The organism is Microbacterium sp. BWR-S6Y (assembly GCF_041379845.1).
GTDB classification, from domain to species: Bacteria; Actinomycetota; Actinomycetes; order Actinomycetales; family Microbacteriaceae; genus Microbacterium; species Microbacterium hydrothermale.
Map to the genome: position 1 here is coordinate 1 of NZ_JBFECV010000010.1, position 55,227 is coordinate 55,227.

Here is a 55,227-nt window from a genome sequence, read left to right on the forward strand (position 1 = left end):
ACGCCGCGCGGCGCTGCCGGGTTGGTTGCACTTCTACAATCATCACAGGCACCACTCCGCGATCGGAGCCCCGCCCATCCGCAGGATCGACAACAACCTTTCCGGACATCACACCTAGCTCGATCCACGGGCCCAAGCCGTCGATCTCGGCCTCCAGGGCGTCGCACAGCGCCTCAGAGTGCGCATCGCGGTAGTAGCCGCACGCGAGCCCCGCGACCTCGCCCAGCAGGTCGACATCCGCCCCGGCGAGAGCACGCAGTTCCTCGATGACGATCTCGGGCTTGGTCGTGCGGAGGTTCCTCGTGATGACCGACGACATCGCGACATCGAGCGTTACGCGCGGAGTCAGGCGGCGGGAAGGCATGGGCAGACGCTACGGCGTACCCCCGACATTGCCCTGTCGCTCGGTCTTGCGATTGGCCCACGCCTTGACGTTGGCGGCGCGGTAGAACGCTGCTCGTTCCTCCGGGCTCATATGAGCGACGCGGCGCTCGTTCTTGGCCCGATCCTTCGCGCGGCGTTGTTCTGGAGTGATCACCGCCCTGCGTGCCCGCTCCTGTGCTCGTCGGCGTTCGCGTCGCCCTTCTTCCATGACCTGCTCGGGCGTCCGGCCCTCTCTCGCCGATTCCTCGGTCCTCTTCGCCGCGTAGGCCTCGTTCTTTGCCTTGTGGAACGCCTTCTGCTCGTCGGGCGTCATCGCGGCCATGCGGGCCCGGTATCGCAGGACCGCGTCACTGAGCCCAGCGGAGTCTGGCACCAGCGCGCGCATGGCGTCGCGCTGTGCCTGGCGTTCTTCCTCGCGCTGGCGCGCCTCTTCCCGGCGTTGGTCCGCGCTCTCCCGCGCCTGGGCACGGCGTGCCTCCAGGCGCTGATTCCGTGCGGCCTGTCGCACCGCCTGACGCTCCGCCCGGGCAATGGCGACCACCTCGTCGCGCTCGCGCTCGGCCATGCGTTTGGCGTGGACCTTGGCCGCGTCCTCGGCCATCTCCACCACGTACAGCGGGTCGTCCCTGAACGCCGCCTCCGCGCGGGCCCATCGCTCTCTCAGACGAGGGATGCGGTCTGCGTCGATCATCGGTTCACACCAGGGACTTGTCGGGGTCAGAGTGACTATGGACGTGGGCGCGCCGTGGACAATCCGTGGCCAATCCAGAGCGCTCTGGCGGTAAGTTATGACGCGAGGGAACCGCGCTAATTCGCGAATCAGTGGGGCTCTAGGCACCCCTGAAAGGGCTGATCATCTGTCTTCCAAACAGATGATGCGAGTTCGATTCTCGTCAGCCCCTCCATCACGAAGAACGGCCCGCCCCTCGGGGACGGGCCGTTCTTCGTTCTCCGGCGGTCAGCCGCCGATCGAGCTGCAGGCAACCTCCGTGCCGTTCACCACGACGGAGCCGGTGAAGCCGGCTGCCTCGCAGGCCTGGTAGGCGGCGGCGCCGAAGCCGATGGCCGAGATCACCGCGATCGCCACGATGATCCCGATCACGGTCAAGACGGCTCCGACGATGATCGCCGCGACGGCGAAGCCGTTCTTGTGCCCTGCTTTGCGACTCTGCACGAGGGCGACGATGCCCAGGATCAGGCCGATGACGTTGAAGAAGATCGCCACGACGAGCGCGACGATGCCCAGGGTGCGGCCGGGGACGGGTCCGGATGCGGGGCGGGTGTATTCGACGGACATGGATCCTCCAAAAACGATGCTGATGACGCCGTATACCTCGGACACTAGCGGTCTCCGGAGTTTCCTGAGTGTCACCTGTGCGACTTGGTCGCAGCGGGACTCGGCTTCCCGTGTGACGCGCCCGCGGGCAGCCGGATGATGTCGGGCCCCTCTTTGCTCTTTGCCGATCGACGCTCTTGCTAGGTTGCGGTGGGGGCACTTCAACACTGCAGCGAGACAGGGGGCGGCACATGTCGAATCGGAACGGGCGCGCGGCGCGGCGGGCGATGACGGGCACGGCGATCATCTCGCTGGCACTCGGTCTCGTCGCGTGCAGCGGGGGACCCGATGCCGGCGGTGAGTTCTCCGCCGAGCGGAAGACCGTCGAAGCGTTCATGACCGCCCTCGAGAACGGCGAGGCGCAACAGGCGTCGACGTATCTCGCCGACAGGTCGAGTTTCCCCGCCGACGCGTTGACCGATGACTTCTATTCGTCGGCCGTCGAGCGTCCTCGCGACGCGCGCATCGCGGTCGCGTCCGAGAACGAGGGCACCGTCTACGTCCAGGTCGACTACCGGCTGGGCTCGGACGACCGTGAGCTGGATCTCGTGATGGCCGGCGGAGACCGACCGCTCATCGCGGGATGGTCGGGCACGCCGACGATCCTGCGGTCGGCCGCCGGCGACGGTCGGGTCACCGTGTCGAACGCCCTCACGATCGAGGTGGGGACAGCGGCGAGCTACGCCTCACTGCTCCCCGGGCGCTACAGCGTGTCGTACACGGGCGCTGGCGGTACCGTCGGCCCGTTCGATCTCGACGCGCCCGTCACCAGTGCCGATTCCGGCGCGCACCTGCCGTCGGGCGTGTCTTTCGCGGGCGGTGCCCTCACGTTCGGCGGCTGAGACCGTCGGCGAGAGCAAACGATCGCGGGTCGGCGTCGTCATCCGCACCTCGAGGATGAACACCGCCGCGGCTGCGGCGACGATGAGCCCGATCCCGCCGGCGGACATCGGCACGACGGCAGCGGCGTGCGCCGTCCGCCACTCCTCGTCCCCGTGGAGGAGGGGCCGCGGTCGCCCTCACACGCGCCGCGCGTCGGCGTGGCGCGTCGTGTGCCGCAGGTACGTCTCCGCGTTGCGGAGGAGTCCGCCGCGTTCGTCATCGGTGAGCGCGCGGCGCACTTTCGCCGGCACGCCCGCGACGAGCGAACCGTCGGGCACCACGGTCCCCTCGAGCACCACCGCTCCCCCGGCGATCAGACATCCCGCCCCGATCCGCGCCCCCGACAAGACGACGCTCCCCATGCCGATGAGCGACCCGTCGCCGATCTCGCACCCGTGCACGACGGCGTTGTGCCCCACCGAGACGTCGGTTCCGATCACGACGCCGTGACCGGCGTCGACGTGCACCGAGACGTTGTCCTGCAGGTTGCTGCGCGCCCCGACCACGATCGACGCACTGTCGCCGCGCAGCACGGCGTTGTACCAGACGCTCGCGCCCTCCTCGAGCCGCACGTCACCGACGACGCGAGCCCCGGATGCCACGAACGCGGTGTCGTGCACGGAGGGCGTGGCGCCCTCGAGGGCGAGGACGGAGGCGTCGGGGGCGATCGGCATGCAGCGAGGCTATCCGCACCGGCGCACTACTGGCGACTACTGAGTCCGGCAGGCATCCGTAGCCCCGGCCGTGGATTCGGTAGCGGTCCGGGGAGTGCGCCGCTCTAGCTTCGGTCGCAACACCGTCGCCGTGTCCCAGGAGTCAGCATGCCACTCGAAACAGCACCCGCCACCCGCGCCTCCCGCGCACAGCGCCCCGTCCGTCGCCATCGCCGCACGACGGCGATCGCGATCATCACCGTCGGAGCGGCCCTGCTCTCGGTGGGGGGAGGCTCGTACGCGTACTGGTCCACGCAGACGGCCCTCACCGCGGGCCCCGTCAGCGCCGGCGATCTGAACCTCTCGCTCGGGGCGGGCACCTGGACCCTCAAGGGCGTGCTCGGAACGGCGCAGCCGGTCGCCAACCTCACGACGGTCAAGATCGTGCCGGGAGACGTCCTGACGCTGACGCAGCCGATCGATGTGACCCTCGTGGGCAACACGATCGCCGCCGATCTCAAGGCCGAGGTGGGCTCGACCTTCACATCCGGCGCACTGGGCAGCAACCTCGACGTCGTGCTGTCGGTCGCCAGCTACGGCACCGCCACCAGCGCCAACACCTACCGGCTGACCTCCGCCAACAGCGGTGCGGCGACGGCGACCCTCACGGTCACCTTCAAGCCCGGCACGACCGGACGCGCGGGGGCGACGCAAAGCGTCAACCTCAACGACATCGCGTTCACGCTCACGCAGGCATCCAGCTGACGCGCGTCCCGTGCGCACGCGAGCCGACGCCGTCTCGCGACGGCTGCAGTGGGCCGCCGCGCTGACGGTCGCCGGGCTCGTCGTCTTCGGAACATCGACGGCACACGCCCTCTGGCAGAGCCGCACGGCGCTCACGGCGGGCGCCCTCACCGCGGGTTCCTTCGACCTGTCGACGGAATGGGTCGGAGCGTGGACGGCGTGGAAGCCGCTGTATCCCGGACGCGCGAGTGATACGGCGACGCTGCGCGTCACCGAGACCGCGGCCGGCGGGACGACACTGCGCTGGCGCCTGAGCGCTTCTCCCGCCGTCTCGGCCGATCTCGCTCCCTACGTCACGACCCAGGTGTACGTCGGGGCCTGCGGAACGGGCACTCCGCTCGGCCCCACCGGGTACTCCCCCGCCGGAGGCCTGTCCCCCGGGCAGAGCGTCGACCTCTGCCTCCGGGTGACCCTGGCGACGACGGCGCCGCCGTCGGTGCAGGGCAAGGCGGTCGCGCCGACGATCACCGTAACGGCCGACCAGGTGGTGTCGTGAACCGGCGTGGGCGGGGCTCTCTCCTCCTCGCCGTGCTCGCGCTGATCGCCGTCATCGTCGTCCCCGGGACCGGTCCTGCCGCAGCGGCGTGGCAGGTGTCCGTTCCGGCGCCGTCGTTCACGCTCTCCGCCGGCTCGCTGACCGCCCCCGCAGCCACGTGTCAGACCACGACGTCGTCGCCGCCGGCCGCCCGAATCTCGTGGCCGGCGGTGGACGGGGCGACGGGTTATCGCGTCGTCCTCGCCAACACCATCACCTCCTCGACCGCAGAGCTCGCGGCGAACCAGCCCGAGACCAGCTACGACGTGACGGGGTCGACGCTGAACAACCTGCTGCTGGTGCTGGGGAGCCTGCTCACGGGCGGGTCGGTGTACGTCACGGTCACCGCGCTCAACCAGGGCTGGAGTTCGCCGCCGAGCAGCCGTCAGAACATCGTGCTCGCCGGAAGCCTGCTGAGCGGACTCGCGGGAGGCCTGAAGTGTCAGTCGGCGTAGGACTCAGGCGCGACCGGCGCCTAGACACCGCCGCGCACCCGAACCGGGGGTGGCGGCGGGCGCGGAGCGTCCTGGCGACGGCGGTCCTCGTCGTCGTGTCGACCTTCGCGTTCTTCACCGTGGTGGTGCCCCTGCTCCTCGGCGCGCAGACGTACACGATCCTGACCGGGAGCATGCGACCGGGGATGCCGCCGGGCAGCCTCATCGCGGTCAAGCCGGTCGCGTTCGAGGAGGTGCGCGTCGGTGACGTCGTGACCTACCAGATCCGATCCGGCGATCCCGCTGTGGTCACCCACCGCGTGGTGGGGACGACGTCGAGCACCGGGGGCGATCGACTGCTCATCACCCGGGGTGATGCGAACGACCTCGACGATCCCCCGGTGCAACGGGAACAGCTCCGCGGCTCCGTCGTCCTCGCAATCCCGTACCTCGGGTACCCGGCGGCACTGTTCGGGGGGCAGGCCCGCGGCGCGGTGATCGCGTCGGCGGGAGTGCTCATCGTCGGATACGGTGGAGCGCTGCTCATCCTCGATCTCGCCCGATCGAGCCGGTCCCGGCGACGTCGCCGGACGACCTTCGGCCTCGTCGTCGTGCTCGTGGCCGGCATCGTGGCATCCGTGGGCTCTCCCGCTCCCGCCGAGGCGGCGACCGGCGCGGCGGACGCGCGGCTGCTGCTCAGCGTCGACGGCAAGACGTTCACCCCCGGCGGTGCCGTGTCGCTGTTCCGCTCCGATGCGCCGCTCGTCCCGGGCGGGTCCGTCACGTCGGTCCTGTGGATCCGCAACGGGAGCACGGATGCCGCGCGCGCGGGGATCCGCATCGATGCGGCCCCGCGGGGTGAGGTCCCGACGGATCGTGAGCTGGCAGAACATCTCCGACTCGTCGTGGATGACGCAGCGGTGGACCCGGGCGGCGAGTGGGTGAGCGATCCGATCGCCCCCGGTGCGACGCTCCGCGTTGACGTCGCGCTGAGACTGAATCCCGGAGCCCCCAACGCCTCGCGCCGGGGCGAGGCTCTGGTCACCCCCTCGGTCCGTTTGACGCAGGCCGTCGGCGAGGGCGTGTCGGGGCCGGATCTGCACGGCGTCCTGCCCCTGACCGGCGCCGCGGCAGCTCCGTCGACGGCCCTTCTCGTCGCGGGTCTTCTCGCCCTCGGGTGCGGGATCGGCCTTCACCGCCGCCGGGTGGAGGGAAGGTAAGGATTGCCTGCTCACCGGGGATTTAGCCGAGCCTCATCTTGCTTGCGGAATGCGGGGGCGTGAGTAGCGTTGCATTCAACAGACTTCGTTCACTGCGACAAGGAGCAGACATGAGCACCGTTCAGACCCCCGCCGCCACCACCGTCGACCCGACGATGGCCGCCGGCACCGCCCAGTTCCTCTCCCCCGTCGTGATCGGCCTCGAGGCGCTCGTCGTCAACGGCAAGCAGGCGCACTGGCACGTGCGCGGCGCGAACTTCATCGGCGTGCACGAGCTGCTCGACTCCGTCGTGGCGCACGCGCAGGAGTGGGCCGACCTCGCCGCCGAGCGCATCGTCGCCCTCGGCCTGCCCATCGACTCGCGTCTGTCGACCGTCGCCGCCAAGGCGAAGGCCACCGAGGTGCCCGCCGGATTCGCGCAGTCCGACGTCGTCATCCGCGCGGTGATCGCCGACATCGACGCCGTGCTCGTCGACATCGAGGCCGCCATCGAAGGCCTCGACGAGATCGACATGTCGAGCCAGGATGTCGCGATCGAGATCAAGCGCGGCCTCGACAAGGACCGCTGGTTCCTCTTCGCGCACCTGGCCGCGTAAGACGATCAGACGACGGGGGCGGTGCGTGAGCACCGCCCCCGTCGTCGTCTGCGTGCGCGCTCGGCGTGGAGGGCCGGCCGCGCGGGAGACGGTCAGCCCCCGTGCGTCACCCGACCGGCGAGCAGCGTCGTGCGCACGGGCATCGACCGCAGAGCGCGCTCGTCGACGCTCAGCGGGTCGGCGCCGACGATCACGAGGTCGGCGACCGCGCCGGGGGCGATCTGAGCCGCAGACGTGGACCCGCCGGCGGTGGACGACGCGATCGCGGTCTCGATGCCCACCCGCTGGTGGGGCTGCCAGGGCTCGCGCCCGTCGCGCGTGCGGAACACCGCGGAGGCCATCGCCGCCCACGGATCGAGAGGCGCGACCGGCGCGTCGGAGCCGAACCGGAGGTTGGCGCCGCTGTCGGCGAGGGCCCGCAGCGGGTAGGGCTGCGCGGACTGGTCGGCCCAGATGGCATCCGTCATGTCGCGGTCGTCGAGAGCGTGCTCGGGCTGCACGCTCGCCGCCACGCCCAGGCGGGCGAAACGCGGGATGTCGGCGTGGGCGACCAGCTGCGCGTGCTCGATCGTCCCGGTCGCACCTGTCACGGCGTAGGCGTCGAGGGCGTGGCTGTTGGCGACGTCGCCGATCGCGTGGATCGCGCACTCCAGGCCCGCGGCGGTGGCCCGCGTCATCATGTCGACCAGGTCGGCGGGCGACACGGTCAGGAGCCCGTGGTTGCCCGGGTCTCCCGGGTACGGGTGCGCGCACGCCGCGGTCCGCGTGCCCAGGGAGCCGTCGGTGATCGCCTTGAGCGGCCCCACGCGGATGAGATCGTTCCGAGCGCCGCGCACCGGGTCTCCCGTGCGCAGTCCCTCGGCGATCGCGCGGTCGAGGTGCTGCGGATACGTGCCGTACGACACGCGTACCGTGTCGAAGCCGCGCGCGGCACGGCGCTGCCACGGCTCGTCGTTCCACGTCATGTCGAGATCCACCATGCCGACGATGCCGCGCGCGGCGGCCGCCCGGGCCATCCGCTCGACCGCCGCGTCCGCGGCATTCGGCTCCACCGCGTTCAGGCGACGCGAGATCTCGAAGGCGTCCTCCTCGACGAGGACTCCGGATGCCACGGGGGCGAAGCCCTCGCGACGGAAGGCGGCCGCGTTCATCCAGACGCTGTGGACGTCCGCGTTGATGAGGTAGGTGGGCACCTCTCCGCAGGCGTCGTCGAGCAGGGCGAGGCTCGGTGCGTCGGGCCACAGGCCGTCGCGGAACCCGGAGCCGACGCGCCGCCCGTCCGCGACCGGGGCGAGCGCCATGATCGCCGCGGCGTCGCGCGCCGACGCGACCTCGCCGAGCGGCACGCGATCGGCCGCCAGCGCCCACTGCAGCGCGTGCACGTGGTGATCCCAGAGGCCGGGGAGCAGCCAGCCGCCCTCTCCCTCGATCACCGGACCCGTCGGGCGGAGATTGCCCGTGGGGGCGATGTCGATGATCCGGCCGCCCGCGAGCACGAGATCGACCGGCTCGTCGGTCGGGAGCAGCTCGCGTCCGGGACCGGCGACGCGCACGGCGCGGACGAACCCGGCCTCCTCCCCGATCACGGGCGCACCCGCGCGTCGGCCGCGCGCCGCATCTCGGCGGCGAGAGGGGCGTTGTGCGACGAGAGACCGTCGATGATCGTTTCGACGACGTCGGCGCTGCGGTTCTGACTGAGCTTGCGCTTCGCGGTCACCCGGGTCGGCGTGAGACGGAACCCCACCGTCCCGCGCTCGAGGCGCTCGACGAACGCCGCGTCGTTCGGCAGGGCGTAGAGGCCGCGCGCGTCGTCGTCGTCGCCCTCGAAGCGGTCGACGAGGCGCTCGAGCACGCGCAGGTTCTCCTCGGGCGCGAGCAGTTCCGGAATGCCGGACAGGTGGGCCGAGACGAAGTTCCACGTCGGCACCGCGGGGACGTCGCCGTACCACCGCGGCGTGATGTACCCGTGCGGCCCCTGCACGACGACGAGGAGTTCACGCTCCCCGAGGCCGAGGATCGCGTCGTCGGGCTTTCCGACGTGCCCGACGATCGTGAGATCGTCGCGGGTGTCGTCGAGCATGACGGCGTAGTGCGAGGCGACGAGCCCGTCATCGGTGTGGCTGACGAGGGTCACCCACGGGTTGAGGTCGATGAGGCGACGGATCTCGTCGACGTCGGTCATCGCGAAGCTGGGGTTCTGACGCACCGGATCAGCCTAGAACGGGCTCGCTGCTCGCTCCGGCAGACGCGGCGACCGCGCGCTTCCCGACGCTCGCCTCGACAGCCTCAGTGACCAGACGCGGGGCGCGCCGAGTTCCCTGAGCGCATCGACGGGACCGACACCGGGCCCTCACGCCTGGCAGCTCGGGCACCAGTAGAGCTTGCGCCCGGCCGCCTCCTCCATCACGATCGCCGTTCCGCACACGCGGCACGGCAGACCCTCGCGGTGGTAGACCCAGTGACGGTCGGCGCGGCGCGCCATCGCGCGGCGGTAGGCCGCCGGATCGAGGTCGTCCATCGTCATCATCTGGCCGGTCTCGACGCCGATCGGCAGAAGCCTCGCCCAATCGCGCCACATCTCGCGCACGACCTCCTCGGGCACGTCGCGACCCGGCGTGTGCGGATTCTGGCGCGCGCGGAAGAGGATCTCGGCGCGGTACACGTTGCCGATGCCGCTCACGACGGACTGGTCCATCAGCAGGAGGCCGATCGGCGTCGGCTTCTTCTTCACCGTCGCGGTGAAGCGCTCCTCGCCCTCGGCGAGGTCGTCGACCAGCGGGTCGGGTCCCAGCTTGTCGATCGTCGCCTGCACCTCGTCGGGCGTCTGCAGCACGCACGCGGTGGGCCCGCGCAGGTCGGCGCACGTCGTCTCGGTGAGCAGCCGCAGGCGCACCGCACCGACCGGCGGTGGCGGCCACTCCGACTGCTCCTCGAGGCCGGTCGTCTGCTCCGACATGCGCACGCGGGAACGCCGCGGAGCGCCGATCGAGCTCAGGGAGTTCTCGCCCGCGGCATCCATGATCGCCTCGTCGACGACCGTGCCGCGCTGATTGGTCTGCCCCATCTGGCCGTTCGACGACGCGATGGTCGCATCGACCGAGACGTCGCCCGAGAAGTCCCACGCGCCGTACATGCCGAGGTGCACGCGCAGCCACACGTCGCCGTCGAAGCGGACGAACATCTGCTTCGCGACGGCCCGCGCCTCGAGGGCCTCGCGGCCGTCGATCACCTCGGCGCCCTCGGCGAAACGCCCTTGCGGACTGGATGCCGCGACCACGCGTCCGACGATGTTGCGGTCGAACTGACGCGCGATGCGGTGGACGGAATGCCCTTCGGGCATCAGCCTGCCTCGGGGTCGAAGGAGTCGCTGGCGTCGGTGAAGGTGTTGCCGCTCTCGCCGCCGCGCGGGTCGGGCAGCAGCACGCCGTCCTGCTCGAACGCTGCGAGCTGGCCGATGCGACGCGCGTGCCGCTCTTCTCCCGAGAACGGCGTGGCGATGAACCGGTCGATGAACGACGCGGCCTCGTCGAAGGTGTGCTGGCGCGCACCGATCGAGATGACGTTGGCGTCGTTGTGCTCGCGGGCCAGCTCGGCGGTCGAGATGTTCCACACCAGGGCGGCGCGCACGCCGAGCACCTTGTTCGCGGCGATCTGCTCTCCGTTGCCGGAGCCGCCGAACACGACGCCGAGGGCGTCGACGCCCGCCGCCTGATCGCGCACCACGGCCTGCGCCGCACGGATGCAGAACGCCGGGTAGTCGTCGAGCGGGTCGTACTCGATCGGACCGTGGTCGACGACCTCGTGCCCCTGGGCGGCGAGGTGGTGCTGGATCTGGGTGGAGAACTCGAGACCGGCGTGATCGGTGCCGATGTGGATGCGCATGGGGCCAATCCTATTGAGGGCCGCCGACACGGCGGGCGCGGATGACGACATCGCCCGCCCGGGAGGGGACGGGCGGTGTCGAGGGCCGTCAGGGACGCAGACCCGCGGCGACGGGCTTGAAGCCCGCGCGGATGTTCTCGCAGCACCCGGGACGGCACACGTCGTACCAGGGACCGAGGTCGGTGAGGTGCGGACGCTCGGCCTTCGGGGTGCCGTTGAGGCGCTCCTCGACCAGGTCGATCAGGCCCGCCACGTACGCGGGGTCGATCCCCGGGGTGGGCGTGCGCACGGCCTTGATGCCCGCCTCTTCGGCGGCCTCCATCGCCTCGGTGTCGAGGTCCCAGAGCACCTCCATGTGGTCGCTGACGAAGCCGAGCGGAACGATGACGACGGCCTCGGCCCCGCGACCGGGAAGCTCGGCGATGACGTCGTTCACATCGGGCTCGAGCCACGGCTGCGTGGGCGGGCCCGAGCGGGACTGGTAGACGAGCTCCCATTCGACGTCGGCCACGGCGGCGGCGACCTCGGCCATGACGAAGGCCGCGACGGCCTTGTGCTGGGCCTCGTACGCCCCGCCCTCGCCGAAGTCGACGTCGCGGGGACCCGAACGCTCGGCGTCGGCGGTGGGGATGGAGTGCGTGGAGAAGAGCACGCGGATCTTCTCGGGGGCGATGCCCTCGGCGACGTACGCCGAGACCGCCTCGGTCACGCCCGTGACGAAGGTGGAGACGAAGCCCGGGTGGTCGAAGAACTGACGCACCTTGTCGATCGTCACCGTCTCGCCGAGACCGGTCGCCTCGAGCACGCGGGCATAGTCCTCGCGGTACTGACGGCAGCTCGAGAAGGAGCTGTAGGCGCTCGTGGCGATCGCGATCAGCGTCGTGTCGCCGGCCTCGGCCGCCTCGGTCACCGCCTCTTCGAGATAGGGCTCCCAGTTGCGGTTGCCCCAGTAGACGGGGAGGTTCAGCCCGCGCTTGGCGATCTCGGCCTCGAGCGCGGCCTTGAGCTCGCGGTTGTGCTGGTTGATGGGGCTCACGCCGCCGAAGTGACGGTAGTGGTGGGCGACCTCTTCGAGGCGCTCATCGGGGATGCCGCGCCCGCGCGTGACGTTGCGCAGGAACGGGATGACATCGTCCTGTCCCTCGGGACCGCCGAAGCCGGCGAGGAGGATGCCGTCGTACGCGACGGGCGTCTCGACCCACTTGGGTCCGGATGCCGCCGCGGGCGAGGCATAGAGGACGGTCTCAGGGCTGGTGTCCGTATCGGTCGTGCTCACGCAGACATCTTCGCACTTGCCCGCACAGCCCGGACGGGGGGTATCTCGACACTAGGCTTATGTGGTTGTCGTCGTCGCCGACGGCGTCCGTCGTCACCCACGCCGGCGCGTCATCCGCGACGATCCCACCCTCATCCCCGGGAGAACGCCAGTGCCAGGAGAGAACCTGACCCGCATCGAGGCGCAGGAGCGCCGCGCGATCGTCGACACGCACGAGTATCACGTGCAGCTCGACTTGACCCGCGGAGACGAGGTGTTCTCCTCGCGCACCACGGTGACCTTCGCCGCGACCGAGGGCGCGTCGACCTTCATCGACCTCATCGCCCGAGAGGTGCACGCGGTCACACTGAACGGTCGCTCGCTCGATCCCGCGACCGTCTTCGCCGACTCGCGCATCGCGCTCGACGGCCTCGAAGCCACCAACGAACTCGTCGTCGAAGCCGACTGCGAGTACACCAACACCGGTGAGGGGCTGCACCGCTTCGTCGACCCCGTCGACGGCGAGGTCTACCTCTACTCGCAGTTCGAGGTGCCCGACTCGCGTCGCATGTACACGGTGTTCGAGCAGCCCGACCTCAAGGCCGCGTTCACCTTCTCGGTGACGGCTCCCGCGCGCTGGAAGGTCGTCTCCAACTCCCCCACCCCCGAGCCGGTCGCCCTCGACGGAGACGTCGCGCGCTGGGACTTCCCCGCGACCCCGCGTATCTCGTCGTACATCACGGCGCTGGTCGCCGGCCCCTACGAGGCGACCTACAGCGAACTGACGAGCGCCGACGGCCGCGTCATCCCCCTCGGCGTCTTCGCGCGCAAGAGCCTGTGGCAGTACCTCGACGCCGACTACGTGTTCGAGAAGACCCGCCAGGGCTTCGCCTACTTCGAGGAGAAGTTCGGCTTCCCCTACCCCTTCGCCAAGTACGACCAGCTCTTCGTGCCCGAGTTCAACGCGGGCGCGATGGAGAACGCGGGTGCGGTGACCTTTACCGAGACCTACGTCTTCCGCTCCAAGGTGACGGATGCCGTGAAGGAACGCCGCGTCGTCACGATCCTGCACGAGCTCGCCCACATGTGGTTCGGCGATCTCGTGACCATGAAGTGGTGGAACGACCTCTGGCTCAACGAGTCGTTCGCCGAGTGGGCGTCGACCATCGCCACGGCCGAGGCCACCGAGTGGGAGGCCGCCTGGACGACCTTCAACGCGATGGAGAAGACCTGGGCCTACCGCCAGGATCAGCTCCCCTCGACGCACCCGGTCGTCGCCGAGATCAACGACCTCGAAGACGTGCAGGTCAACTTCGACGGCATCACCTACGCCAAGGGCGGATCGGTGCTCAAGCAGCTGGCCGCCTGGGTCGGCATCGAGCAGTTCTTCGCGGGTGTCGCGGCCTACTTCCAGAAGCACCAGTGGTCGAACACCGAGGTGGGCGACCTGCTCACCGAGCTCGAGACCACGAGCGGACGCGACCTCGGCGACTGGGCGAAGAAGTGGCTCGAGACCGCGGGCGTGAACACCCTCACCCCGCTCATCGAAGAGGGCGCCGACGGCACCATCTCGCGCTTCGCGATCGTGCAGACCGCCCCGAGCGACTACCCCACGATCCGTCCGCACCGCCTCGGCATCGGCTTCTACTCGCTGAACGACGCCGGAGCGCTCGAGCGCGTGCACCACGTCGAGCTCGACGTCGACGGCGACCGCACCGAGGTCGCCGAACTGCGCGGCATCCGTCGTCCCGACCTCGTCCTGCTCAACGACGACGATCTCGCCTACGCGAAGATCCGTCTCGACGAGCGCTCGCTCGCGACGGCGATCGCCCACCTCAAGGACATCTCCGACCCGCTCGCGCGCTCGCTCGTGTGGGGCGCGGCCTGGGACCAGACGCGGGATGCCGAGGCCTCGGCCACCGATTACCTCGACCTCGTGCTGCGCAACATCGGCTCCGAGACCGAGTCGACCACGGTGCGCACGACGCTCGCGCAGCTTCAGCAGGCGGCGAACTCCTACGTCGCCCCGGCGACCCGCGACGCGGCACGCGCCCGCGTGGCCGACGGACTGTGGGAGCTCGCCCAGGCGGCCGAGGCCGGCAGCGACAGCCAGCTGCAGTTCGTCACGGCGTTCGCGTCGGCGGCATCCACCCCGGCGCACGCCGAGACGGTGAAGGCCCTGCGCGACGGCTCGACGACCCTCGAGGGACTCGAGATCGACACCGACCTGTCGTGGCAGCTGCTCGTCTCGCTCGCCGCGGCGGGAGTGGTCACCTCCGCCGACATCGACGCGGCGCGTGCGGCCGACAACACGGCCAAGGGCGGCGAGTTCGCCGCGATGGCGAAGGCGTCGCTGCCCTCGCACGAGGCCAAGCAGCAGGCGTGGGACTCGCTCATCGAGCGATCCGACGCCCCCAACACGATCGTGCGTTCGACCGCAGCCGGGTTCACCAACCCGACGACGGTCGACGTGCTCGCCGATTTCGTCGAGCCGTACTTCGCGATGCTGCTGCCGATCTGGGAGTCGCGCAGCTACCAGATCGCCCAGTACCTGATCGTGGGTCTGTACCCCGCCGCGCTGGCGAACACGGCGCTGCGCGACGCGACGCGCCAGTGGCTCTCGCAGCACGCCGACGCCGCCCCGGCGCTGCGCCGACTCGTCGGTGAGAACCTCGCCGGCGTCGAGCGCGCGCTGGCCGTGCAGGAGCGCGACGCCGCCTGATCGGCATCCCCGTCGAATGCCCTCTCCTCCGGGAGGGGGCATTCGTCGTCTCGGGGATCATCCGCGCGGCGACGCGGGTCATCCTCTCGGCGGACGCGGTGCGCGGGGGTGCCTTCGTAGCGTGGAGGCATGATCGTTGCAGACAACCTCACCAAGCGATACGGCGACAAGACCGCCGTCGACGGCGTGTCGTTCACCGTCGCCCCGGGCCGTGTGACGGGCTTCCTCGGCCCGAACGGCGCCGGCAAGTCCACCACGATGCGCATGATCGTGGGTCTCGACCGGCCGACAGCCGGGCGGGTCACCGTCGGAGGGCAGGATTACCGGCAGCTGCGCTCGCCCCTCACCGAGGTCGGCGTGCTGCTGGATGCCAAGGCCGTGCACACCGGACGCTCGGCGCGCGATCACCTGCGCGCCATGGCGGCGACGCACGGCATCGGTCGCCGGCGGGTCGACGAGGTGATCGAGCTCACCGGGATCGGCTCCGTCGCCGGCAAGCGCGCGGGCGGCTTCTCGCTCGGTATGGGGCAGCGGCTGGGCATCGCCGCGGCCCTGCTGGGCGACCCGCACACCCTCATCCTCGACGAACCCGTCAACGGCCTCGACCCCGAGGGCGTGCGGTGGGTGCGGCAGTTCGTGCGGCACCTGGCCGCCGAAGGCCGGACGGTCCTGCTGTCGAGCCACCTCATGAGCGAGATGTCGCAGACCGCGGACCATGTGATCGTGCTCGGGCGCGGCCGGGTGCTCGCCGATGCGCCCCTCCCGGAGCTCGTCCGCACCTGGACCACGACGACGCTCCTCGTCCGCTCACCGCGATTGAGCGAGCTCGTCGCCGCCCTGGAGATCCCGGATGCCACCGTCTCGGCCGTCGAGCCGGGTGCGGCGCAGATCACCGGGATCACGCCGCAGTCGGTCGGCGACATCGCCGCCGCCCACGGCATCCCCCTCTACGAACTCAGCCCGCGCGTCGGCTCCCTCGAAGACGCCTACCTCGCCCTCACCGACGACGCCGTCGAGTACAAGACCAAGGAGATCGCATGACCACGCTCGCCGGCCCCCGTCGGGCCACGCACACCACGGCGCACCGCCTCAGCTTCCCGCACCTGCTGCGCAGCGAGGCCATCAAGGTGCTCACCCTACGTTCGACCTGGTGGTCGCTCGGGGTCACCGCGGCCATGTCCGTCGGCATGTCCCTGCTCATCGCCCTGGCGACCAGCGGCATGGGCGGGGGGATGGCGCCGACGAACGTCATCCTCGCCCCCACGCAGTTCACGATGCTCGTCGCGGGGATCCTCGGAGCGATCGTCGTGACCGGCGAGTACTCCACCGGCATGATCCGCTCCACCCTCACCGCCGAACCGCGCCGCGGAGCCGTGCTGCTGGCGAAGGCGCTGGTCGTCGCCGTGACCATGATGCTCACCGCGGTCGTCATCTACGCCGTCGCGATCGTGCTCACCGCGCCGTTCACGAGCACGGGGATCGACTGGGCGTCTCCCCTCGACTCGTTCGTGCCGCTCGCGCTCGGCGCGCTGTCGATGGCGTGCTTCACGCTGATGGGCCTCGGCTTCGGCTTCCTGCTGCGCAGCGGCGCGGGGGCGATCGCCGTCACGGTGGGCGTGCTGTTCGTCCTGCCCATCGTGCTGAGCCTCTTCTCGATCGCGGGTCCGGAGTGGATGTGGATCGTGGAATCGGCGAAATACCTTCCCGTCAACGCGGCGGGGGCCCTGACGCAGCCCGGCGGCGAGGACCTCCTCGAGCCCGCTCTCACGCTGGCGGGGTGGGTCGTCGGTCCGCTCGCCCTCGGGTGGCTCGCGCTGCGCTCGCGGGACGCCTGACCCTTCTTCCGCACGGACCCGGTCCCGATCGGACGGATGCCTCGACGCTCAGCCGGCGCCGAGGCATCCGTCGTTAGTCTGAATCCGATGTTCGTTCTCGCCGAAAATCCCTCCCCCAGTCCGTCTCCCACGATCACCTCGCCGTCGGACCTCGCCAACCTCGACACCTGGACGTGGATCGGCGGCCGGCTGCTCGACTTCGGCGGCGTGCTCCTGCAGATCCTCGGGATCGTCGTCGGCGTCGCCGTCGCCGCGTGGATCCTGCGCCTGGTGATCCGCCGGGTCGTCGACCGCATCGTCAACGGCGCGAAGGTCAAGGCGCGCGTTGACGACACGCAGGCCCTGGACCGCTCGCCGCTGAGCGCGGTGCGCCTCGTGCAGCGCACCCGCACGCTCGGCACCATCCTGCAGAACATCGTCAACGTCGTGCTCGTGATCGTCGCTCTGGTGTGGATCGCGGGCATCGTGGCGCCGAACGCCCTGGCGTCCTTGACGCTGCTCACCGCCGCGGTCGGTGCGGGCCTCGGCTTCGGCGCGCAGAACATCGTCAAAGACGTGCTCAACGGCATCTTCATCGTCGCCGAGGATCAGATCGGCATCGGTGACGTCGTCGACCTCGGACTCGCGACAGGGATCGTCGAGTTCGTCAGCGTGCGCATCACCCACGTGCGCGACGTGAACGGCACGCTCTGGTACGTCCGCAACGGCGAGATCACCCGCATCGGCAACATGTCGCAGGGATGGTCGCGCGTGATCATCGACCTCGCCGTGCCGGTCGACGCCGACATCGACGACGTCGAGAAGGCGATGCTGAGTGCCGCGAAGACGATGGCGAAAGAGACCAAGTGGCGCTCGCGCATCATCGAGCAGCCCGAGATCTGGGGCCTCGAGTCCATCAGCGGCGACGCCCTCGTCATCCGCCTCGTGATGAAGACGCGTTCGAGCGCGAAAGACGACGTCGCGCGCGAACTGCGCGCCCGTCTCAAGCGCGCGATCGACGCGATGGGCATCGCCCTTCCGCAGCTGAACTCGATCATGCTCACCGGGCCCGAGGGGGCGCAGAGCGTGCGCGGCGCGCACCCGCCCAAAACGAAGGAGACGCAGATCCCCGCGGGCGCGGACCGCCCCCGGTGGCGGCCGCGTGGTCGCAAGGTCGAGGTCGTCGAGACCGTCGAGGACCGCACCTCCGACACCGCGACGCCCGTCACGAAGAAGGCCGTCCGCGACGACACGCCGACCGCCGTCGTCAACCTCCCCGACGCCCCCGGAACCGATCAGCCCAAACCCACCCCGCCGGCGGTCCGCGCGGACGAGAAGGACACCCCGTGAGCGAGCCCGTCAGCTTCTACGACCAGGTCGGGGGCATGGACACCTTCCGTCGCCTCGTGGATGCGTTCTACCGCGGCGTCGCCTCCGACGAGGTGCTCAAGCCGATGTACCCCGAAGAAGACCTCGGTCCCGCCGCCGAGCGGTTGACCCTCTTCCTCGCGCAGTACTGGGGCGGTCCGACCACCTACGGCGAGACCCGCGGCCACCCGCGCCTGCGCATGCGTCACATGCCGTTCCACGTCGACCCCGACGCGCGCGATCGCTGGCTGCGCCACATGCGCGCGGCGGTCGACGAGATCGCGCTGCCTCCCGCCTTCGAGGCGCCGCTCTGGGACTACCTCGAACGCGCCGCGTACGCCATGGTCAACACCTTCGAGCCGCGCGGCATCGGCCCGCAGCAGAACGGTCGCCCCGACACGGGGCTCCCGGTCCGCGCGAGCGACTGAGCGCGCGCGGACCCGCGGAGCCCCGTCCCCCGGTCAGCGTCCGAGGAAGTCGCCGAACCCCGGGATGTCGAAGTTCGACAGACTCTCGCCGAAGCCGCTGAGCTGCTCTCCCGCTCCGGTCACGGCATCCTGGGCTCCCCCCGCCCACTCCCCGACGCCGGTGCCCTCGGCGAGCGACGCGAGGTCGGCTCCGGATGCCATCGCTTCGAGGTCGACGCCCTCGGCCAGCCCCGTGAAGTCAATGCCGGACTGCATCGCCTGGGCGAGCAGGGGGGCGGCGACCGCACTGACGATCGCGCCGCCCGCAACCGCCGCGAGCAGACCGCCGGCACCGACGACGCCCGCGCCGATCAGCCCACCCTTTCCTGCCTTCGCGAGCAGCGACGACATGCGACCCGGCCGCGCCGCCTCCGCCCGCGCCGCGGTGCGCGCGAGGTCGTCGGGCGCGTCGGAGCGGGGCCGCTCGTGGGGCGAGAGCTCGGCATCCATCCGCTCCCGGACGTGCGCGCGCTGGGCCGGGGTGAGACGCGCGAACGCCTCGCGGTGCATCTGCTCGACGCGGTCGGGGTCGGCGGTGCGCAGCAGGTAGTCGTACCGGGCGATCGCGGCGCGGTCGTCGGGCGAGAGCATCTCGCCGGCCGCCCCCGCGCGCGGGGGCGCGTATCGACTCCGGGCGTCGGGGCCGGACGCGGGCATGGGCGATGCGTCGGCCCGGCGGTCGCCGGTCACCGCGTCGGCGGCGGAGCGCACCATGTCACGCCAATCGCGACCCCCGCCGGCCGCGGGGCGCGACGCGGATCCGGACGACGACGATGCTTTGTCGACGGCCTTCGACGCGAGATCGAACAGACGGGAGAACGAGACCATGAGAGAACCTCTCGACGGGCGGCAGGCTGCCGCGACGTCAAGGTCTCCTCCGCCCCAACGGGGCCGACGCACCCGGAGACCAACGGTGGCCTCGTGATGACGGATGCATCGCGATGGGAGTACTCCCCTTGCTGCCACCAGAATAGGGGCGACTCCTTTGCGTCGGCTGAATCAGCTCCCCGTCGACCGCACCGCGGTCAGTCCGGAGCGGACCGGTCCGCGCACGAGCACGTGGCCGCGCGCGAGACTTACCCGCGTCCAGGCCCCGCTGCGGCGGACGAGCGCCTGCTCCTCCCCCGCGATGAAGCCGAGGGCGAAGGCGGCCAAGGCGACGCCGAGGGGAAGCCCGGCGAGGGCCTCGTCGGGCTGACCCCACACCTGCGCGCGGATCACGCGTACGACGTCCTCCCCGGCGTCGGCGGGCAGGGCGTCGGCGACCGCGGCGACCCCGTACTGAGCCCGGGATGCCAGGACGGCGGCGTCGACGGCATCCGTCTGCTCCCACCCGCCCTGCGGCGGCGAGATGCCGGCCCACGCGGGCGAGGTCGCCGTGTCGGGCAGGATGACGGCGTTCGCGTCGTCGGGAGCAGCGAGGAGCGCGGCCGCCTCGACGACGAGGTCGCACTCCAACTCGGGGTCGATCGCCGAGGCGCGCAGACCGAGCACGGTGGGCGTGCTGTCCATCAGGCCGCGTGGCGCCAGGGGCGCGGCGGTGGTGACGAGGACGCCGTCACGGGCGCGCAGACGCACGGTTCCGTCGCCGAGACGGATCGTGCGGCCGGCGAAGGTGAGCAGGTCGGCTGCCGCCTGCGGGTCGGGGAACAACAGGCGGGCGGACACCCGCTCTAAACTAGCAAGTGGTGCGCCCCTCGCCGCGCCAGGAACGGGAGTCAGCGTGACCGACGCCATCGATCCCGTGGCGTCGCTGCTCGCGGTCCTCGACCTCCGCGATGCCGGCGCCCGGACCACCGAAGACATCTTCACCGGCGTGTCGCAGGCCATGCCGACCGGCCGCGTCTACGGCGGGCAGGTGCTCGCGCAGACGATCGTCGCCGCCTCGCGCACCCTTCCCCCCGAGCGCACCGTGCACTCGATGCACGGGTACTTCCTGCGTCCCGGCGACCCCGCCGACGGGATCACGTTCTCGGTCGACCGCATCCACGACGGCCGGTCGTTCTCGACCCGTCGTACGCAGGCGTTCCAGTCGGGTGTGCCGATCTTCTCGATGATCGCGTCGTTCCAAGACGAGGATCCGGGGCTGGAGCACTTCGAGCCCATGCCCGAGGGCGTCCCGGCTCCCGAGGACGTCGCCGCGGTCGACGTCGAGGCGCTGCACCCGATCAGTCGGCGGATGCTCTCAGCGAGCCCCGTCGACGTGCGGCACGTGAGCTCCCCCGTCTACGCCTCGGTCGAGGGCCCGCACGTCCCGCAGCAGGCGGTGTGGATGAAGCTGCGCCGGTCCATCGGCGACGATCCCGCGGTGCACCGCGCGGCCCTGGCCTACCTGAGCGACCTCACGATCCAGGAGACGATCCTGCGCGCGCACGGGGTCGCCTGGAACGCTCCCGGCCTGCGCGTCGCGAGCCTGGATCACGCGATGTGGTGGCACCGCCCCGGACGCGTCGACGACTGGCTGCTCTACGTGCAGGAGTCGCCGAACGCCCGCGGCGGCCGCGGCCTGTCGACGGGCCGCGTGTACACGCGCTCGGGGGTGCTCCTCGCGAGCGTCGCGCAGGAGGTCATGGTGCGCGTTCCGCGCGACTGATCTCGGGGCGGGATGCCGTGAGAGCGAGCGCGCGGGAGCGGCGGTGAATCCGCTCCGGTGCGGTCACGAGCCCCGTGGGTGGCCTGACCGACCGGAAGCCCGCGGGGATCAGCCCCTGGTGGAGCGGCGACGGTAGACGATCGGGTCGCCGACGTACGGCGCCCATGCGGAGCGCTCGGTCTCGCTCCAGCGGATCGGTCGACCGCTCGCGGTGTCGACGAGCACGACGACCGCGGTGGCGCGCGCATAAAGCACCTGGTCGGCGTCGCCGAGCGGGCTGAAGACCTCGAAGCAGATGTCAGCGCTCGAGCCGCCCATCGCGCCGATCCACATGCGCACGTCGAGGGGGCGCTGACTGTAGGGAACGGGCCGCAGGTACTCGATCTCCTGTCGGGCGATGAGGGTCGCCCGCTCTCCCCCGCTCTCGAGCACGCTCATGTCGAACACCGCCGTCGGCAGGGCCTCGCCCTCGTCGTCGCCGCGCCAGAACGCGCGCAGCCGGGCCTCTTCGAGCAGCTTGAGCATCGAGGTGTTGTTCACGTGCCCGAGGGCGTCGAGGTCGCCCCACCGCAGCGGGATGGGCACGTGAAGCCGCTCGGGCCCCGCGGTCGCGGGGCCCGAGATGGGGAGGGCGTCTGCGTCAGTCACGCGTCAGCTTGCGGTACGTCGAGCGCGACGGGTTGGCGGCATCCGCACCCAGGCGTTCGATCTTGTTCGCCTCGTAGGCTTCGAAATTGCCCTCGAACCAGTGCCACTGGTCGGGGTGCTCCTCCGTGCCCTCGTAGGCCAGGATGTGCGTGGCGATGCGGTCGAGGAACCACCGGTCGTGGGTGATGACCACGGCGCAACCGGGGAATTCAAGCAGCGCGTTCTCGAGCGAGCTGAGGGTCTCGACGTCGAGGTCGTTGGTCGGCTCGTCGAGGAGGAGCAGGTTGCCGCCCTCTTTCAGCGTGAGCGCGAGGTTGAGGCGGTTGCGCTCACCGCCGGAGAGCACGCCGGCCTTCTTCTGCTGGTCGGGACCCTTGAAGCCGAATTTCGACACGTAGGCGCGCGAGGGGATCTCGGTCTTACCGACCGTGATGATGTCGAGCCCGTCGGACACGACCTCCCACAGCGTCTTCTCGGGGTCGATGTTCGCGCGCGACTGGTCGACGTAGCTGATCTTGACGGTCTCGCCGATCTTCAGCGTGCCGCCGTCGAGGGGCTCGAGGCCGACGATCGTCTTGAAGAGCGTCGTCTTTCCCACACCGTTCGGGCCGATGACGCCGACGATGCCGTTGGGAGGCAGGTTGAAGCTGAGGTTGCTGATGAGCGAGCGGTCTCCGAAGCTCTTTTCGAGCTTCTTCGCGTCGATGACGATGCTGCCCAGTCGCGGACCCGCGGGGATCTGGATCTCGTCGAAGTCCAACTTGCGCGTGCGCTCCGCCTCGGCCGCCATCTCTTCGTAGCGGGCCAGACGGGCCTTCGACTTGACCTGGCGTCCCTTGGCGTTCGAGCGCACCCACTCGAGCTCGTCCTTCAGACGCTTGGCGAGCTTGGCGTCCTTCTTGCCCTGGACATCGAGGCGCTGAGCCTTCTTGTCGAGGTACGTCGAGTAGTTGCCCTCGTACGGGTAGAGGTGACCACGGTCGACCTCGGCGATCCACTCCGCGACGTTGTCGAGGAAGTACCGGTCGTGGGTGATGGCGATGACGGCGCCCTTGTAGGCCTTGAGGTGCTGCTCGAGCCAGAGCACGCTCTCGGCGTCGAGGTGGTTGGTGGGCTCGTCGAGCAGCAGGAGGTCAGGCTTCTGCAGCAGCAGCTTGGCCAGGGCGACGCGGCGTCGCTCACCACCGGAGAGCGGGACGACCGAGGCGTCCGCGGGGGGCGTGCGCAGTGCGTCCATCGCCTGCTCGAGCTGGGAGTCGAGATCCCAGCCGTCCGCCGCGTCGATCTCTTCCTGAAGGGTGCCCATCTCGGCCAGCAGCGCGTCGAAGTCGGCGTCGGGGTCGGCCATGAGGGCGGAGATCTCGTTGAAGCGGTCGAGCTTCGGCTTGATCGCGACACCGTCCTGGATGTTCTCCAGCACGGTCTTGCTGTCGTCGAGCTCGGGCTCCTGCATGAGGATGCCCACGGTAAAGCCGGGGCTGAGCCGCGCCTCGCCGTTGGACGGGGTGTCGAGGCCGGCCATGATCTTCAGGATCGTGGACTTTCCCGCACCGTTCGGGCCGACCATGCCGATCTTGGCGCCGGGGAGGAACGACATCGTGACGTCGTCGAGGATGAGCTTTTCGCCGACAGCCTTGCGGGCACGGACCATGGAGTAGATGTATTCGGCCATAACCGTTCCAGTCTAGGGGCGTCGACCCGGGGAGCCGACGTGCCCGGGCAGCCGCGTCCGCGGCGGCCTCCGGTCGGGCTCCGCCTGTCGGCGCTCGCGACGACTACCAGTCGATCGCCCGCGTCTGTCCGATGAGGCAGCCGCCGGCGGACAGGCCGGGGAGGACGGCGGTCACGGGGTCTCCGATCGAGGGGCCGACCTGCCCCACGAGGCACTGGTCTCCGATTCGCACGGCGAACTCGATGCTCTCCGCGGCGTTTCCGATCGTGGACTGGTCCGCGGTCACCTGCATGGCGGCTTTGTCGAAGCCCGCCGTCGTCAGCGCGTCGATGTAGGCGCGGCCGGACACGGGGTTCGGCCCCGTCCACACCGCCGCGACGGTCTGCGTGAACAGCGGGAGACGCTGGGACGCCTCGCTCGTCGCCGACGGCGCTGGAGTGGGCGACGCCGTCGCGTCCGGAGACGCTGTCGCCGCATCGCCGCCCGGTGCCACGGCGGACGTCGTGGTCGGCGTGCTCGGCTGCGGCGTCGGGGAGCCACCGGTGCAGCCCGCCAGGCCGAGCGCGGCCACGAGGGTCAGGGCGGCGAGGGATCGTCCGAGAAGGCGAGACACGCCCCGAGTCTACGGATCCTCTCGATCGCCCCTCCGCCGCCCCCTCCGCCTGCCCGCTCCCCTCGGCCCCTGCGCTCGACCCCTCCACCGCATGCCTCGAACAGGCCCCCGCCCTGACTCTCCTCCCGACTCCCCGCCGAGACCCCACCACTCAGCCCTCTCCGGGGGACCCCGGGGTTGCGCCGATTCACCCTGCACGCGGGCGGATTTCTCGGGCGGGTGATCAGAACGGCGTCACCTCGGCGACCTGCTCGTCGGCGATCTCTTCCGCGAGTCGGCCGCCGGCCCCGACCGGCTCGGGGCCGGCTTCTCCCCCGTTCCGCTCTGCGCCGCGGGGCTCGAGGGATGCACCCGGCAGGCTCCACCCCTCGGAGTCGGTCGCCGACGTCCCCGGAGAGCCGGCGGCGTCCGTCGGTGCGGAGGCCGCCGGCGCGAACGCCCTGTCCGCTCGTTCGAAGCTCGACACGCCCCATCGCAGGTCGTGTCCGATCGCATCCGCCACGACGTCGGCGCTCACGCCGCGCTTCGTCTCGGTCTCCCATTCGCGCAGGCGCAGGCGTCCGCTGAGGATCACGCGCTGTCCCTTGCGGAGGGAGCGCAGCGCGTGCACCCCCAACTCGCCGAAGACGGAGACGCCGTAGAAGTTCGTGTGGGCGTCGACCCACTCGTTCTTCTCGCGGTCGAAGCGCCTCTCGCTGACGGCGAGGCGGAAAGCGGCGATCACGCCGCCGCCACGGTTGGTGCGCTCCTCGAGCTCGCCGACGATGTTGCCGACCAGGGTGATGTGATCGCTCATGATGTTGTCCTCTCGACGTGGGTGATGCTCCGGCATCCGTGTGCCCGACGGATGCCGGAGCCACGCCCAGAGTCGCCCGAGACGGCACCGATTCGTCGGCCCGTTCCGCCGATCCGTGGACGGATCGAGCGAATGGCGCCCTGGGGAGGACGCGTTCTGCTCGGCGCCCGAAGCGATGTCGGAGGTCGGTCGTACCGTGTGCGCATGAGCACCGCACTGTGGAACGACCTCGCACCGGCACCGCGCTCGGCCGGGTGGGGAGCGGCGACGCACGTCGCCGCGGGTCTGTGGCGCATCGCCGATCCGCGCGGCATCGTCGTCGGTCACATCCGCGCGGTCGCGGCGGAGGGCGGGTGGCGCTACACGGCCGAGCGCTTCCACGCGGCTTCCGGCGGGTTCCGTCGGCTCGGGGAGTTCTGGTCCTCCCACGAGGCCGTCGAGTGCTTGCGCTACGGCCGCTGAGGTCGCCGTGCCGCAGAGCCCGGGGCATCCGTGCACCCCGCTGATGGCCGCGTCACACGACGGTGGCGAAGTCCTCTCTCGTCGCCGCCGCACGCCCGCCTCGGACGTCATCCCACGCGGCGCGCAGAATCTCGACGGCGCGCTCGAGCGTGGCCGGAGGCGCGGTGAACGGAACGCGCAGCCGACGATCGTGTCCTCCCTCGACCGCGAAGCGCGATCCGGCCGAGAGGGCAAGGCCGCGAGAGCGTGCGCTCATGACCAGGGGCGTGCTGAGGGGTTCGCCGATGCCGACCCACACCGACACGCCGCCGTCGACCTCCGGGACGTCCCAATCCGGGAACGCGCTCGTGAGCGCCGCGCGCACGGTGTCGCGTCCCGCACGCAGCAGGTCCCCCCGCTGGCGCGCGATCTCCTCGAGCCGCGGGACGAGTCGGGTCGCGATCGCCTGTTCGAGTTCGGGGGTCCCGAGATCGTGCACGGGTCGTCCGCTCGCGAGTCGCCGCACGAGGTCGGGGGCCGCGCGCACCCAGCCCACGCGCAGACCGCCCCACACGGTCTTGCCCAGAGAGGCGACCCGGATGATGCGGTCGTCGTCCGGAAAGGGCGCGGCCCGTCCGGCGCGGTCGATGTCGAGCTGCGCCGTGGTCTCGTCGAGCACGAGCAGTGTGCCGGCGCTGCGGGCGCCCGCGAGGAAGGCCTCCGCCTCGACGGCGCTCATCGTCCGACCCGTCGGATTGTGGAAGTCGGGCATCAGGTACGCCAGGGAGGGCAGGGCTCGCGCGAAGCTCTGCTCGGCACGCTCGAGGTCCCACCCGTCGTCCGAGTCCACGGGAACGCCGATGAGGCGCGCCCCGACGCGACGGAACGCGTCCGCGGCATGCGGGTAGGTCGGGGTCTCGAGCAGCACCCGGTCCGCGCGCCCGAGCAGCACCGAGGCGATCAGGTGGATCGCGCTCTGCGCCCCGGTCGTGACGAGGATCTGATCCGGGGAGGTGACGAGGCCGCGGTGGCTGTAGTGGTCGGCGATCTCCGCGCGCAGGGCCGGGTCGCCCACCACGTCGTAACCGATCCGGGCGACCAGCGCCGGGGCCTGGGCCGCGGCCTCGGCGATGACCGCGGGCAGACCCGGCCAGGCGGCGGGGCTGGCCTGCTGCAGGTCGATGTCGTCGGCGTCCGCGTCGAGGCGGCCGGGGTCACTGCGGCGCAACGGCAGGGTGACGCTCCCACTGCCCCGCAGGCTCTCGATGTGCCCCGTCTCGCGCAGGCTGCGATACGCGGCGGCGACCGTCGTGCGGCTCAACGAGAGGGCGGCCGCGAGTTCGCGTTCGGCGGGGAGAGCCGTCGACGGGGCGAGCCGGTTGTCGAGGCACAGCAGGCGTACGCCGTCGGCGAGGGCCTCGTAGGCGGGCCCGCTCCCCCGCCATCCACCGAGGGCCGCCGCGAGGGCGCGAGCCGAGATGCGCGAATCCATGCGGCCACCGTACCCGAATTGGCATCTACTGGTGTATCCAATCTCATGATTGGATCGCGGCATGTTCTCGCGCTTCACCCGCCTCCTGATCGGACTCGCCCTCTACGGCATCGGCTGCGCCGTCACCGTCGCAGCCGGCCTCGGCGTCGACCCGTGGACGGTCTTCGCGCAGGGCGTCTCGCGAGTGACGGGCGTGGGGATCGGCTGGGTGACGAACATCATCGGCCTCGGCGTGCTCCTGCTGTGGATCCCCCTGCGTCAGAAGCCCGGCGTCGGCACGATCGCCAACATCCTGCTGGTGGGCACGAGCCTCCAACTCGCGCTGGGCGTGCTGCCGCACCCCGACGTCCTCTGGGCGCAGGCCCTGATGCTCGTCGTCGGCGTCGTGCTCGTGGCCGTGGCATCCGGTCTCTACATCGGTGCGAACTTCGGACCCGGCCCCCGCGACGGGCTGATGACCGGCCTGCACGGCCGCTTCGGGTGGCCCATCTGGGCGTCGCGACTGGGCGTCGAGGGGTCGGTGCTCGTCCTCGGGTGGCTGCTCGGCGGCACGGTGGGCATCGGCACCGTGGTGTTCGCGCTGGGCATCGGACCGCTCGTGCACGTCGCGATGCCCCTGCTCGCGACCCCTCGACCCGCACCGCGGTCTCGCCGCGTGGCACGCGTCTGACGCCGAGCCGGGGCCACCGCTCCCCTCCCCGGGCACGGGAGCGGGCCGGACACGCCGACGCCCCGCCCGCGTGTTCGTCTCGCGGACGGGGCGTCGGCTCGCGGGGATCAGTGCTCCCGGAACTCCGGACGGTCGCTGCCCGGCTTCAGATGGGCGTGCAGGGCGTTCTTCGCGATCTCCATCGAGGGATAGACCCCGAGCCGCTCGTCCTTGCCCGCCATATGCACGCTGTAGCCCTCGGCATCCTTCTGGATCTTGCCGACGACCCCCACGGGGCCGTACGCCACCCAGAGGCGTCGTGTCGCGGTGTCTGACATGAGTGCTCCTTTGCTCTCGTTCGCCGGGAGGCTACGCCCGTCCCCGCCGCGGCGCCAGGGGCTGGTGCGGGCGCGCGGGCGCGACCGATATCCTGGATCGAGACCCCCAGTAGCTCAGTGGATAGAGCAGCGGCCTTCTAATCCGCCGGTCACACGTTCGAATCGTGTCTGGGGGACCAGACCCGGTGTCATACCCCCTCAGTAGGATGTGGGGATGGTAAACGCCTCCGAGAACGACCGGCTCGTCTGGATCGACTGCGAGATGACCGGGCTCGACCTCGCGGTCGACGAACTCGTCGAGATCGCCGTCGTCGTCACCGATTTCGAGCTGAACGTGCTCGACCCCGGCTTCCAGATCGTCATCAAGCCCGACGACTCCGCTCTGGCCAACATGGGAGAGTTCGTCACCGAGATGCATCGGTCCTCCGGCCTCCTCGACGAGATCCCCCACGGCGTGTCCCTCGCGGATGCCGAGTTCCAGACGCTCGAGTACATCCAGCGCTTCGCCCCGGTCGAGGGCAAGGCGCCGCTCGCCGGCAACACCATCGGCACCGACCGTATGTTCCTCGCGAAGTACATGCCGCGCGTCGACCGCTGGCTGCACTACCGCAACGTCGACGTGTCGAGCATCAAGGAGCTGTCCCGCCGCTGGTATCCCCGCGCCTACTTCCAGGCCCCCGCGAAGAACGGTGGCCACCGCGCTCTCGCCGACATCCGGGAGTCGATCCGCGAGCTCGCGTACTACCGCGCCGCCGTGTTCGTGCCGCAGCCGGGTCCCACGAGCGACGAGGCCAAGGCCGTGTCGGCGTCGGCCGTGTCGTCGTTCGGTCTCGACGTGTGACATAATCTTTCAGTTGTCTTCTTCCGAAGACACATGGTGGCTATAGCTCAGTTGGTAGAGCACCGCGTTGTGGTCGCGGGGGTCGCGGGTTCAAGTCCCGTTAGCCACCCCAGTCCACAGAAGCCCGGCCGGAATCGAGCCGGGCTTCTGTGTTTCCGGATGCCGCCTCCGCCACGGCCGTAGAATCTCAGGGCGGCTTTCGACCGCGCGGATCCGGCATCCGTCCCTCGCTTCGCCCCCGGGAGGCCACGTGAACGACGACATCACGTCGCGTCCGGCGATGGTCATGGACGCCGACGCCTTCGAGCAGCTCGTCGTCGACGAACTCGACCGCCTTCCCGACGACATGGTCGAGGGTCTCGACAACGTCGTGTTCGTCGTGGAGGACCGTCCCGACGACGGATCGCTCGATCTGCTGGGCCTGTACGACGGATGGGCGCTCACCGAGCGCGATCGGTACGGGGTGGGCGAGCTGCCCGATCGCATCATCGTCTACCGCGAATCGCACCTGGCCGCCTGCGCCGACGAGGACGAGCTCCGCGACGAGATCCACACGACGCTCGTGCACGAGATCGCCCACTTCTACGGCATCGACGACGACCGTCTCCACGAGCTGGGGTGGGCGTGATGGCCGGCTTGGCCACCCCCGACCTCGACATCGACGCCGACGTCGATCAGCAGCACGATCTCTCCGCGCGGCCGCCGTCGTCGTGGCAGACCGTGGTGTGGAACGACCCGGTCAACCTCATGAGCTACGTCACGCACGTGTTCCGCACCTACTTCGGCTTCGACGCGCCGACCGCGCACCGCCTCATGCTCGCGGTGCACCACGACGGGCACGCGGTCGTGGCGCGCGGCCCGCGCGAGGTCATGGAAGCCCACACGCAGGCCATGCACGATTTCGGGCTGTGGGCCACCGTCAGGAAGGACCCCTCGTGAGCGAGCGGATCGTCGTGCTCGAGATCAGCGGTCTCGAAGCCCTCCATCTCGCGGGGATCGTCGGTCAGTTCCGCGATCTCCTCGCGGACTCGCGAACCGGCGACGATCCCGCCGTGTCCCGGCTCATGCCCGACGCCTATCCCGACGATCAGGCGGCGAGCCGCGAGTTCCGCCGCCTCACCGGGGGCGACCTCATCGAGCGTCGTTCCCAGGATGCCGCGACGGTGCTGCAGACGCTCGGAGCAGACGGCGGGGAGCTGACGCCGGAGGGAGATCCGGATGCCACGATCGCCGTCGCGCTCGGCGAGAACGAGGCCCTGGCGTGGATGCGGACGCTGTCGGCTGTGCGCCTCGTGCTCGCGACGCGCCTCGGCATCCAGACCGACGACGACCACCGGCCGGACGACCCGCGCTTCGGCGTCTACGACTGGATCGGCTATCGTCTCGACGGCCTCATGGCCGCGCTCGATCGCCCCTGAGCCACCGTACCGGAGTCGCCCGGACGGGCGTCGACCGCGGTCCGCGACCTCAGGGCACGCGCACGCGCAGGTCGGCGCGTTCCGCGGGGCTGTGCCGGTCGATGTGGACGTCTTCCTGCCGCGCCCAGCGCTGCCAGTGCGGGCGATAGGTGTCGCCGTCGCGAGCCAGTGCGCGATCCCGTCGCGAGCTGGAGGGGGACTCCACCCACACCGACACGTCGGCCAGTCGTGCGACGTCGGGGGTGAGAATCCCCGCCCCCTCGACGACGAGCGGCAGCGACGGATCGACCGCGTAGGCCTCGGCGCGCGCCCCGGCGTCCCAGTCCCAGCGCTCCCAGACCCCGAGGAGTCCGCGCGCGTGCGGGAGGAGGATCGTCTCTCGGGCGTATTCCACGCCCGCCGCGAGCCCGTCCCACCCGGGATACACGTCGTCGAGCGCGACGAGCTGCACGCGCCCTCGCCCCGGCCACGCCGAGACGAGGCGCCGCGCGAGCGAACTCTTGCCGGCTCCGCTGCGACCGTCGACGACGACGGCGGGGTTCGCGGCACCGACCGCGACGATGCGCGCCGTGACCGCGGCCACGGCCGCCGTCAGAGCGTCGTCGATCGGGTCGGGATTACTTCTTGAGGGCGCGGATGACACGGCTGAGCGCGCGACCGGCGACCCACACGAACGGGATGCCGACGGCCAGCAGCGACACGAGGTTCGGGTCGAAGCGCAGGTCGTCGCCGCGACGGATGTAGGCGCCCAGCGGGAGCGTGTATCCACCGCCGCCGCCGCCCCCGTTGCCCTGCTCGTCCGAGCCGCCGCCGTAGCCGGCCCAGGTGAGCGCGACGGGGACGATGCGCACGCCGTCGACGTCCTGCTGCTCGCCGTAGGCGGAGGTGACGCCGAAGCTGGTGGCCTGCTTGCCGAGTTCCAATGCGATGTTGGGCATGTCCCCCACCGTAGCCGCCCGCGCGGCCGCGCCGCACGGGCGTTGCGCGCGGCGGACGAGCGTGTCAGTGGTCGTACGACGGACGGGGATTGGTGGGCAGCGCTCCCCCGCCGCGGGAGGGGCCCAGCAGCGACCCGCGCGTGACCGCGCCGCGGCCGAAGCGGGCGGCCGCGCCGTCGAGAGCGCCCTCCACGCGGCGCCATTCCGCGTCGTCGTCCCACAGGGTCGCGGCCATCGCGGCGGGCTTCAGCTTCTCTCCGCGAACTCCGACGAGCCGCACGGCCTGACGCCGATCGATCGAGTCGAACAGCTCGATCGCCGCGTCGCCGATGCGCTGTCCGACCGACGTCGGCTCGGGCAGCGTTCGGGAGCGACTGAGCGTGGTGAAGTCGGAGAAGCGCACTTTGATCGAGATGGTGGCGGCCTCGTGCTGCTGCGTGCGCAGGCGCGCGCCGACACGGTCGGCGAGGCGCCGCAGCTCGACGTGCAGCGTCCGGGTGTCGGAGATGTCGGTGTGGAACGTCTCTTCGTGTCCGACGCTCTTCTCGGCCCGACCGGTGTGCACCGCTCGCGCGTCGATCCCCCGCGACAGATGCCAGATGCGCTCGCCCATCGCGGCCCCCAGCACCTGATCGAGGGCGTGGCGGGGGGTATCGAGGATGTCGGAGATGAGGCGGATGCCGCGGCTCTCGAGCGCCTCCGCCGCCTTCGGCCCCACTCCCCACAGGGCGCGCACGGACCGCGGCCGCAGGAACGCCTCGGTGTCGGCCGCCGCGACGACGAGCAGACCGTCGGGCTTGGAGATCGTGGAGGCCATCTTGGCGACGTGCTTCGTGGCGGCGACGCCGATGCTGCAGGTCAGCCCCGTCTCGGCCTTCACCCGCGCGCGCAGGTCGCGCGCGATCGTGCCCGGGCTGCCCCACAGGCGCCGCGCCCCGCGGACGTCGAGGAAGGCCTCGTCGATCGAGAGGGGCTCGACCAGCGGAGTGACGTCGTGGAAGATCGCCATCACCTGGCGCGACATCTCGGTGTAGCGGTGGTAGGGCGGGTTGACCACGATCGCCGTGGGACACAGCCGGAGGGCGATCGCGACCGGCATCGCCGATTTCACGCCGTACCGGCGCGCCTCGTACGACGCGCTCGAGACCACGCCGCGCCCCTCCGAGCCGCCGATGATGAGGGGCTTGCCCGCGAGCGAGGGATCGTCGAGCACGGCGACCGAGGCGAAGAACGCGTCCATGTCGACGTGCAGGATGCCCGTGCCCGTGTCGTCGGCGTCGGGGCGCGAGACGATGCGTCCCGTTCCATCGCCGCGTCCCATGGCATCCATTCTCCCCCGGACCACCGACATCGGTCCCGCCCGTGCGCCGCCCCGCGCACACCCTCCGCGATTCGCACGACCTCAGCCCGGAACCCGCGAATCCCGCGGAGATCGTGCAGATCACTGACCCTGTGCAGATCACCGACCCGCGCAGACCACCGACCCTGCGCACGGCCCGACGGCACGTCCGCGAACGCACGGATGCCACGACCCCGCGCTCTCGGAGCGGTCGAAGTCGTGGCATCCGGTGTCTTACTGGGCGGCGCGCTCCAGCACGAGCTCGCGCACGCGCGCGGCGTCGGCCTGGCCCTTCATCGCCTTCATGACCGCGCCGATGACCGCACCGGCGGCCTGCACCTTGCCGTCGCGGATCTTCGCGAGCACGTCGGGCTGGGCGGCCAGGGCGTCGTCGATCGCGGCGATGAGGGCCCCGTCGTCGGAGACGACGGCGAGCCCGCGGGCGTCGACGACCTCCTGCGGGGTGCCCTCGCCGGCGATGACGCCCTCGAGCACCTGACGGGCGAGCTTGTCGGTCAGGGTCCCGGCATCCACCAGCTTCTGCAGGGCGGCGACGTTCTCGGGCGACACCAGGTCGGCGGCGTCGCGCTCCTGCGCGTTGGCGACGCGCGTGATCTCGCCGGTCCACCACTTGCGGGCGGCGGCCGGAGCGGCACCGGCGGCGATCGTGTCGGCGACCGCGTCGAGCAGTGCGCCGTTGGCGACGTCCTGGAACTCGAGGTCGGTGAAGCCCCACTCGGCCTTGAGCCGGCGCCGACGCGCGGCGGGCGGCTCGGGCAGGGCGGCGCGCAACTCTTCGATCAGCGCGGGCGCGGGGACGACCGGCAGCAGGTCGGGCTCGGGGAAGTAGCGGTAGTCGTCGGCATCCGACTTGGGGCGACCGGGAGAGGTGCGCCCGGTGTCCTCGTGCCAGTGGCGCGTTTCCTGCGTGATCGTCCCGCCCTTGGCGAGGATCGCCGCCTGGCGCTGGATCTCGTACCGCACCGCCCGCTCGACCGAACGCATCGAGTTGACGTTCTTCGTCTCGGTGCGGGTGCCGAGCTTCTCCTGGCCGCGGGGGCGCAGCGAGACGTTCGCGTCGCAGCGGAGGTTCCCGCGCTCGAGCTTGGCCTCCGAGATGCCGAGACCGCGGACGATGTCGCGGATCGTCGCGACGTACGCCTTCGCCAGCGCAGGAGCCGAGTGCTCCGCGCCGAAGATCGGCTTCGTGACGATCTCGACGAGCGGCACGCCCGCGCGGTTGTAGTCGACGAGCGAGTACTCGGCGCCCTGGATGCGGCCGGTCGACCCTCCCATGTGGGTGAGCTTTCCGGCATCCTCCTCCATGTGGGCGCGCTCGATCGGCACGGTGACGATCGTGCCGTCTTCGAGCTCGACCTCGACCGAGCCCTCGAAGGCGATCGGCTCGTCGTACTGCGAGATCTGATAGTTCTTGCCGAGGTCGGGGTAGAAGTAGTTCTTCCGCGCGAATCGGCTCGACGGCGCGATCGAGCACCCGAGGGCGAGGCCCAGGCTGATCGACGAGCGGATCGCCTCGGCGTTCACCACCGGCAGCGCACCGGGAAGGCCCATGTCGACCGGGGCGACGAGCGTGTTGGGCTCGGCGCCGTGGTTCGCCTCGTTGGCCGGGTTGGGGGCGGCCGAGAACATCTTGGTCGCGGTGTTGAGCTCCACGTGCACCTCGAAACCGAGGACGGGCTCGAACATCTCGAGCGCCTCGTCGAAGTCCATCAGTGCGTCTTTGGCCATCAGAGGGACGCTCCGTTCGTGAGGGAAGGGGCTTTGTCGAGCAGCGGTCCGCCCCACTGGTCGAGCAGCAGCGCTTCGAGCGCCGCACCGACGCGGTACAGACGCGCATCCTCGCGGGCGGGGGCGAGGAACTGGATGCCGACGGGCAGGCCGTCCTCCTCCGCCAGGCCGCTCGGCACCGAGATGCCGGGGACGCCGGCGAGGTTCGCGGGGATCGTGGTCACGTCGTTGAGGTACATCTGGAGCGGATCGTCGAGCTTCTCGCCCAGGCGGAAGGCCGTGGTCGGCGCCGACGGCGTCGCGATCACGTCGACCCGCGCGAAGGCCGCGTTGAAGTCCTGCTGGATGAGCGTGCGCACCTTCTGGGCGCTGCCGTAGTAGGCGTCGTAGTAGCCCGCCGACAGCGCGTAGGTGCCGAGGATGATACGGCGCTTGACCTCGGGGCCGAAGCCGGCGTCGCGCGTGGTGGCCATCACGTTCTCGACCGTCGGGGTGCCCTGGGGCGTCACGCGGAGGCCGAAGCGCACCGAGTCGAACTTCGCGAGGTTGCTCGACGCCTCGGCGGGGAGGATCAGGTAGTAAGCGGCGACGCCGTACTCGAAGTGCGGAGCGCTGATCTCGACGATCTCGGCGCCCTGCGCCTCCATGGCGGCGAGCGAGGCGCGGAACGAGTCCGAGACGCCCTTCTGGAAGCCGCGGTCGTCGAGTTCGCGGATGACGCCGACCTTGAGGCCCTTCAACACCTCTCCGGTCGCGCCCTCGCGGGCGGCGGCGGCGAACGACGGCCACGCGTCGGAGAGCGAGGTCGAGTCGTTCGCGTCGTGCCCGCCGATGACGTCGTGCAGAAGCCCCGCATCGAGCACGGTGCGCGTGACGGGCCCGACCTGGTCGAGGCTGGATGCCAGGGCGATCGCGCCGTACCGGCTGACCCCGCCGTAGGTGGGCTTGACGCCCACCGTGCCGGTGACGTGCGCCGGCTGGCGGATCGAGCCTCCCGTGTCGGAGCCGAGGGCCAGGGGGGCCTCGAACGCGGCGACGGCCGCAGCCGACCCGCCGCCGGAGCCGCCGGGGATGCGGTCGAGATCCCAGGGGTTGCGGGTGGGACCGTAGGCCGAGAACTCGGTGGAGGAGCCCATCGCGAACTCGTCCATGTTCGTCTTGCCGAGGGGCACCAGACCGGCGGCGCGCGAGCGCGCGACGACGGTCGCGTCGTAGGGCGACATGTACCCCTCGAGGATCTTCGATCCGCTCGTGGAGGGCATGTCGGTGGTCACGAGCACGTCCTTGACGGCGAGCGGGACGCCCGCGAGCTCGTGAAGCTGCTCGCCCGCCGCGCGACGGCGGTCGATGTCGGCGGCCACCTCGAGGGCGTGGTCGCTCACGTGCAGGAACGCGTGCACGTCGCCGTCGACGGCGGCGATGCGGTCGAGGTGCGCCTGCGTGGCCTCGACGCTCGACACCTCTTTGCTCGACAGCGCGGATGCAAGGTCGGCGGCGGTCAGACGGGTGAGGTCGGTCACTGCTCTTCTCCCAGGATCGCGGTCACACGGAAACGGCCGTCAGCCTGGTCGGGAGCGTTCTGGAGCACCTGCTCGCGCGTGAGCTGCTGCTGCACGACGTCGGGGCGGAAGACGTTCTCGAGCGGGATCGGGTGGCTCGTCGCGACGACCTCGGGGGTCGCCACCTCGGACACCTTCGCGATGTTGTCGACGATGGCATCCAGTTGGCCGGTGAGGCTCTGGACCTCCTCGTCGCTCAACTGGATCCGGGCGAGCACACCGAGATGGCGCACGAGATCAGGAGTGATTTCAGACACCCCCCCGAGTCTAGTTCGCGCGCGGTCGCCCGCCCGTCGCGTGCCGCCTGGCCCCGACCGCGGTGCCGCCCTAGGCTGGCCGGGTGACGAGCTTCGATCCGCCGCGACCCTGGACCTCGAGCTACGCGGCGGGGGTGCCCATCGATCTGGAGCAGCAGACGGGGTCGCTTCTCGATATCGTCGACGCCTCCACCCGCGATTACCCGGATGCTCCCGCGCTGCAGTTCTTCGGGCGCGAGACGACGTATGCCGAGATGTCGGCGCAGATCGCACGCGCCGCCGCGGCGCTGGCCGCGCACGGGGTGCGCGCCGGCGACCCGGTTGCGCTCGTGCTGCCCAACTGCCCCCAGCACATCGTCGCGTTCTACGCCGTGCTGCGCCTCGGGGCCGTGGTCGTCGAGCACAACCCGCTCTACACGCCGCGAGAGCTGCGCAAACAGTTCGAGGACCACGGGGCGAAGCACGCGATCGTGTGGAGCAAGGTCGTCGCGACGGTGCAGGAGTTCCCCGCGGACCTGCGCGTGGACACCCTGATCTCGGTGGATGTCACGCGCGCGATGCCCTGGACGACGCGTCTCGCGCTGCGTCTGCCTGTCGCGAAGGCGCGCGCCTCCCGCGCCGCCCTGCACGCCGCGACGCGGGGAGCCACCGACTGGGACGACGTCGTACGGCACGATCCGCTGCCCGCGTCGCATCCGCGCCCCGTCGCCTCCGACCTCGCGATCATCCAGTACACCAGCGGCACGACGGGCACCCCGAAGGGGGCGATGCTCACCCACGCGAACCTGCTCGCGAACGCCGCCCAGGCGCGGGCGTGGGTTCCCCAGATCATGCGGGGCGAGGGGTGCGTCGTGTACGCCGTACTGCCGATGTTCCACGCCTACGGGCTGACGCTGTGCCTGACCTTCGCGATGTCGATGGGCGCGCGGCTGGTGCTCTTCCCGAAGTTCGACGCCGACCTCGTGCTGGCGGTGACGAAGAAGCATCCCGCGACCTTCCTCCCCCTGGTCCCGCCCATCGCCGAACGTCTCCTGGCCGCGGCCGAGGCGAAGGGGGTCTCGCTCGCGGGGACCGACGTCGCGATCTCTGGTGCCATGGCGTTGCCGCACGACCTCGTCGTCCCGTTCGAGAAGGCCACCGGCGGATACCTGGTCGAGGGGTACGGCCTCAGCGAGTGCTCCCCCGTGCTCATGGCCAATCCCGTCGCCGACAACCGCGTGGCCGGAACCGTCGGTCTGCCCCTCCCCGGCACCGAGTGCCGGGTCGTCGACCCCGACGATCCGCGCACCGATGTCGAACGCGGGGAGCTGCTGGTGCGCGGGCCCCAGGTGTTTTCGGGGTACTACGGCAAGCCGGAGGAGACCGAGTCGGTGTTCGTCGACGGCTGGTTCCGCACCGGCGACATCGTGACGATCGACGAGGGCGGCTTCGTCCGAATCGTCGACCGCATCAAGGAGCTCATCATCACGGGCGGCTTCAACGTCGCACCGACCGAGGTCGAGAACGTGCTCCGCCAGCACCCCGGCGTCGCCGACGTCGCGGTGGTCGGTCTGCCCAGCGAGCACTCCGGCGAAGAGGTCGTCGCGGCGGTCGTGCCCACCGTGCCCGGCGAGCTCGACGTCGAAGCGGTGCGGGCGTTCGCACGCGGCATCCTGACGCCCTACAAGGTTCCCCGTCGCATCGTCGTCGTCGACGACCTGCCCCGCTCGCTGATCGGCAAGGTCCTGCGACGCCAGGTGCGCGACACGCTCCTCGCGGACTGACCCCTGCACCGCGCGACCCGCTCCGCGCAAGGGGCGAGGACGATCCGGGCGGTCGGTCCACGACTCGCTACGGTGAGGCGACGGGCCGATTCCCGGCCCGACCGTGACCTTTGGGGGGAATCACATGACCATCACGCGCGCCTCGGCCGCCTTCGGCGCTCTCGCCGCCGCCGCTCTGCTGCTGGCCGGATGTTCCGGAGGGGCCTCTTCGGATGCCGCGCCGACGACCGCGGAATCCACCGCTCCGAGCCCCGTCTCGTCGAGTCCCGCGCCCGCCGCCTCGGCCGCCGCAGACGGTGACCAGTCGAAGCAGGACGCGTGCCAGATTATCATCACGTCGTTCAACGACGTCACCGAGGCCAGCGGTGAGATCAACACCTCCGATCCTCAGGCGGCCGTCGACCGGTTCAAGGAGATCGCGACGAAGGTGCAGGGCGACTTCTCGCAGATCACCAACGCCGACATCGCCCCGGCCGCGCAGAACGCGAGCGCGACGCTCAACCAGTACGTGACCTTCCTCGAGGGCGTCATCGCCGATCCGAGCACCGCGAGCGGGCTGAGCGAGCAGGTCACGGCACTGCAGGAGAGCTTCACGCAGGCCGGGACGGTCTGCGCCGGCTGATCTGACACGGCACCGGACGCGAAGAGGGTGGGGCTGCGGCTCCGCCCTCTTCGCGTCACTCGTCGGGAGCGGCGTCGGAAGCCTCGTCCGCCGCTCCGCCGTCGAGAGCGGCGGGACCCTGCTCGACGAGGATGCGGAACTGCGCAGCGTCGAGGATGCGCAGCCCCAGCTCCTCGGCCTTCGCGAGCTTCGAACCGGCACCGGGACCCGCGGCGACGAAGTCCGTCTTCTTCGACACGCTGGAGGCGGCCTTCCCCCCGGCGGCGAGGATGGCCTCCTGGGCCCCTTCGCGCGTGTAGCCCTCGAGTGAACCCGTGGCGACGACGGTGAGCCCCGCGAGCACTCCCCCGGCCGCCGCGGCGGCACCGGGTCCGGGGTGTCCGGGGATCGCGAAGCGTACTCCCGCGGCCTGCCAGCGCTCGACGATCTCGCGGTGCCAGTCGACCTCGAACCAGTCGATCACCGCATCCGCGATGATGCCGCCCACGCCCTCGACGGCCGCGAGCTCTTCGCGTGACGCCGCGCGGATGGCATCCAGCGACCCGAACCACTGCGCGAGAGCGCGGGCCGCGACCGGGCCCACGTGGCGGATGTTCAGGGAGACGAGCAGGCGCCACAGGTCTTTGGTCTTGGCCTTCTCGAGCTCGGCCACGAGCTTCGTCGCCTGCTCCGAGGGGCGCACCTCGCGGAAGTCCTTGCGGATGCCGCGTCGCCGGCGCTCCGCCGGGTCGAGGTCTTCGGTACCCGGCGGGTAGGTCGCGGGGCCGAGCTTCTGAAACGGGGCGCGGCGCACGAGCTCGCCCGTGTCGGGGTCGACCTTCCGCTCGCCGGTCTCGGAGTCGCGGACGACGACCTCGATGGGCACCAGCTCGTCGATGGTGAGGTCGAACAGACCGGCCTCGGTGTCGAGCGGCGGCCGCTCGGGCACCTCAGGCTGGGTCAGGGCGGCGGCGGTGACCTCGCCCAGGGCCTCGACGTCGAGGGCGCCGCGCGAGCCGATGTGCTCGACGCGTCCGCGCACCTGCGCGGGGCACGAGCGCGCGTTCGGGCACCGGAGGTCGATGTCTCCCTCTTTCGCGGGGCGCAGCGGCGTTCCGCACTCGGGGCAGTCGGCGGGCATGACGAACGCCCGCTCGGTGCCGTCGCGCAGCTCCACGACCGGGCCGAGCACCTCGGGGATGACGTCGCCGGCTTTGCGCAGCACGACGGTGTCGCCGATGAGAACGCCCTTGACCTTGACGACGTCCTGATTGTGGAGGGTCGCCTGTCGCACGACGCTGCCGGCGACCTTGGCGGGCTCCATCACCGCGAAGGGCGTCGCCCGCCCGGTGCGCCCCACCGACACGACGATGTCGAGCAGCTTCGTGTTGACCTGCTCGGGCGGGTACTTGTAGGCGATGGCCCAGCGCGGCGCGCGACTGGTGGCGCCGAGCTCGTCGTGGAGCGCCAGTTCGTCGACCTTGACGACGACGCCGTCGATCTCGTGTTCGACGTCGTGTCGGTGCTCGCCGTGATGGGCGACGAAGTCGAGCACCCCGTCGATGGTCGACTCGACGCGGCTGTAGGGCGAGGTCGGAAGACCCCACGACTTCAGCAGGTCGTAGATCTCGCTCTGCGCCGCGACCGGCGGGTCGGGCCACGCGCCGATACCGTGCACGTAGAGCGCGAGCGAGGCGATGCGCTCGAGACCCGCCTCGAGTTCGAACCCGCTCTTCTTCTCGATCTGCTGGCGGAGCCCGCCGCTGGCGGCGTTGCGCGGATTGGCGAACGCGGGAAAGCGGCGCGCAGCGGCCTGCTCGGCCTTCTCTTCGTCGAAGGCCCTCCCGCCGCGGCGGCCCGCGGCGCGCTCGCGCGACTCGGCGACGGCCCGCTCGCGGTACTCGCCCTGCAGACGGTTGAGGTTCTCGAACGCCGCGACGGGGATGAACACCTCGCCGCGCACCTCGACGAGGGCCGGGTGGCCATCGCCGGACAGTTCGCGCGGGATGCCGGACACCCGCAGGGCGTTGTCGGTCACGATCTCGCCGACGCGGCCGTCCCCGCGGGTCGCCGCGGAGGTGAGCACGCCGTTCTCGTAGCGCAGGTTGATCGCGAGGCCGTCGATCTTCAGCTCGCTCAGCCACTGCACGGCCCGCCCGGCCGCGGCCTGCGTCTTCACGGCCCAGTCGCGCAGCTCGTCGGGTGAGAAGACGTTGTCGAGGCTCAGCATCCGCTCGGCGTGCTCGATCGTGACGAGTTCGGTCGCCTCGGCGGCGCCGACGGACTGCGTGGGGCTGTCCTGCCCCTGCAGCTCGGGGTACGACCGCTCGATCGCCTCGAGGCGGTGCATCCAGCCGTCGTAGGTGGCGTCGTCGACGAGCTCGGCGTCGCGCCCGTAGTAGGCGTCGCGCGCGTCGACGATGCGCTGCGTCAGCTCGGCCGCTTCGGCGCGCGCCTCGTCGAGGGTCAGATCGGGAAGCTGGTCGTGCTCGGTCACGGGTCCAGCTTAGGGAGGGGGTCCGACATCGCCGCGGGCCTTGCCGGCTCTCCGTCGCGGGGCTCGCGGCACGGATGAGGTCGTGTGGCGCGCGCAACGGGCTCAGACCTCGACCGGAACCGCCGACACCGTGCGGTCGATCGTGAACTGGCCGATCACGCGCGTCCCGTCGTAGAGCACGGCGGTCTGCCCCGGCGCGACGCCGTCGAAGGGCGTCTCGGGACGCACCGTCAGCACACCGTCCTCGATCGCGGCGGACGCCGGCACGGGCTCGGCGTGGGCGCGGATCTGCACGTCGCACGCGAACGACGCCGTGGCGGGCGCGCGCCCCGCCCACGTGAAGCGCTCCCCGGCGATCTCGCTGCAGGCGAGGGCCTCTTTGGGGCCGACCACGACGGTGTTGTTCACCGGCCGCACCTCGAGCACGAACCGCGGCTTGCCGTCGGCGGCGGGCACGCCCAGCTGCAGGCCGCGACGCTGGCCCACGGTGAACGCGTGCGCGCCCTCGTGCGTCCCCACGACGGCACCGGTGCGGTCGAGGATCTCCCCGCGCTGCGCACCCACCTTGTCGGCGAGCCATCCGCGCGTGTCGCCGTCGGGGATGAAGCAGATGTCGTGACTGTCGGGCTTGTGCGCGACGGTCAGGCCCCGCTCCTCGGCCTCGGCCCGCACGAGCGCCTTCGACGGCGTCGACCCCAGGGGGAAGTACGTGTGAGCCAGCTGCTCGGAGGTGAGGACGCCGAGCACGTACGACTGGTCCTTCGCGTTGTCGGAGGCGCGGTGCAGCTCGCGCCCCTCGGGGGTGTCGACGAGGGTGGCGTAGTGCCCGGTGCAGACCGCGTCGAAGCCGAGCTCGATCGCGCGCTCCAGGAGGGCGGCGAACTTGATCTTCTCGTTGCATCGCATGCACGGGTTGGGCGTGCGTCCCGCGCGGTACTCGGCCACGAAATCGTCGATCACGTCGTCGCGGAAGCGCTCCGAGAAGTCCCACACGTAGAACGGCATGCCGAGCTTGTCGGCCGCGCGACGCGCGTCCATCGCGTCCTCGATCGTGCAGCAGCCGCGACTGCCGGCGCGCAGAGTCCCTCCCGCGCGCGACAGCGCCAGGTGCACGCCGACGACGTCGTGGCCGGCCTCCACGGCGCGGGCCGCCGCCACCGCGGAGTCCACTCCCCCGCTCATCGCCGCCAGAACTCGCATCGTCCCAGTCTACGAACGCCCCGCTGAGCGGGCGCCGGATGCCACCGCCCGCGCGTGGGCCTCGGGCAGGCGGGCGAGGACCGCGTCGACGTCGGCGTCGGTCGAGGTGCGACCCAGGGTGAACCGCAGCACCGACCGCGCGGCGCGGTCGTCGAGTCCGAGCGCGAGCACCACGTGCGAGGGCTCGGCGACGCCCGCCTGGCACGCCGAGCCGGTCGAGACGGCCACCCCCGCCATGTCGAGCAGGAACAGCAGCGTCTCGCCCGCGGCATCCGGGAACAGCACGTGCGCGTTGCCCGGCAGGCGCTCCTCGGGATCGCCGAGGAGTCGTGCGTCGGGGATGGCCGAGCGGATGCCGCGGACGAGGCGATCGCGCAAGGCGGCGAGGCGCACGCTCTCGTGCGCGCGCTCCGCCTCGGCCGCGCGCGCGGCGGCGGCGAAGGCGGCGGCACCGGCGACGTCCTGCGTCCCCGCGCGGAGCCCGCGCTGCTGGCCTCCGCCGTGCACGAGCGGGGTCAGGGCCGCGTGCCGGGAGACGACGGCCGCCCCCACGCCGACCGGCCCGCCGACCTTGTGCGCCGAGACCGACAGTGCCGCCAGTCCTCCGGGCTGCGCGCCCGACCCGCGCCACGCGGCGAAGTCGACGGGGATCTGCCCGAGCGCCGACACCGCGTCGAGATGGAGGGGAACGCCGGCAGCGGATGCCGCGGCGGCCAGGGCGGCGGCATCCTGGATCGTCCCGACCTCGTTGTTGGCCACCAGCGCCGTCGCGAGCGCCGCACCCGGGAGGGCGTCGGCGAATGCGGAGGGTTCGATGCGCCCGAGGGGGTCGAGGCCCACGCGGCGCACGGCCGCGCCCTGGGCGGCGGCGAGCCAGCCGACGACGTCGAGCGTGGCGTGGTGCTCGCCGTCGGGGAGGACCACGGCGTCGGACCCCGCGGCGCGCGACCACCAGAGCCCCTTCAGGGCGAGGTTCGCCGCCTCGGTGCCGCCCGAGGTCAGCACCACCTCGATGCTCTGACAGCCCAGGACGTCGGCGAGGACGTCGCGGGCGTCCTCGAGCAGACGACGGGCGTCCTGCCCCGCCCCGTGGATCGACGAGGGGTTGCCGAGCACCTCGTGGGCGGCGACCCAGGCCTCCCGCGCCTCTGCGCGAAGAGGCGTCGTCGCTGCGTGATCGAGGTAGACCCGCATCCTCGCCCTCCCGGTATCGGCACTCGCCTTCACTACCCTAAGACGCATGGTCCGACCCGAGACTGCCCTGCCCGCACGCGTTCCCGACCTGCCGGGGCTGCTCAGCCCCGCGCTCGACGACCTCGGCGTCCGCCTCGGACCCGACGGCGGCACGCTGCGCGTGTGGTCGGGGTCCGCCGACGCGATGCAGGTGCTCGTCTTCGACGAGGTCGACCTCGACTGGGCCACCGAGACCATCACGATGACCCCGGTCGGCGGCGGCGTCTTCGAGGCGACCACGCCGCTGCTGCGCCCGGGCGCGCGCTATGCGATCCGCGTCGGCGGACCGCACGGACCGGGACACACCTTCAACCCGCAGTCCCTGCTCATCGAGCCGTACTCGCGGGGCCTGGTCTCGGGCAGTTTCGGCGACTGGCGCTCGGTCGTCGTCGACGGCGCGTTCGACTGGGGATCCTCGACCAAACCCCGGGTGCCGATGGACCGCACGGTCATCTACGAGGGTCACGTGAAGGGCCTCACCAAGCGGCATCCGCACATCCCGCCCGCCCTGCACGGCACCTACGCGGGCCTCGCACATCCGGCGATGATCGAGCACCTGCTCTCGCTCGGGGTCACGAGCGTCGAGCTGCTCCCCGTGCACGCCTTCGCGACCGAGCCGCGGCTGCTGCAGCTGGGGCTGACGAACTACTGGGGGTACAACTCCCTGAACTTCTTCACCCCGCACGCGCCCTACGCGACGGCGGCCAGTCGCGCCGAGGGACCCGACGCGGTGCTGCGGGAGTTCAAGGGCATGGTCAAGCTCCTGCACGAGGCGGGGCTCGAGGTGCTGCTCGACGTCGTCTACAACCACACCGCCGAAGAGGGCATCGGCGGCCCGCGCACGAGCCTGCGCGGCATCGACAACAGCGCCTACTACCGTCAGACGGCCGAGGGCGTCTACATCGACGAGACCGGCTGCGGCAACGCGGTGAACACCTCGACGGATGCCGCGGGCCGGCTCGTCCTGGATTCCCTCCGCTACTGGGCGGAGGAGGTGCAGATCGACGGGTTCCGCTTCGACCTCGCCGTGACGCTCGGCCGCGACCGTCACCACTCCTTCACGCCCGACCACCCTCTGCTCGCGGCCATCCGCGACGACGAGCGACTGGCGGGGACCAAGCTCATCGCCGAACCGTGGGACGTCGGAATGGGCGGGTGGCAGACCGGCAACTTCGGCCCGGGCTGGCTGGAGTGGAACGACCGGTACCGCGACCGGGTGCGCAACTTCTGGCTCAGCGACATCGACTACGCCCGTCGCGCCGACACGGCCCCGGTGGGCGTCGGGGGCTTCGCGACGCGCCTGGCGGGATCGTCGAACACCTTCAGCGAGGAGCGGGGGCCGCTCGCGAGCGTCAACTTCGTCACGGCGCACGACGGCTTCACCCTGCGCGACCTCGTGTCGTACGACGTCAAGCACAACCTCGGCAACGGCGAGCAGAACCGCGACGGCGCCGACACGAACCGCTCGTTCAACCACGGGGCCGAGGGGCGCACCGACGACGAGCGCGTGCTCGCCACGCGGCGAAAGGCCATGCGCAACCTGCTGGGGACGCTGCTGCTGTCGGCCGGGGTGCCGATGCTCACCGCCGGCGACGAGATGGGCCGCACTCAGCGCGGCAACAACAACGCGTACTGCCACGACTCCGCGCTCACCTGGTTGTCGTGGGATCTCGCTCCCTGGCAGGAGGACCTGTTCGCCCACACGCAGCGGCTCCTCGCCGTGCGTCGCGAGAATCCGGCCCTCCGCCCCAAGCGCTTCGCCCGTCTCGGGGAGCGTATCCCCTCGGCATCCGTCATGGAATGGTTCGACGAGCACGGGGAGACCATGTCGAGCGAGCGGTGGAACGATCCGGCCCACCGCACGCTGCAGTACCTCGCGACCTCGACGCCCGAGGACGAGGAGCCGAACCGCGTGCTGCTGGTGGTGCACGGCACCGAGACCGACGTCGACATCGTCCTTCCGCCCCTCGACGACGAGGGCGCGGGGTCGTACGTGCAGCTGTGGTCGAGCGCCGACGAGAGCCCGACCACCGACGCGGTGCGCCACGCCCCCGGCGACGCCGTGCCCGTCGCGGGTGCCTCGATGCTCCTGTTCCGCGTCGAGTAGCCGGCGCGCCCTGTCAAGGCCGCGCGAAAGGTGACGGCGACGTCGGCGGCCCGCGGTAGGTTCGGACCGTGGCCACCACGACGACTCCTTCGCCCGAGCTGCCCTGGCGCAGCGCCGCCTCGATTCCCGTGCGTCCGGTCAAGCCGACGCCCACCTCACGCAGCGTGGTCACCCCGCGCATCCCGATGGCGCTGCCGCATCCGAGCGTGCCGGGCGGACGGTTCCGCCCCTCCGCCTACCTCGGCGAGGCCGTGCCCTTCACCGTCACCGCTTTCCGCGAGGGCCACGACCGCATCGGCGTGCAGGTGCGCCTGTTCTCCCCCTCGGGCGACGAGTCGTTGCACCGTCTCAGCCCCCTGAACGACGGGTTCGACCGGTGGTCGACCCTCGTCGCCCCGCTCGAGCAGGGCGTGTGGCGCTTCCGCTTCGAGTCCTTCGCCGACGATTTCGCGACCTGGGAGCACGCGGCCGAGGTCAAGATCGCGGCGGGCGTCGACACGGCCCTCATGCGCGAGATGGGCGCTCAGCTCTTCGACCGCGCGCGCGGCGAGAAGAAGCGCCCCGGCAGCGACAAAGACGTGCTGTACGACGCGGCTCGCGCCTTGCGCGACCCCGGGGTGCACGACGACACCGCGCTGCAGATCGTGCGCGACCCGGCCATCGCCGCCCTCTTCGAGGCGCGGCCGATGATGGGTCTGGTCTCGGTCGGCAAAGACGCCGAACTGCTCGTCGAACGCGAGCGCGCCGGCGTCGGCGCCTGGTACGAGTTCTTCCCGCGGTCCGAGGGCGCGACCCGCGGCGACGACGGTTCGGTGATCAGCGGCACGTTCCGCACCGCCGTCGACCGCCTCCCCGGTGTCGCCGACATGGGCTTCGATGTTCTCTACCTGCCGCCGATCCACCCGATCGGCGTGACCAACCGCAAGGGCCCCAACAACACCCTCGTCACGCAGCCTGGAGACCCCGGCTCGCCGTGGGCGATCGGTGCCGCCGCGGGCGGGCACGACACGGTGCACCCCGATCTGGGCACGCTCGACGACTTCCGCGCCTTCGTCGACGCCGCTCGCGCGGCGGGCATCGAGGTCGCCCTCGACCTGGCTCTGCAGGCCTCGCCCGACCACCCCTGGGTCGCCGAGCACCCCGAGTGGTTCACGACCCTCCCCGACGGATCGATCGCCTTCGCCGAGAACCCGCCGAAGAAGTACCAGGACATCTACCCGGTCAACTTCGACAACGACCCCGAGGGCATCCGCGCCGAGGTGCTGCGCATCGTGCGCCACTGGATCGCGCAGGGCGTCACCATCTTCCGCGTCGACAACCCGCACACGAAGCCCCTGCAGTTCTGGGAGTGGCTCATCGCCACCGTCAGCGCGGAGGAGCCCGACGCCGTCTTCCTCGCCGAGGCGTTCACCCGCCCCGCACCGCTGCAGGGGCTGGCGATGGCCGGCTTCCAGCAGAGCTACACGTACTTCACGTGGCGCAACACCAAGGAGGAGCTCGAGGAGTTCCTGGGCGGCCTTGCGCACGAGACCGACGACTTCCTGCGCCCCAACCTCTTCGTCAACACCCCCGACATCCTCACCGAGTACCTGCAGTTCGGCGGTCGACCGGCCTACAAGATCCGCGCCGCGATCGCCGCGACCGCGGCCCCCACCTACGGGGTCTACGCCGGGTACGAGCTGTTCGAGAACGTGGCCCGGCCGGGTTCGGAAGAGAACATCGACAACGAGAAGTACGAGTACAAGTTCCGCGACTGGGCGGGCGCCGAGGCCGCTGGCGACTCGCTCGCCCCCTACCTGCACATGCTTAACGCCGCACGGCGCGACCACCCCGCGCTGCGACAGCTGCGCAACCTGCGGGTGCACTGGAGCGACGACGACGCGATCCTCGTCTACTCGAAGCACCTCGACGCCGCCCTCAGCCCCACGGGCGTCGCCGACACGGTGATCGTGGTCGCCAACGTCGACCCCCACTCGGCCCGCGAGACCACCGTCCACCTCGACACGACCGTGTTCGGCGTCGAGCCCGGCGCGTCGTACGACGTCGAAGACCTCGTGACCGGCCAGGTCTGGACCTGGGCCGATCACAACTTCGTCCGCCTCGACGCCTTCAGCGAGCCCGTGCACATCCTGCACGTCAAGGAGACCCGATGACCTCCCTCTCCCCCGAGATCCTCGACGCCGTCGCGCACGGCGCCCACCACGACCCGCACAGCGTGCTCGGCGTGCACGAGACGGCCGACGGCTGGGTCATCCGCTCGCGGCGGCCCCTCGCCTCGACGGTCGTCGCCGAACTCGCCGACGGAACCTCCGTCGATCTCGAGCACGTGCGCGGCGGGATCTGGGAGGCCCCCGTGGCCACCCACCCGGGCGCCTACGTCGTGCGGGCGTCCTACGACGGATCGGAGCACGCCTCCGACGACGGCTACCGGCACGCCCCGTCGATCGGCGAACTCGACCTCCACCTCATCTCCGAGGGGCGTCACGAGGAGCTGTGGCGCGTTCTCGGTGCGCACGTGCGCGAGCTCGACGGTTCGAGCGGCACCGCGTTCACGGTCTGGGCGCCCGATGCCCGCGCGCTGCGCGTGATCGGCGACTTCAACGGCTGGGACGGCACCGGCAGTTCGATGCGCTCGATGGGCGGCAGCGGAGTCTGGGAGCTCTTCATCCCCGGCATCGGCCTCGGCACCCGCTACAAGTTCGAGATCCTCACCCGGGGCGGACAGTGGATCGAGAAGGCCGATCCGATGGCGCGCCTGGCCGAAGTGCCCCCGGCCACCGCGTCGGTCGTGACCGACTCCGCCTACGCCTGGGCCGACGACGCGTGGATCGACGAGCGCTCCCGCACCGCGCCGATCGACCGGCCCATGTCGATCTACGAGCTGCACCTCGGCTCGTGGAAGCAGGGCCTGTCGTACCGCGACGCCGCCGACGAGATCATCGATTACGTCGGTGCGCAGGGCTTCACGCACGTCGAGTTCCTCCCGCTCGCGGAGCACCCCTTCGGCGGATCGTGGGGATACCAGGTGTCGGGCTACTACGCCCCCACGAGCCGCTTCGGCTCCCCCGACGACCTGCGCTACCTGATCGACCGCCTGCACCAGGCCGGCATCGGCGTGATCATGGACTGGGTCCCGGGGCACTTCCCCAAGGACGACTTCGCCCTCGCCCGCTTCGACGGCGAGGCGCTTTACGAGCACCCCGATCCCCGCCGCGGCGAGCACAAGGACTGGGGAACGCTCATCTTCGACTACGGCCGCAACGAGGTGCGCAACTTCCTCGTCGCGAACGCGCTGTACTGGTTCGAGGAGTTCCACGTCGACGGCCTGCGCGTGGATGCCGTGGCATCCATGCTCTATCTCGACTACTCCCGCAACGACGGGGAGTGGGCCCCCAACCAGTTCGGCGGCCGGGAGAACCTCGAGGCGATCCGCTTCCTGCAGGAGGTCAACGCGACCTCGTACAAGCGCTACCCGGGCATCGCCCTGATCGCCGAGGAGTCCACGAGCTTCCCGGGTGTGACCGCCCCGACGAGCCACGCCGGTCTCGGCTTCGGGTTCAAGTGGAACATGGGCTGGATGAACGACTCGCTCCAGTACATCGGGCGCGATCCGATGTACCGCTCGCATCACGAGGGCGAGCTGTCGTTCTCGTTCGTGTACGCGTTCAGCGAGAACTTCATCCTCCCGATCAGCCACGACGAGGTCGTCCACGGCAAGGGCAGCCTCTTCGGCCGCATGCCCGGCGACCACTGGCAGAAGCTCGCGAACATGCGCGCGTTCCTGGCCTACATGTGGGGGCACCCGGGCAAGCAGCTGCTGTTCATGGGCCAGGAGTTCGGCCAGATGTCGGAGTGGTCGGAGTCGCGTTCGATCGACTGGTGGATGCTCGACCAGCCCTCGCACCGACAGCTGCACGACTTCGTTGGCGAGTTGAACCGTGTATACAAGGAGCAGGCGGCGCTTTGGTCGCGGGACCACGACGGCGCCGCGTTCTCGCGCCTGGGGGCGCCGGCATGGAACCCGAACGTGCTCGCGTTCGCCCGCCGCGACCACCACGGCAACACCGTCGCCGTCGTGTGCAACTTCTCGGGCGTTCCGCTCACCGACTTCCCCCTCGACCTGCCGGAGTCCGGCACGTGGACCGAGGTGCTCAACAGCGACGCCGAGGCGTTCGGCGGCTCCGGTCAGGGCAACCTCGGCGCCGTGACCACCGACGGACGCGGCAGCGCCACTCTCACCCTCCCGCCGCTGGGCGTGCTCTGGCTGCACCACCGCGCGGGCGCCTGACCCGGTAGCGCACGAGGCCCGTCCCTGCGGGGGCGGGCCTCGTGCGTTCGCCGGGCGGAACGCGAACGGCCCCGCTCCCCTCGAGGGGCGGGGCCGTTCATCGTGGCTCAGAAGAGGAGGGATGCCAACCGCGCACGCGCGCGGATCACGCGGGCGTCGTCGTCCCCCACGATGCCGAACAGCTCGAGAAGCCGCTCGCGCACCGGGGCTCGCTCGTCCGACGGGAGCGCCGCGAACAGGTCGAGCAGTCGACCGAACGCGTCGTCGACGTGACCGCCCACGACGTCGAGATCGGCGACGACGAACTGCGCGTCGACGCCCGTGGACTCGGCCGCGGCCGCGGCCCGCGCCGCCTGGAGGTCGACGCCCTGCACGCGGTCGAGCAGGCGCACCTGACCGAGGCCGGCGCGCGCGTCGGCATCCCGCGGGTTCTCGGCGAGGGCCTTCTCGTACGCGGCGATGGCGCGGGCGTAGTCACCCTCCTCGATCGCCGCGAATGCCTCGGCGTGCAGCGGCGGAAGCGGGGGTTCCTCCGCGGGCGCGTTCGCGGCGCCACCCTCGACGGGGACGGTTCCCGTCACCCCGTGCTGGGCGGCCAGCTGCAGGAGTTGAGCGAAGACGTCGCGCACCTGCTGCTCCGGCACCGCGCCGGTGAACAACGGCACCGGCTGGCCGGCGACGAGGGCGAGCACCATCGGGATGGACTGCGCGCGGAAGCCCTGAGCGAGCTGCGGGTTGGCGTCGACGTCGACCTTGGCGAGCACGAGGCGACCCGCCAGCTCCGTGACGACCTTCTCGAGCACCGGGCTCAGCTGCTTGCAGGGGCCGCACCATTCGGCCCAGAGGTCGATCACGACGGGGACCGTGCGCGAGAGCTCGAGCACCTCGCCGAACGTCGCGTCCGTGACGTCGAAGACGAGCGGCAGGGCGCCGGCCGGCGCCGCGCCGTCGACGGGCGGAGCGGCGGGCGCCGCGGGGGCGGCCGGGCGGTTGCGCAGCGACGAGAGGTCGACGGCGCCGCGCATCACGGAACCGGGGGCGGGAGTGCTCACGGGGACACCTTCGCTTCAAGGAGACTGGAACGGTAGCCGAGCAGGCGGATCTTGTCGTCGGAACCCTGGCTGGGCACGTAGAAGAAGACCTGGTCGGAGTAGGTCGTGGTGAAGCCCGTCGCGGACTGGTCGACCCCGGTGAGGGCCTTGACCGCGGGGTTGTTGTCGAGCTTGATGACCGCGTCGGCATTGGTCGGCTTGGCGGTGTCGCTCTCGTAGACGTTGACCGCCACGATCGCGCCGGTGTCGAGCGTCGCGAGCGCGATCGGCGTCGCGGGACCCGCCGAGGCGGCGAAGCTTATCTCCGCGGTGCCGGCACCCGTCTGGTTGAGCTCGTCGGTGCGCTTGGTCTTGTTGTCCTGGATCGCCGACAGCAGCAGGTCGTTCGCGGTGTCGAAGAGGGGCGCAGACGTGCTGTTCTCGCCGTTGTTGATGATGTCGGCGTACGCGGCCGCCACCTTCTCGGGGGCGAGGGTGAGGAACGACGAGTCCGGCGGCACCTGCGTCGCGCCGACGTAGGGGGCGGCCAGTTCGGGCAGGTTGGTGGACGCCTCCAGGTTGCCCACGTAGGACGCCTTGTAGTCGTCCCAGGGCGTCTCCTGCGTCATCATCATGATCGTCGTGGTCGGGGTGGCGGCATCCGCCGACTCCACCACCGTCATGAGCGAGCGCGGCCACGAGCCGGTGGTCTGCGGCAGCGTGATCTGCACCGGCTCCGACGGGATCGCCGGGAGGGCGGGACGATCGGGAAGGGCAGCGCGCAACGTGTAGTTGGTCGCCCGCTCGGCCAGCGCGGGGCCCGACAGACGCTGGGCGGCGGCGTTCTGGTCGAGGGCGGCGTCGGCGGCCGCGACCGTGTTCGATACGCGCGTCACGATGCGCTTGGCCTGCGCCTCGGTGACCGCGGGAGGGAACTGCCCCTCCGGCACGACGACGGTCGGGGTGGGCGTCGGGGTCTCCGAGGCCGCGAACTGCGGCCAGGCGTCCGCCGAGCATCCCGCGAGCAGCGCCACCGACACGCCCAACGCGGGGACGGCGACGAGGGCACGGCGGCCGCGCGAACCCGAGGATCGGCGCGAGGGGCTCTCGCTCACCACGCCCTTGGCCGCGGCATCCGATTCGGCGATCGAGATGGGCTCGGTGACGGGGAGCGGCAGGCCCTTGCGGCGCGGGCGGCGCGAACGGCGCACGTGACGGATGCCGAGGAGGTAGAGCACGAGGCCGGCGAGCAGTGCGATCCCGCCGCCGACGATCAGCGGGCCCGCCCAGGGCGTGGAGTCGTCGATGGGCCACGTCACGCTCACGTTCGCGGGGGCGGGCGCGGTGCCGTCGGAGGCGACCAGGACGCTCATGTCGCTCGGGAGCTGCAGGGTGGTCGACAGGGAACCCGTCTGCTCGAACTCGTCGAGCCAGAGGTCGTTGTCGATCGGGCTGCGTCCGCCCGTGGTGGTGGCGGACGCGGGGGTCACCGTCGGCGCCTGGTCGGCGGTCTGGACCTCGCCCTCGCCGTTCACGGTCACCGCGGTGTAGTTCACGTCGGCGAGCCACGCCTTGAGATCAGCGGTGCGACCGTAGGAGAGGAACACGGCCCCGTCGCCCTCGACGCGCAGAGTCTGCGCGCCCGGGACGCTCGTGAGCACCGAGCCGTCGATGAGGGTGTAGGCCGAGGCTCCCTCGGTCTGCACCGCCTTCGTGGTCTCGGACGGCCCCTGGAAGACCGTGCGCTGGGCGATGCCGGCACCGATCATGGCGGCGGCGATGACGAACGCCACCACGGCCCAGACGAATCTCACGCTTCACACCATCCCCACCGGCAGCTCGGGCGCCACCGAAGAATCGACGTTTCAGACTATCCGAGGGCGGCTGAAAGTTCGCGGCGAGGCTCGTGGCTCGCCGCTGCGGCGGCCTGCGGTCACTATCCTGACGAGACGGGCACGCTCGCCCGGCTGAGGCGGGAGTCGTTCGGCATGAAGATCCACAATCCCTTCCGGGTCGCGCTGCTGGCGACGCTCGGCGTCGGCGTCGGCCTGCTGCTGATCGGCAGTGTGCAGAACCTGTCGACGATCCTTCTGTACGTCGGTACCGCGCTCTTCCTCTCCCTGGGCCTCGACCCGGTCGTCTCGTTCCTGGAGCGACGCGGACTGCCGCGCTGGGCGGCCGTCCTGGTGACGATCCTGGCGGTCCTCGGCATCTTCGCCGGGATCATCTTCATGGTCGTGCCCATCATCGTCAGCCAGATCGCGCAGCTGGTCGCTCAGATCGAGCAGCTGCTGCAACCGGGCCGCTGGAACGAGGTGGTCGCGCAGGTGCAGCAGTGGGCGTCCGACACCCTCCCCTGGCTCAAGATCGACGAGGTCTGGGCGGGCGTCCAGCACTGGTTCACGACCCTCGACGTCGGCTCCATCTCGACGGCGATCGGCAACTCCCTCCTCACCGGGGCCGGCGCGGTGGCGGCGGGCCTGGGCGGGGCGTTCATCGTGCTCATCCTGACGATCTACTTCACGGCATCCACCCCCTCGCTCAAGTCGGCGGTGTACCAGCTGGTCCCGGCGTCCAAGCGTGCGCGGTTCATCGAGCTCGCCGAGAAGATCACCGACTCCGTCGGGTACTACGTCATGGGCCAGGTCAGCCTGGGCGTGATCAACGGCGTGCTGAGCGCGATCTTCCTGACGATCATCAACGCGCCCTTCCCGGCCGTGCTCGCCGTGATCGCGTTCTTCTTCTCGCTCATCCCGCTCGTCGGCACTCTGACGGGGTCGACGATCATCGTCCTGACGTGCCTCATCCCGGGGCTCGGGACGCCGGGCTGGGCCATCGTCGCGGCCGCCATCTACTACCTCGTCTACATGCAGATCGAGGCGTACGTCATCTCTCCGCGCATCATGAACCGCGCGGTGTCGGTGCCGGGATCGGTCGTCGTGATCTCGGCGCTCGCGGGCGGGGCACTGCTCAACCTGCTCGGAGCCCTCATCGCGATCCCCGTCGCCGCGAGCATCCTCATCATCTACCGCGAGGTCATCATCCCGCGGCAGAACGAGCGCTGAGGTCAGTCGACGACGTCGCCGTCCCACTCGATGGGCAGCGGCAGCGCGTCGGGGTTCACGGCGGCGACGATCTCGGTCAGCACGCGGCGGGTCTGCGTCTCGCCGACCCAGAGGTGCTTTCCCCCCTCGACCGCGATGAGGGTGGCATCCGGGACCGACGAGAACCGCTCGCGCGCCTCGGGGGGTCGCAGGTAGTCGTCGAACTCGGGCACGAGCACGACCATGCGACGCCGATCCCCCGCCCACGCCGCGACCTCGTCGGCGCTCGCGCGATGCAGCGGCGGAGAGAGCAGGATGACGCCCTCGATGTCGTGATCGCGACCGTACTTCAAGGCGAGCTCGGTGCCGAACGACCACCCCACCAGCCACGGGCGCGGAAGGCCGCGCTCCCGCACGAGATCCATCGCGGCGGCGACGTCGAAGCACTCGTTCGCGCCCCCGTCGAAGGCGCCCTCGCTCGTCCCGCGCGGAGAGGTCGTCCCTCGGGTGTTGAACCGCAGCACCGCGAGATCGGCGAGGGCGGGAAGCCGCCCCGCGGCCTTGCGGAGGATGTGCGAGTCCATGAAACCGCCCGCCGTGGGCAGCGGATGCAGGGTCACCAGGGTCGCGACGGGCTCGCGCTCGAGCGGGAGGGCGAGCTCGCCCACGAGGGTCAGCTCGTCGACCGTGCGCAGCTCGACCTCTTCGCGACGGGCGGGGAGTAGAACGGGTCCGCGAATCTCCATCAGGCGATCCTCCAACAGTGCGTGTGCCAGTGCCGGCGTGCGGCGAGGTCCGCCGCATCGCCGAGCACGCCGTCCGCGCGCCAGACGACGAGGTGAGGGGTTCCGGCGGTGACGGTTCGCCCGCAGCCGGGGCACACGTAGTCCTTCACGGCCTGCGGCCCCGAGAGCGGTTGGACGGTCCACTCCGCGCCGCGTTTAACCTCGGTGCGCTTCCAGCCCGCGATCAGGCGATCGAGGGAATCGTCGCCGCGACCCGGATCGGGGCGGCGCTTACGCGAGCGGGGCATGGATGCCGCTCACCACCAGTGGTTGCTCGTCCAGAAGGCGTACGCGCCCGCCCAGCTGCCGTAGCGCCCCGTGGCGTACCCGGTGGCCCACCGCAGGTTGTCGACGGGGTCGTACCCGTTGCCGGGGACCTTGCTGCACGGCAGCGCCTGGACGAGACCGCACGCGCCGGACGAACGGTTCGTGGCGTTGGGGTTCCATCCGCTCTCGCGGCTGACGATGTAGTCGACGTAGCCCATGTCGGACTCGGAGATCCCGGCGGCGGCCATCCACTCGGCCGGCGCGCCTCCGCCGGTGTAGAAGAGCGGACCGCTGCTGCCGCCGCCGTCGCCGGCGGACGAGCCCGAGTCGCGCGTGGCCGACGGCGTCGGCGTGGGCGTGGGCTTCGGCTTCACGTAGACGTTGTAGCTCGAGCGCTGCAGGTCGGGGGCCTGCTTCTCGCCCGTCGTCGACACGGCCTGCGTGTCGCCGAGGCCCTCGGCGTAGAGCGTGACCGTATGCGGCTCCTCGGCCTGCGCGGGCAGCAGCGAGGCGCCCATGGGGCCGACGTAGGCCGCGGCGAACAGCACGGCGGCGCAGGCGCCGAACACGCCGACCACCCCGCGACGACGCGACCACCGCGGCGCCGCGCGACGAGGGAGTGCCGGGGGGATCACATCGACGGCCCCGGCGCCTCGACGGGCGACGCGGGCGGACGATCGACGCGAGAGATCCGAACCAGAAGTCACAGTGCCGAC

The 55,227-nt window shown here is 71.0% G+C and carries 54 protein-coding genes, 3 tRNA genes and 1 pseudogene; 28 read left to right on the top strand and 30 right to left on the bottom strand.

Annotated elements, in window-relative coordinates; all coding sequences use genetic code 11:
- Positions 1-118: pseudogene (locus tag AB1K56_RS17255) on the top strand (IS481 family transposase); the annotation flags it as partial.
- A 255-nt stretch (positions 119-373) separates the two neighbouring features.
- Here the strand turns inward: AB1K56_RS17255 and AB1K56_RS17260 are convergent.
- Positions 374-1,075 (bottom strand): hypothetical protein, encoded by a 702-nt coding sequence (locus AB1K56_RS17260; protein WP_371206668.1) that lies wholly within the window; start codon positions 1,073-1,075, stop codon positions 374-376.
- Positions 1,076-1,208: 133 nt separating this feature from the next.
- Between AB1K56_RS17260 and AB1K56_RS17265 the strand changes: the two genes are divergently transcribed.
- A tRNA-Gly gene (locus tag AB1K56_RS17265) sits at positions 1,209-1,289 on the top strand.
- 53 nt (positions 1,290-1,342) lie between these two features.
- Here the strand turns inward: AB1K56_RS17265 and AB1K56_RS17270 are convergent.
- The gene (locus AB1K56_RS17270) at positions 1,343-1,681 is read right to left on the bottom strand and encodes a hypothetical protein (protein ID WP_371206669.1); all 339 of its coding nucleotides are present in this window, start codon (positions 1,679-1,681) and stop codon (positions 1,343-1,345) included.
- 230 nt (positions 1,682-1,911) lie between these two features.
- Here AB1K56_RS17270 and AB1K56_RS17275 point away from each other — a divergent pair, with 230 nt between their 5' ends.
- A complete protein-coding gene (locus tag AB1K56_RS17275) occupies positions 1,912-2,562 on the top strand; it encodes a hypothetical protein (RefSeq protein ID WP_371206670.1) in 651 nt (216 codons plus the stop codon).
- A gap of 177 nt (positions 2,563-2,739) precedes the next feature.
- Here AB1K56_RS17275 and AB1K56_RS17280 read toward each other — a convergent pair whose 3' ends face one another.
- Positions 2,740-3,276, bottom strand: a complete 537-nt coding sequence (locus tag AB1K56_RS17280; protein ID WP_371206671.1) for a gamma carbonic anhydrase family protein — start codon at positions 3,274-3,276, stop codon at positions 2,740-2,742.
- 147 nt (positions 3,277-3,423) lie between these two features.
- Here AB1K56_RS17280 and AB1K56_RS17285 point away from each other — a divergent pair, with 147 nt between their 5' ends.
- From AB1K56_RS17285 to AB1K56_RS17305, 5 genes are all read left to right on the top strand, one after another.
- Positions 3,424-4,020, top strand: coding sequence for an alternate-type signal peptide domain-containing protein (locus AB1K56_RS17285; protein ID WP_371206672.1), 597 nt, complete (start codon positions 3,424-3,426; stop codon positions 4,018-4,020).
- A 10-nt stretch (positions 4,021-4,030) separates the two neighbouring features.
- Positions 4,031-4,555 carry a hypothetical protein gene (locus AB1K56_RS17290; protein ID WP_371206673.1) on the top strand — a complete coding sequence of 175 codons (525 nt, stop codon included), beginning with the start codon at positions 4,031-4,033 and terminating at the stop codon, positions 4,553-4,555.
- Positions 4,552-5,049 (top strand): hypothetical protein, encoded by a 498-nt coding sequence (locus AB1K56_RS17295; protein ID WP_371206674.1) that lies wholly within the window; start codon positions 4,552-4,554, stop codon positions 5,047-5,049. The genes AB1K56_RS17290 and AB1K56_RS17295 overlap by 4 nt, the downstream gene beginning before the upstream one ends.
- The gene (locus tag AB1K56_RS17300; protein WP_371206675.1) at positions 5,034-6,248 is read left to right on the top strand and encodes a signal peptidase I; all 1,215 of its coding nucleotides are present in this window, start codon (positions 5,034-5,036) and stop codon (positions 6,246-6,248) included. Before AB1K56_RS17295 ends, AB1K56_RS17300 begins: the two co-directional genes overlap by 16 nt.
- A gap of 110 nt (positions 6,249-6,358) precedes the next feature.
- Positions 6,359-6,844 (top strand): Dps family protein, encoded by a 486-nt coding sequence (locus tag AB1K56_RS17305; protein WP_056231037.1) that lies wholly within the window; start codon positions 6,359-6,361, stop codon positions 6,842-6,844.
- Between the two features lie 92 nt (positions 6,845-6,936).
- On the opposite strand, the gene AB1K56_RS17310 is transcribed toward AB1K56_RS17305, so the two are convergent.
- The 5 genes from AB1K56_RS17310 to AB1K56_RS17330 all read right to left on the bottom strand — a co-directional run bounded on the left by AB1K56_RS17310 (position 6,937) and on the right by AB1K56_RS17330 (position 12,002).
- Positions 6,937-8,430 (bottom strand): amidohydrolase, encoded by a 1,494-nt coding sequence (locus AB1K56_RS17310; RefSeq protein WP_371206676.1) that lies wholly within the window; start codon positions 8,428-8,430, stop codon positions 6,937-6,939.
- The gene (locus AB1K56_RS17315; protein ID WP_371206677.1) at positions 8,427-9,050 is read right to left on the bottom strand and encodes an FMN-binding negative transcriptional regulator; all 624 of its coding nucleotides are present in this window, start codon (positions 9,048-9,050) and stop codon (positions 8,427-8,429) included. The genes AB1K56_RS17310 and AB1K56_RS17315 overlap by 4 nt, the downstream gene beginning before the upstream one ends.
- Positions 9,051-9,194: 144 nt before the next feature.
- A complete protein-coding gene (locus AB1K56_RS17320) occupies positions 9,195-10,184 on the bottom strand; it encodes an Fpg/Nei family DNA glycosylase (protein WP_371206678.1) in 990 nt (329 codons plus the stop codon).
- The gene (locus tag AB1K56_RS17325; protein WP_136585500.1) at positions 10,184-10,726 is read right to left on the bottom strand and encodes a ribose-5-phosphate isomerase; all 543 of its coding nucleotides are present in this window, start codon (positions 10,724-10,726) and stop codon (positions 10,184-10,186) included. Before AB1K56_RS17325 ends, AB1K56_RS17320 begins: the two co-directional genes overlap by 1 nt.
- A gap of 88 nt (positions 10,727-10,814) precedes the next feature.
- Positions 10,815-12,002, bottom strand: coding sequence for a ferrochelatase (locus AB1K56_RS17330; protein WP_371206679.1), 1,188 nt, complete (start codon positions 12,000-12,002; stop codon positions 10,815-10,817).
- A gap of 151 nt (positions 12,003-12,153) precedes the next feature.
- Here AB1K56_RS17330 and pepN point away from each other — a divergent pair, with 151 nt between their 5' ends.
- From pepN to AB1K56_RS17355, 5 genes are all read left to right on the top strand, one after another.
- Positions 12,154-14,703 (top strand): aminopeptidase N, encoded by a 2,550-nt coding sequence (gene pepN / locus AB1K56_RS17335; RefSeq protein ID WP_371206680.1) that lies wholly within the window; start codon positions 12,154-12,156, stop codon positions 14,701-14,703.
- 129 nt (positions 14,704-14,832) lie between these two features.
- Entirely contained in the window at positions 14,833-15,744 is a 912-nt protein-coding gene (locus tag AB1K56_RS17340) for an ABC transporter ATP-binding protein (protein ID WP_136585497.1), read from the top strand.
- A complete protein-coding gene (locus AB1K56_RS17345; RefSeq protein WP_371206681.1) occupies positions 15,741-16,538 on the top strand; it encodes an ABC transporter permease subunit in 798 nt (265 codons plus the stop codon). The genes AB1K56_RS17340 and AB1K56_RS17345 overlap by 4 nt, the downstream gene beginning before the upstream one ends.
- Before the next feature lie 87 nt (positions 16,539-16,625).
- Positions 16,626-17,867, top strand: a complete 1,242-nt coding sequence (locus tag AB1K56_RS17350) for a mechanosensitive ion channel family protein (RefSeq protein WP_371206682.1) — start codon at positions 16,626-16,628, stop codon at positions 17,865-17,867.
- Complete coding sequence (locus AB1K56_RS17355) at positions 17,864-18,313, top strand: globin (protein ID WP_371206683.1); 450 nt, start codon at positions 17,864-17,866, stop codon at positions 18,311-18,313. Before AB1K56_RS17350 ends, AB1K56_RS17355 begins: the two co-directional genes overlap by 4 nt.
- Before the next feature lie 33 nt (positions 18,314-18,346).
- Here the strand turns inward: AB1K56_RS17355 and AB1K56_RS17360 are convergent, their stop codons facing one another.
- Positions 18,347-19,180, bottom strand: a complete 834-nt coding sequence (locus AB1K56_RS17360) for a cation-transporting ATPase (RefSeq protein ID WP_371206684.1) — start codon at positions 19,178-19,180, stop codon at positions 18,347-18,349.
- A 171-nt stretch (positions 19,181-19,351) separates the two neighbouring features.
- Complete coding sequence (locus tag AB1K56_RS17365) at positions 19,352-20,020, bottom strand: hypothetical protein (RefSeq protein ID WP_371206685.1); 669 nt, start codon at positions 20,018-20,020, stop codon at positions 19,352-19,354.
- Positions 20,021-20,075: 55 nt separating this feature from the next.
- Here AB1K56_RS17365 and AB1K56_RS17370 point away from each other — a divergent pair, with 55 nt between their 5' ends.
- Positions 20,076-20,945 (top strand): acyl-CoA thioesterase, encoded by an 870-nt coding sequence (locus tag AB1K56_RS17370; protein ID WP_371206686.1) that lies wholly within the window; start codon positions 20,076-20,078, stop codon positions 20,943-20,945.
- Between the two features lie 108 nt (positions 20,946-21,053).
- Here the strand turns inward: AB1K56_RS17370 and AB1K56_RS17375 are convergent, their stop codons facing one another.
- The 4 genes from AB1K56_RS17375 to AB1K56_RS17390 form a co-directional block, all read right to left on the bottom strand.
- Positions 21,054-21,593, bottom strand: a complete 540-nt coding sequence (locus tag AB1K56_RS17375; RefSeq protein ID WP_371206687.1) for an acyl-CoA thioesterase — start codon at positions 21,591-21,593, stop codon at positions 21,054-21,056.
- Positions 21,586-23,265 (bottom strand): energy-dependent translational throttle protein EttA, encoded by a 1,680-nt coding sequence (gene ettA, locus AB1K56_RS17380; protein WP_076675917.1) that lies wholly within the window; start codon positions 23,263-23,265, stop codon positions 21,586-21,588. The genes AB1K56_RS17375 and ettA overlap by 8 nt, the downstream gene beginning before the upstream one ends.
- A 103-nt stretch (positions 23,266-23,368) precedes the next feature.
- Positions 23,369-23,878: a hypothetical protein gene (locus AB1K56_RS17385; RefSeq protein ID WP_371206688.1), complete on the bottom strand. Its 510-nt coding sequence runs from the start codon at positions 23,876-23,878 to the stop codon at positions 23,369-23,371.
- Between the two features lie 223 nt (positions 23,879-24,101).
- The gene (locus AB1K56_RS17390) at positions 24,102-24,674 is read right to left on the bottom strand and encodes a single-stranded DNA-binding protein (RefSeq protein WP_371206689.1); all 573 of its coding nucleotides are present in this window, start codon (positions 24,672-24,674) and stop codon (positions 24,102-24,104) included.
- Positions 24,675-24,878: 204 nt separating this feature from the next.
- Here AB1K56_RS17390 and AB1K56_RS17395 point away from each other — a divergent pair, with 204 nt between their 5' ends.
- Positions 24,879-25,136 carry a hypothetical protein gene (locus AB1K56_RS17395; protein ID WP_264630932.1) on the top strand — a complete coding sequence of 86 codons (258 nt, stop codon included), beginning with the start codon at positions 24,879-24,881 and terminating at the stop codon, positions 25,134-25,136.
- 52 nt (positions 25,137-25,188) lie between these two features.
- On the opposite strand, the gene AB1K56_RS17400 is transcribed toward AB1K56_RS17395, so the two are convergent.
- Complete coding sequence (locus AB1K56_RS17400) at positions 25,189-26,607, bottom strand: PLP-dependent aminotransferase family protein (protein ID WP_371206690.1); 1,419 nt, start codon at positions 26,605-26,607, stop codon at positions 25,189-25,191.
- Positions 26,608-26,668: 61 nt separating this feature from the next.
- Here AB1K56_RS17400 and AB1K56_RS17405 point away from each other — a divergent pair, with 61 nt between their 5' ends.
- On the top strand, positions 26,669-27,277 hold the full coding sequence (locus AB1K56_RS17405; RefSeq protein WP_371206691.1) for a YitT family protein: 609 nt from the start codon (positions 26,669-26,671) through the stop codon (positions 27,275-27,277).
- Between the two features lie 107 nt (positions 27,278-27,384).
- Here the strand turns inward: AB1K56_RS17405 and AB1K56_RS17410 are convergent, their stop codons facing one another.
- Complete coding sequence (locus AB1K56_RS17410) at positions 27,385-27,594, bottom strand: methyltransferase (RefSeq protein ID WP_136585484.1); 210 nt, start codon at positions 27,592-27,594, stop codon at positions 27,385-27,387.
- Between the two features lie 103 nt (positions 27,595-27,697).
- Here AB1K56_RS17410 and AB1K56_RS17415 point away from each other — a divergent pair.
- From AB1K56_RS17415 to AB1K56_RS17440, 6 genes are all read left to right on the top strand, one after another.
- Positions 27,698-27,773: transfer RNA gene (locus AB1K56_RS17415), tRNA-Arg, on the top strand.
- A 35-nt stretch (positions 27,774-27,808) separates the two neighbouring features.
- Positions 27,809-28,435 (top strand): oligoribonuclease, encoded by a 627-nt coding sequence (gene orn / locus AB1K56_RS17420; RefSeq protein WP_371206692.1) that lies wholly within the window; start codon positions 27,809-27,811, stop codon positions 28,433-28,435.
- A gap of 36 nt (positions 28,436-28,471) precedes the next feature.
- Positions 28,472-28,547 (top strand) — tRNA-His (locus tag AB1K56_RS17425).
- A 168-nt stretch (positions 28,548-28,715) separates the two neighbouring features.
- Positions 28,716-29,063 carry a metallopeptidase family protein gene (locus AB1K56_RS17430; RefSeq protein WP_136585848.1) on the top strand — a complete coding sequence of 116 codons (348 nt, stop codon included), beginning with the start codon at positions 28,716-28,718 and terminating at the stop codon, positions 29,061-29,063.
- A complete protein-coding gene (clpS, locus tag AB1K56_RS17435) occupies positions 29,063-29,374 on the top strand; it encodes an ATP-dependent Clp protease adapter ClpS (RefSeq protein WP_371206693.1) in 312 nt (103 codons plus the stop codon). Before AB1K56_RS17430 ends, clpS begins: the two co-directional genes overlap by 1 nt.
- Positions 29,371-29,853 (top strand): DUF2017 family protein, encoded by a 483-nt coding sequence (locus tag AB1K56_RS17440; RefSeq protein ID WP_371206694.1) that lies wholly within the window; start codon positions 29,371-29,373, stop codon positions 29,851-29,853. The genes clpS and AB1K56_RS17440 overlap by 4 nt, the downstream gene beginning before the upstream one ends.
- 49 nt (positions 29,854-29,902) lie before the next feature.
- Here AB1K56_RS17440 and AB1K56_RS17445 read toward each other — a convergent pair whose 3' ends face one another.
- The 6 genes from AB1K56_RS17445 to gatC all read right to left on the bottom strand — a co-directional run bounded on the left by AB1K56_RS17445 (position 29,903) and on the right by gatC (position 35,695).
- Positions 29,903-30,496 (bottom strand): hypothetical protein, encoded by a 594-nt coding sequence (locus AB1K56_RS17445; protein WP_371206695.1) that lies wholly within the window; start codon positions 30,494-30,496, stop codon positions 29,903-29,905.
- A complete protein-coding gene (locus AB1K56_RS17450) occupies positions 30,471-30,791 on the bottom strand; it encodes a hypothetical protein (protein ID WP_076675934.1) in 321 nt (106 codons plus the stop codon). Before AB1K56_RS17450 ends, AB1K56_RS17445 begins: the two co-directional genes overlap by 26 nt.
- A gap of 64 nt (positions 30,792-30,855) precedes the next feature.
- Complete coding sequence (locus tag AB1K56_RS17455) at positions 30,856-32,112, bottom strand: DNA polymerase IV (protein WP_371206696.1); 1,257 nt, start codon at positions 32,110-32,112, stop codon at positions 30,856-30,858.
- Between the two features lie 252 nt (positions 32,113-32,364).
- The gene (gene gatB / locus AB1K56_RS17460; RefSeq protein ID WP_371206697.1) at positions 32,365-33,879 is read right to left on the bottom strand and encodes an Asp-tRNA(Asn)/Glu-tRNA(Gln) amidotransferase subunit GatB; all 1,515 of its coding nucleotides are present in this window, start codon (positions 33,877-33,879) and stop codon (positions 32,365-32,367) included.
- Positions 33,879-35,399: an Asp-tRNA(Asn)/Glu-tRNA(Gln) amidotransferase subunit GatA gene (gene gatA, locus AB1K56_RS17465; RefSeq protein WP_371206698.1), complete on the bottom strand. Its 1,521-nt coding sequence runs from the start codon at positions 35,397-35,399 to the stop codon at positions 33,879-33,881. The genes gatB and gatA overlap by 1 nt, the downstream gene beginning before the upstream one ends.
- Complete coding sequence (gene gatC, locus AB1K56_RS17470; protein ID WP_056230955.1) at positions 35,396-35,695, bottom strand: Asp-tRNA(Asn)/Glu-tRNA(Gln) amidotransferase subunit GatC; 300 nt, start codon at positions 35,693-35,695, stop codon at positions 35,396-35,398. The genes gatA and gatC overlap by 4 nt, the downstream gene beginning before the upstream one ends.
- Before the next feature lie 83 nt (positions 35,696-35,778).
- Between gatC and AB1K56_RS17475 the strand changes: the two genes are divergently transcribed.
- A complete protein-coding gene (locus tag AB1K56_RS17475) occupies positions 35,779-37,458 on the top strand; it encodes a long-chain-fatty-acid--CoA ligase (protein WP_371206699.1) in 1,680 nt (559 codons plus the stop codon).
- 124 nt (positions 37,459-37,582) lie between these two features.
- The gene (locus AB1K56_RS17480) at positions 37,583-38,080 is read left to right on the top strand and encodes a hypothetical protein (protein WP_371206700.1); all 498 of its coding nucleotides are present in this window, start codon (positions 37,583-37,585) and stop codon (positions 38,078-38,080) included.
- A gap of 55 nt (positions 38,081-38,135) precedes the next feature.
- Here the strand turns inward: AB1K56_RS17480 and ligA are convergent, their stop codons facing one another.
- The 3 genes from ligA to AB1K56_RS17495 all read right to left on the bottom strand — a co-directional run bounded on the left by ligA (position 38,136) and on the right by AB1K56_RS17495 (position 42,950).
- Positions 38,136-40,556: an NAD-dependent DNA ligase LigA gene (gene ligA, locus AB1K56_RS17485; RefSeq protein WP_371206701.1), complete on the bottom strand. Its 2,421-nt coding sequence runs from the start codon at positions 40,554-40,556 to the stop codon at positions 38,136-38,138.
- Positions 40,557-40,658: 102 nt separating this feature from the next.
- Positions 40,659-41,756: a tRNA 2-thiouridine(34) synthase MnmA gene (mnmA, locus tag AB1K56_RS17490; protein WP_371206702.1), complete on the bottom strand. Its 1,098-nt coding sequence runs from the start codon at positions 41,754-41,756 to the stop codon at positions 40,659-40,661.
- A gap of 9 nt (positions 41,757-41,765) precedes the next feature.
- Positions 41,766-42,950, bottom strand: a complete 1,185-nt coding sequence (locus tag AB1K56_RS17495; RefSeq protein ID WP_264630945.1) for a cysteine desulfurase family protein — start codon at positions 42,948-42,950, stop codon at positions 41,766-41,768.
- A gap of 46 nt (positions 42,951-42,996) precedes the next feature.
- Between AB1K56_RS17495 and glgX the strand changes: the two genes are divergently transcribed.
- The 3 genes from glgX to glgB all read left to right on the top strand — a co-directional run bounded on the left by glgX (position 42,997) and on the right by glgB (position 49,384).
- Positions 42,997-45,096, top strand: a complete 2,100-nt coding sequence (glgX, locus tag AB1K56_RS17500; RefSeq protein ID WP_371206703.1) for a glycogen debranching protein GlgX — start codon at positions 42,997-42,999, stop codon at positions 45,094-45,096.
- A 185-nt stretch (positions 45,097-45,281) separates the two neighbouring features.
- The gene (locus tag AB1K56_RS17505; RefSeq protein ID WP_371206732.1) at positions 45,282-47,249 is read left to right on the top strand and encodes a maltotransferase domain-containing protein; all 1,968 of its coding nucleotides are present in this window, start codon (positions 45,282-45,284) and stop codon (positions 47,247-47,249) included.
- Positions 47,246-49,384: a 1,4-alpha-glucan branching protein GlgB gene (gene glgB, locus AB1K56_RS17510; protein ID WP_371206704.1), complete on the top strand. Its 2,139-nt coding sequence runs from the start codon at positions 47,246-47,248 to the stop codon at positions 49,382-49,384. The genes AB1K56_RS17505 and glgB overlap by 4 nt, the downstream gene beginning before the upstream one ends.
- 107 nt (positions 49,385-49,491) lie before the next feature.
- Here the strand turns inward: glgB and AB1K56_RS17515 are convergent, their stop codons facing one another.
- Both AB1K56_RS17515 and AB1K56_RS17520 read right to left on the bottom strand, forming a co-directional pair.
- Complete coding sequence (locus AB1K56_RS17515) at positions 49,492-50,436, bottom strand: tetratricopeptide repeat protein (RefSeq protein ID WP_371206705.1); 945 nt, start codon at positions 50,434-50,436, stop codon at positions 49,492-49,494.
- Complete coding sequence (locus tag AB1K56_RS17520; protein ID WP_371206706.1) at positions 50,433-52,229, bottom strand: glycosyl transferase; 1,797 nt, start codon at positions 52,227-52,229, stop codon at positions 50,433-50,435. The genes AB1K56_RS17515 and AB1K56_RS17520 overlap by 4 nt, the downstream gene beginning before the upstream one ends.
- A 174-nt stretch (positions 52,230-52,403) precedes the next feature.
- Between AB1K56_RS17520 and AB1K56_RS17525 the strand changes: the two genes are divergently transcribed.
- Entirely contained in the window at positions 52,404-53,480 is a 1,077-nt protein-coding gene (locus tag AB1K56_RS17525) for an AI-2E family transporter (RefSeq protein ID WP_136585467.1), read from the top strand.
- Between the two features lie 2 nt (positions 53,481-53,482).
- Here AB1K56_RS17525 and AB1K56_RS17530 read toward each other — a convergent pair whose 3' ends face one another.
- The 3 genes from AB1K56_RS17530 to AB1K56_RS17540 are packed head-to-tail and all read right to left on the bottom strand — an operon-like array spanning position 53,483 to position 55,029.
- Entirely contained in the window at positions 53,483-54,205 is a 723-nt protein-coding gene (locus AB1K56_RS17530; protein WP_371206707.1) for an alpha/beta hydrolase, read from the bottom strand.
- Entirely contained in the window at positions 54,205-54,492 is a 288-nt protein-coding gene (locus tag AB1K56_RS17535; protein WP_264630951.1) for a hypothetical protein, read from the bottom strand. The genes AB1K56_RS17530 and AB1K56_RS17535 overlap by 1 nt, the downstream gene beginning before the upstream one ends.
- 9 nt (positions 54,493-54,501) lie before the next feature.
- Entirely contained in the window at positions 54,502-55,029 is a 528-nt protein-coding gene (locus AB1K56_RS17540) for a transglycosylase SLT domain-containing protein (RefSeq protein WP_371206733.1), read from the bottom strand.
- Positions 55,030-55,227 lie beyond the last annotated feature (198 nt).

Excerpts from the sequence above, each read along its gene's own strand:
- AB1K56_RS17400 (WP_371206690.1), bottom strand. The coding sequence starts at position 26,607 with ATGGATTCGCGCATCTCGGCTCGCGCCCTCGCGGCGGCCCTCGGTGGA.
- glgB (WP_371206704.1), top strand. The coding sequence starts at position 47,246 with ATGACCTCCCTCTCCCCCGAGATCCTCGACGCCGTCGCGCACGGCGCC.
- ettA (WP_076675917.1), bottom strand. The coding sequence starts at position 23,265 with ATGGCCGAATACATCTACTCCATGGTCCGTGCCCGCAAGGCTGTCGGC.
- AB1K56_RS17395 (WP_264630932.1), top strand. The coding sequence starts at position 24,879 with ATGAGCACCGCACTGTGGAACGACCTCGCACCGGCACCGCGCTCGGCC.
- AB1K56_RS17390 (WP_371206689.1), bottom strand. The coding sequence starts at position 24,674 with ATGAGCGATCACATCACCCTGGTCGGCAACATCGTCGGCGAGCTCGAG.
- AB1K56_RS17345 (WP_371206681.1), top strand. The coding sequence starts at position 15,741 with ATGACCACGCTCGCCGGCCCCCGTCGGGCCACGCACACCACGGCGCAC.
- AB1K56_RS17455 (WP_371206696.1), bottom strand. The coding sequence starts at position 32,112 with ATGGGACGCGGCGATGGAACGGGACGCATCGTCTCGCGCCCCGACGCC.
- AB1K56_RS17305 (WP_056231037.1), top strand. The coding sequence starts at position 6,359 with ATGAGCACCGTTCAGACCCCCGCCGCCACCACCGTCGACCCGACGATG.
- AB1K56_RS17325 (WP_136585500.1), bottom strand. The coding sequence starts at position 10,726 with ATGCGCATCCACATCGGCACCGATCACGCCGGTCTCGAGTTCTCCACC.
- AB1K56_RS17540 (WP_371206733.1), bottom strand. The coding sequence starts at position 55,029 with ATGGGCGCCTCGCTGCTGCCCGCGCAGGCCGAGGAGCCGCATACGGTC.
- AB1K56_RS17360 (WP_371206684.1), bottom strand. The coding sequence starts at position 19,180 with ATGGTCTCGTTCTCCCGTCTGTTCGATCTCGCGTCGAAGGCCGTCGAC.
- AB1K56_RS17535 (WP_264630951.1), bottom strand. The coding sequence starts at position 54,492 with ATGCCCCGCTCGCGTAAGCGCCGCCCCGATCCGGGTCGCGGCGACGAT.
- AB1K56_RS17530 (WP_371206707.1), bottom strand. The coding sequence starts at position 54,205 with ATGGAGATTCGCGGACCCGTTCTACTCCCCGCCCGTCGCGAAGAGGTC.
- AB1K56_RS17495 (WP_264630945.1), bottom strand. The coding sequence starts at position 42,950 with ATGCGGGTCTACCTCGATCACGCAGCGACGACGCCTCTTCGCGCAGAG.
- glgX (WP_371206703.1), top strand. The coding sequence starts at position 42,997 with ATGGTCCGACCCGAGACTGCCCTGCCCGCACGCGTTCCCGACCTGCCG.
- orn (WP_371206692.1), top strand. The coding sequence starts at position 27,809 with ATGGTAAACGCCTCCGAGAACGACCGGCTCGTCTGGATCGACTGCGAG.
- AB1K56_RS17260 (WP_371206668.1), bottom strand. The coding sequence starts at position 1,075 with ATGATCGACGCAGACCGCATCCCTCGTCTGAGAGAGCGATGGGCCCGC.
- clpS (WP_371206693.1), top strand. The coding sequence starts at position 29,063 with ATGGCCGGCTTGGCCACCCCCGACCTCGACATCGACGCCGACGTCGAT.
- AB1K56_RS17340 (WP_136585497.1), top strand. The coding sequence starts at position 14,833 with ATGATCGTTGCAGACAACCTCACCAAGCGATACGGCGACAAGACCGCC.
- AB1K56_RS17450 (WP_076675934.1), bottom strand. The coding sequence starts at position 30,791 with ATGCCCAACATCGCATTGGAACTCGGCAAGCAGGCCACCAGCTTCGGC.
- AB1K56_RS17275 (WP_371206670.1), top strand. The coding sequence starts at position 1,912 with ATGTCGAATCGGAACGGGCGCGCGGCGCGGCGGGCGATGACGGGCACG.
- AB1K56_RS17410 (WP_136585484.1), bottom strand. The coding sequence starts at position 27,594 with ATGTCAGACACCGCGACACGACGCCTCTGGGTGGCGTACGGCCCCGTG.
- AB1K56_RS17505 (WP_371206732.1), top strand. The coding sequence starts at position 45,282 with ATGGCGCTGCCGCATCCGAGCGTGCCGGGCGGACGGTTCCGCCCCTCC.
- AB1K56_RS17405 (WP_371206691.1), top strand. The coding sequence starts at position 26,669 with ATGTTCTCGCGCTTCACCCGCCTCCTGATCGGACTCGCCCTCTACGGC.
- gatB (WP_371206697.1), bottom strand. The coding sequence starts at position 33,879 with ATGGCCAAAGACGCACTGATGGACTTCGACGAGGCGCTCGAGATGTTC.
- AB1K56_RS17285 (WP_371206672.1), top strand. The coding sequence starts at position 3,424 with ATGCCACTCGAAACAGCACCCGCCACCCGCGCCTCCCGCGCACAGCGC.
- mnmA (WP_371206702.1), bottom strand. The coding sequence starts at position 41,756 with ATGCGAGTTCTGGCGGCGATGAGCGGGGGAGTGGACTCCGCGGTGGCG.
- AB1K56_RS17280 (WP_371206671.1), bottom strand. The coding sequence starts at position 3,276 with ATGCCGATCGCCCCCGACGCCTCCGTCCTCGCCCTCGAGGGCGCCACG.
- AB1K56_RS17430 (WP_136585848.1), top strand. The coding sequence starts at position 28,716 with ATGGTCATGGACGCCGACGCCTTCGAGCAGCTCGTCGTCGACGAACTC.
- AB1K56_RS17350 (WP_371206682.1), top strand. The coding sequence starts at position 16,626 with ATGTTCGTTCTCGCCGAAAATCCCTCCCCCAGTCCGTCTCCCACGATC.
- AB1K56_RS17480 (WP_371206700.1), top strand. The coding sequence starts at position 37,583 with ATGACCATCACGCGCGCCTCGGCCGCCTTCGGCGCTCTCGCCGCCGCC.
- AB1K56_RS17320 (WP_371206678.1), bottom strand. The coding sequence starts at position 10,184 with ATGCCCGAAGGGCATTCCGTCCACCGCATCGCGCGTCAGTTCGACCGC.
- AB1K56_RS17270 (WP_371206669.1), bottom strand. The coding sequence starts at position 1,681 with ATGTCCGTCGAATACACCCGCCCCGCATCCGGACCCGTCCCCGGCCGC.
- AB1K56_RS17525 (WP_136585467.1), top strand. The coding sequence starts at position 52,404 with ATGAAGATCCACAATCCCTTCCGGGTCGCGCTGCTGGCGACGCTCGGC.